Origin of the sequence: Algoriphagus winogradskyi (assembly GCF_900182815.1) — a bacterium.
GTDB classification, from domain to species: domain Bacteria; phylum Bacteroidota; class Bacteroidia; order Cytophagales; family Cyclobacteriaceae; genus Algoriphagus; species Algoriphagus winogradskyi.
Map to the genome: position 1 here is coordinate 1 of NZ_FXUA01000009.1, position 57,671 is coordinate 57,671.

The 57,671-nt window shown below is 40.5% G+C and carries 56 protein-coding genes (1 of these 56 running past the window's edge); 28 read left to right on the top strand and 28 right to left on the bottom strand.

Annotated elements, in window-relative coordinates:
* Positions 1–283: 283 nt before the first annotated feature.
* From QOL76_RS18550 to rpsT, 10 genes are all read right to left on the bottom strand, one after another.
* Positions 284–709 carry a hypothetical protein gene (locus tag QOL76_RS18550; protein ID WP_283414461.1) on the bottom strand — a complete coding sequence of 142 codons (426 nt, stop codon included), beginning with the start codon at positions 707–709 and terminating at the stop codon, positions 284–286.
* Positions 710–784: 75 nt separating this feature from the next.
* Positions 785–949, bottom strand: coding sequence for a hypothetical protein (locus tag QOL76_RS18555; RefSeq protein WP_283414462.1), 165 nt, complete (start codon positions 947–949; stop codon positions 785–787).
* A gap of 483 nt (positions 950–1,432) precedes the next feature.
* The gene (locus QOL76_RS18560; RefSeq protein ID WP_283414463.1) at positions 1,433–2,176 is read right to left on the bottom strand and encodes a zinc-dependent peptidase; all 744 of its coding nucleotides are present in this window, start codon (positions 2,174–2,176) and stop codon (positions 1,433–1,435) included.
* 419 nt (positions 2,177–2,595) lie between these two features.
* Positions 2,596–4,161 (bottom strand): ribonuclease Y, encoded by a 1,566-nt coding sequence (gene rny / locus QOL76_RS18565; RefSeq protein ID WP_283414464.1) that lies wholly within the window; start codon positions 4,159–4,161, stop codon positions 2,596–2,598.
* A gap of 67 nt (positions 4,162–4,228) precedes the next feature.
* Entirely contained in the window at positions 4,229–4,513 is a 285-nt protein-coding gene (locus QOL76_RS18570; protein ID WP_233754250.1) for a cell division protein ZapA, read from the bottom strand.
* Between the two features lies 1 nt (position 4,514).
* On the bottom strand, positions 4,515–4,799 hold the full coding sequence (locus QOL76_RS18575; protein ID WP_283414465.1) for a hypothetical protein: 285 nt from the start codon (positions 4,797–4,799) through the stop codon (positions 4,515–4,517).
* A 2-nt stretch (positions 4,800–4,801) separates the two neighbouring features.
* Positions 4,802–7,213, bottom strand: a complete 2,412-nt coding sequence (gene pheT, locus QOL76_RS18580; RefSeq protein ID WP_283414466.1) for a phenylalanine--tRNA ligase subunit beta — start codon at positions 7,211–7,213, stop codon at positions 4,802–4,804.
* 118 nt (positions 7,214–7,331) lie between these two features.
* Positions 7,332–7,949: a DUF1684 domain-containing protein gene (locus QOL76_RS18585; protein WP_283414467.1), complete on the bottom strand. Its 618-nt coding sequence runs from the start codon at positions 7,947–7,949 to the stop codon at positions 7,332–7,334.
* A 106-nt stretch (positions 7,950–8,055) separates the two neighbouring features.
* On the bottom strand, positions 8,056–8,751 hold the full coding sequence (gene radC / locus QOL76_RS18590; RefSeq protein ID WP_283414468.1) for a RadC family protein: 696 nt from the start codon (positions 8,749–8,751) through the stop codon (positions 8,056–8,058).
* A gap of 96 nt (positions 8,752–8,847) precedes the next feature.
* Positions 8,848–9,102 (bottom strand): 30S ribosomal protein S20, encoded by a 255-nt coding sequence (rpsT, locus tag QOL76_RS18595; RefSeq protein ID WP_057937416.1) that lies wholly within the window; start codon positions 9,100–9,102, stop codon positions 8,848–8,850.
* A 212-nt stretch (positions 9,103–9,314) separates the two neighbouring features.
* Here rpsT and QOL76_RS18600 point away from each other — a divergent pair, with 212 nt between their 5' ends.
* Together QOL76_RS18600 and QOL76_RS18605 are read left to right on the top strand one after the other, a co-directional pair.
* The gene (locus tag QOL76_RS18600; RefSeq protein ID WP_283414469.1) at positions 9,315–10,250 is read left to right on the top strand and encodes a zinc dependent phospholipase C family protein; all 936 of its coding nucleotides are present in this window, start codon (positions 9,315–9,317) and stop codon (positions 10,248–10,250) included.
* Positions 10,251–10,355: 105 nt separating this feature from the next.
* Entirely contained in the window at positions 10,356–10,706 is a 351-nt protein-coding gene (locus QOL76_RS18605) for a four helix bundle protein (RefSeq protein WP_283414470.1), read from the top strand.
* 69 nt (positions 10,707–10,775) lie between these two features.
* On the opposite strand, the gene QOL76_RS18610 is transcribed toward QOL76_RS18605, so the two are convergent.
* Both QOL76_RS18610 and QOL76_RS18615 read right to left on the bottom strand, forming a co-directional pair.
* Positions 10,776–12,092 (bottom strand): pyridoxal phosphate-dependent aminotransferase, encoded by a 1,317-nt coding sequence (locus tag QOL76_RS18610; protein WP_283414471.1) that lies wholly within the window; start codon positions 12,090–12,092, stop codon positions 10,776–10,778.
* A 439-nt stretch (positions 12,093–12,531) separates the two neighbouring features.
* A complete protein-coding gene (locus QOL76_RS18615) occupies positions 12,532–12,738 on the bottom strand; it encodes a hypothetical protein (protein ID WP_283414472.1) in 207 nt (68 codons plus the stop codon).
* A 361-nt stretch (positions 12,739–13,099) separates the two neighbouring features.
* Here QOL76_RS18615 and QOL76_RS18620 point away from each other — a divergent pair, with 361 nt between their 5' ends.
* Complete coding sequence (locus QOL76_RS18620; protein ID WP_283414473.1) at positions 13,100–14,521, top strand: sulfatase-like hydrolase/transferase; 1,422 nt, start codon at positions 13,100–13,102, stop codon at positions 14,519–14,521.
* A 157-nt stretch (positions 14,522–14,678) separates the two neighbouring features.
* Positions 14,679–15,893: a metallophosphoesterase gene (locus QOL76_RS18625; RefSeq protein WP_283414474.1), complete on the top strand. Its 1,215-nt coding sequence runs from the start codon at positions 14,679–14,681 to the stop codon at positions 15,891–15,893.
* Between the two features lie 226 nt (positions 15,894–16,119).
* Here the strand turns inward: QOL76_RS18625 and ettA are convergent, their stop codons facing one another.
* A complete protein-coding gene (gene ettA / locus QOL76_RS18630) occupies positions 16,120–17,799 on the bottom strand; it encodes an energy-dependent translational throttle protein EttA (protein WP_283414475.1) in 1,680 nt (559 codons plus the stop codon).
* Positions 17,800–17,931: 132 nt separating this feature from the next.
* Here ettA and QOL76_RS18635 point away from each other — a divergent pair, with 132 nt between their 5' ends.
* Together QOL76_RS18635 and QOL76_RS18640 are read left to right on the top strand one after the other, a co-directional pair.
* Entirely contained in the window at positions 17,932–19,179 is a 1,248-nt protein-coding gene (locus QOL76_RS18635) for a DUF349 domain-containing protein (RefSeq protein ID WP_283414476.1), read from the top strand.
* A 76-nt stretch (positions 19,180–19,255) separates the two neighbouring features.
* A complete protein-coding gene (locus tag QOL76_RS18640; protein WP_024284896.1) occupies positions 19,256–19,477 on the top strand; it encodes a DUF2795 domain-containing protein in 222 nt (73 codons plus the stop codon).
* Positions 19,478–19,691: 214 nt separating this feature from the next.
* Here the strand turns inward: QOL76_RS18640 and QOL76_RS18645 are convergent, their stop codons facing one another.
* The 5 genes from QOL76_RS18645 to queA all read right to left on the bottom strand — a co-directional run bounded on the left by QOL76_RS18645 (position 19,692) and on the right by queA (position 24,388).
* Complete coding sequence (locus tag QOL76_RS18645) at positions 19,692–20,417, bottom strand: LytR/AlgR family response regulator transcription factor (RefSeq protein ID WP_283414477.1); 726 nt, start codon at positions 20,415–20,417, stop codon at positions 19,692–19,694.
* Positions 20,414–21,454, bottom strand: a complete 1,041-nt coding sequence (locus QOL76_RS18650; protein WP_283414478.1) for a sensor histidine kinase — start codon at positions 21,452–21,454, stop codon at positions 20,414–20,416. Before QOL76_RS18650 ends, QOL76_RS18645 begins: the two co-directional genes overlap by 4 nt.
* Positions 21,455–21,483: 29 nt before the next feature.
* Entirely contained in the window at positions 21,484–22,329 is an 846-nt protein-coding gene (locus QOL76_RS18655; RefSeq protein WP_283414479.1) for a LiaF transmembrane domain-containing protein, read from the bottom strand.
* Positions 22,330–22,548: 219 nt separating this feature from the next.
* Positions 22,549–23,238, bottom strand: coding sequence for a 2-C-methyl-D-erythritol 4-phosphate cytidylyltransferase (locus tag QOL76_RS18660; protein WP_283414480.1), 690 nt, complete (start codon positions 23,236–23,238; stop codon positions 22,549–22,551).
* 100 nt (positions 23,239–23,338) lie between these two features.
* Positions 23,339–24,388 (bottom strand): tRNA preQ1(34) S-adenosylmethionine ribosyltransferase-isomerase QueA, encoded by a 1,050-nt coding sequence (queA, locus tag QOL76_RS18665; protein WP_283414481.1) that lies wholly within the window; start codon positions 24,386–24,388, stop codon positions 23,339–23,341.
* Between the two features lie 208 nt (positions 24,389–24,596).
* Here queA and QOL76_RS18670 point away from each other — a divergent pair, with 208 nt between their 5' ends.
* Positions 24,597–25,844: an ABC transporter permease gene (locus tag QOL76_RS18670; protein WP_283414482.1), complete on the top strand. Its 1,248-nt coding sequence runs from the start codon at positions 24,597–24,599 to the stop codon at positions 25,842–25,844.
* Positions 25,845–25,919: 75 nt separating this feature from the next.
* On the opposite strand, the gene recA is transcribed toward QOL76_RS18670, so the two are convergent.
* Entirely contained in the window at positions 25,920–26,948 is a 1,029-nt protein-coding gene (gene recA, locus QOL76_RS18675; RefSeq protein ID WP_283414483.1) for a recombinase RecA, read from the bottom strand.
* Positions 26,949–27,128: 180 nt separating this feature from the next.
* Here recA and QOL76_RS18680 point away from each other — a divergent pair, with 180 nt between their 5' ends.
* The 9 genes from QOL76_RS18680 to QOL76_RS18720 all read left to right on the top strand — a co-directional run bounded on the left by QOL76_RS18680 (position 27,129) and on the right by QOL76_RS18720 (position 35,237).
* Positions 27,129–27,920, top strand: a complete 792-nt coding sequence (locus QOL76_RS18680) for a DUF3108 domain-containing protein (protein WP_283414484.1) — start codon at positions 27,129–27,131, stop codon at positions 27,918–27,920.
* Positions 27,921–28,071: 151 nt separating this feature from the next.
* On the top strand, positions 28,072–28,764 hold the full coding sequence (locus tag QOL76_RS18685; RefSeq protein WP_283414485.1) for a response regulator transcription factor: 693 nt from the start codon (positions 28,072–28,074) through the stop codon (positions 28,762–28,764).
* Positions 28,765–29,841 carry a sensor histidine kinase gene (locus QOL76_RS18690; RefSeq protein WP_283414486.1) on the top strand — a complete coding sequence of 359 codons (1,077 nt, stop codon included), beginning with the start codon at positions 28,765–28,767 and terminating at the stop codon, positions 29,839–29,841.
* A 79-nt stretch (positions 29,842–29,920) separates the two neighbouring features.
* The gene (locus QOL76_RS18695) at positions 29,921–30,631 is read left to right on the top strand and encodes an RluA family pseudouridine synthase (RefSeq protein WP_283414487.1); all 711 of its coding nucleotides are present in this window, start codon (positions 29,921–29,923) and stop codon (positions 30,629–30,631) included.
* Positions 30,632–30,812: 181 nt separating this feature from the next.
* Positions 30,813–31,256, top strand: coding sequence for a 50S ribosomal protein L13 (gene rplM / locus QOL76_RS18700; RefSeq protein WP_091697417.1), 444 nt, complete (start codon positions 30,813–30,815; stop codon positions 31,254–31,256).
* Between the two features lie 9 nt (positions 31,257–31,265).
* A complete protein-coding gene (gene rpsI, locus QOL76_RS18705) occupies positions 31,266–31,652 on the top strand; it encodes a 30S ribosomal protein S9 (RefSeq protein ID WP_111612705.1) in 387 nt (128 codons plus the stop codon).
* A gap of 33 nt (positions 31,653–31,685) precedes the next feature.
* On the top strand, positions 31,686–32,450 hold the full coding sequence (rpsB, locus tag QOL76_RS18710) for a 30S ribosomal protein S2 (RefSeq protein ID WP_283414488.1): 765 nt from the start codon (positions 31,686–31,688) through the stop codon (positions 32,448–32,450).
* A gap of 209 nt (positions 32,451–32,659) precedes the next feature.
* Positions 32,660–33,490 (top strand): translation elongation factor Ts, encoded by an 831-nt coding sequence (gene tsf / locus QOL76_RS18715; protein WP_283414489.1) that lies wholly within the window; start codon positions 32,660–32,662, stop codon positions 33,488–33,490.
* A gap of 169 nt (positions 33,491–33,659) precedes the next feature.
* A complete protein-coding gene (locus QOL76_RS18720; RefSeq protein WP_283414490.1) occupies positions 33,660–35,237 on the top strand; it encodes a M1 family metallopeptidase in 1,578 nt (525 codons plus the stop codon).
* A 230-nt stretch (positions 35,238–35,467) separates the two neighbouring features.
* Here QOL76_RS18720 and thiL read toward each other — a convergent pair whose 3' ends face one another.
* A complete protein-coding gene (thiL, locus tag QOL76_RS18725) occupies positions 35,468–36,496 on the bottom strand; it encodes a thiamine-phosphate kinase (protein WP_283414491.1) in 1,029 nt (342 codons plus the stop codon).
* A gap of 261 nt (positions 36,497–36,757) precedes the next feature.
* Positions 36,758–37,159 (bottom strand): methylmalonyl-CoA epimerase, encoded by a 402-nt coding sequence (gene mce, locus QOL76_RS18730; protein ID WP_283414492.1) that lies wholly within the window; start codon positions 37,157–37,159, stop codon positions 36,758–36,760.
* A gap of 90 nt (positions 37,160–37,249) precedes the next feature.
* Here mce and QOL76_RS18735 point away from each other — a divergent pair, with 90 nt between their 5' ends.
* The 5 genes from QOL76_RS18735 to QOL76_RS18755 all read left to right on the top strand — a co-directional run bounded on the left by QOL76_RS18735 (position 37,250) and on the right by QOL76_RS18755 (position 42,780).
* Positions 37,250–37,576 carry a HesB/IscA family protein gene (locus QOL76_RS18735; RefSeq protein WP_192348245.1) on the top strand — a complete coding sequence of 109 codons (327 nt, stop codon included), beginning with the start codon at positions 37,250–37,252 and terminating at the stop codon, positions 37,574–37,576.
* 107 nt (positions 37,577–37,683) lie between these two features.
* Entirely contained in the window at positions 37,684–38,778 is a 1,095-nt protein-coding gene (gcvT, locus tag QOL76_RS18740; RefSeq protein WP_283414493.1) for a glycine cleavage system aminomethyltransferase GcvT, read from the top strand.
* Positions 38,779–39,492: a 2-phosphosulfolactate phosphatase gene (locus QOL76_RS18745; RefSeq protein ID WP_283414494.1), complete on the top strand. Its 714-nt coding sequence runs from the start codon at positions 38,779–38,781 to the stop codon at positions 39,490–39,492. It begins immediately after the preceding gene.
* A 184-nt stretch (positions 39,493–39,676) separates the two neighbouring features.
* Positions 39,677–41,155 (top strand): alpha-amylase, encoded by a 1,479-nt coding sequence (locus QOL76_RS18750; protein ID WP_283414495.1) that lies wholly within the window; start codon positions 39,677–39,679, stop codon positions 41,153–41,155.
* 146 nt (positions 41,156–41,301) lie between these two features.
* Positions 41,302–42,780 (top strand): sulfatase, encoded by a 1,479-nt coding sequence (locus QOL76_RS18755; RefSeq protein WP_283414496.1) that lies wholly within the window; start codon positions 41,302–41,304, stop codon positions 42,778–42,780.
* 7 nt (positions 42,781–42,787) lie between these two features.
* Here QOL76_RS18755 and QOL76_RS18760 read toward each other — a convergent pair whose 3' ends face one another.
* Positions 42,788–43,126, bottom strand: a complete 339-nt coding sequence (locus QOL76_RS18760; protein ID WP_283414497.1) for a nucleotide pyrophosphohydrolase — start codon at positions 43,124–43,126, stop codon at positions 42,788–42,790.
* Positions 43,127–43,275: 149 nt separating this feature from the next.
* Here QOL76_RS18760 and QOL76_RS18765 point away from each other — a divergent pair, with 149 nt between their 5' ends.
* The 5 genes from QOL76_RS18765 to QOL76_RS18785 all read left to right on the top strand — a co-directional run bounded on the left by QOL76_RS18765 (position 43,276) and on the right by QOL76_RS18785 (position 47,167).
* Positions 43,276–44,373: a VanZ family protein gene (locus tag QOL76_RS18765; RefSeq protein WP_283414498.1), complete on the top strand. Its 1,098-nt coding sequence runs from the start codon at positions 43,276–43,278 to the stop codon at positions 44,371–44,373.
* A gap of 126 nt (positions 44,374–44,499) precedes the next feature.
* A complete protein-coding gene (locus QOL76_RS18770) occupies positions 44,500–46,062 on the top strand; it encodes a M81 family metallopeptidase (RefSeq protein ID WP_283414499.1) in 1,563 nt (520 codons plus the stop codon).
* Positions 46,063–46,117: 55 nt separating this feature from the next.
* Positions 46,118–46,411 carry a type II toxin-antitoxin system HigB family toxin gene (locus QOL76_RS18775; protein WP_283414500.1) on the top strand — a complete coding sequence of 98 codons (294 nt, stop codon included), beginning with the start codon at positions 46,118–46,120 and terminating at the stop codon, positions 46,409–46,411.
* Between the two features lies 1 nt (position 46,412).
* Positions 46,413–46,769 (top strand): helix-turn-helix domain-containing protein, encoded by a 357-nt coding sequence (locus QOL76_RS18780; protein ID WP_283414501.1) that lies wholly within the window; start codon positions 46,413–46,415, stop codon positions 46,767–46,769.
* A gap of 11 nt (positions 46,770–46,780) precedes the next feature.
* Positions 46,781–47,167 carry an iron chaperone gene (locus QOL76_RS18785; protein ID WP_283414502.1) on the top strand — a complete coding sequence of 129 codons (387 nt, stop codon included), beginning with the start codon at positions 46,781–46,783 and terminating at the stop codon, positions 47,165–47,167.
* A gap of 174 nt (positions 47,168–47,341) precedes the next feature.
* Here the strand turns inward: QOL76_RS18785 and QOL76_RS18790 are convergent, their stop codons facing one another.
* Together QOL76_RS18790 and QOL76_RS18795 are read right to left on the bottom strand one after the other, a co-directional pair.
* On the bottom strand, positions 47,342–48,610 hold the full coding sequence (locus QOL76_RS18790) for an aminotransferase class V-fold PLP-dependent enzyme (protein ID WP_283414503.1): 1,269 nt from the start codon (positions 48,608–48,610) through the stop codon (positions 47,342–47,344).
* Positions 48,611–48,919: 309 nt separating this feature from the next.
* On the bottom strand, positions 48,920–49,309 hold the full coding sequence (locus QOL76_RS18795) for a DUF302 domain-containing protein (protein ID WP_283414504.1): 390 nt from the start codon (positions 49,307–49,309) through the stop codon (positions 48,920–48,922).
* 182 nt (positions 49,310–49,491) lie between these two features.
* Between QOL76_RS18795 and QOL76_RS21245 the strand changes: the two genes are divergently transcribed.
* Both QOL76_RS21245 and tnpA read left to right on the top strand, forming a co-directional pair.
* On the top strand, positions 49,492–52,197 hold the full coding sequence (locus QOL76_RS21245; RefSeq protein WP_346771421.1) for an alginate lyase family protein: 2,706 nt from the start codon (positions 49,492–49,494) through the stop codon (positions 52,195–52,197).
* Positions 52,198–52,382: 185 nt separating this feature from the next.
* Complete coding sequence (tnpA, locus tag QOL76_RS18810) at positions 52,383–52,835, top strand: IS200/IS605 family transposase (RefSeq protein ID WP_283414505.1); 453 nt, start codon at positions 52,383–52,385, stop codon at positions 52,833–52,835.
* A gap of 415 nt (positions 52,836–53,250) precedes the next feature.
* On the opposite strand, the gene QOL76_RS18815 is transcribed toward tnpA, so the two are convergent.
* The 4 genes from QOL76_RS18815 to QOL76_RS18830 all read right to left on the bottom strand — a co-directional run.
* On the bottom strand, positions 53,251–54,723 hold the full coding sequence (locus QOL76_RS18815) for an ATP-binding cassette domain-containing protein (RefSeq protein WP_283414506.1): 1,473 nt from the start codon (positions 54,721–54,723) through the stop codon (positions 53,251–53,253).
* 243 nt (positions 54,724–54,966) lie between these two features.
* Positions 54,967–56,445: a sulfatase family protein gene (locus QOL76_RS18820; protein ID WP_283414507.1), complete on the bottom strand. Its 1,479-nt coding sequence runs from the start codon at positions 56,443–56,445 to the stop codon at positions 54,967–54,969.
* Between the two features lie 93 nt (positions 56,446–56,538).
* Complete coding sequence (gene dtd, locus QOL76_RS18825) at positions 56,539–56,991, bottom strand: D-aminoacyl-tRNA deacylase (protein ID WP_283414508.1); 453 nt, start codon at positions 56,989–56,991, stop codon at positions 56,539–56,541.
* Positions 56,988–57,671: the 3' portion of an NAD-dependent epimerase/dehydratase family protein gene (locus QOL76_RS18830; protein WP_283414509.1), read on the bottom strand. It continues 36 nt past the right edge of the window; only the last 684 of its 720 coding nucleotides appear in the window; its start codon lies off the right edge, out of view; it ends in the stop codon at positions 56,988–56,990. Before QOL76_RS18830 ends, dtd begins: the two co-directional genes overlap by 4 nt.

Consider the following 57,671-nt stretch of genomic DNA (forward strand, 5'->3'; position numbering starts at 1 on the left):
TCCTCAGCAGAGCTTAAGTCCTCTTCAAAACGGCAAGGAATTATATGAAATATTTAAACCAAAAACACCAACTATTTTTGGCCACATTACCTTAAATAAGAAACCCAAAGCCACCATTCTCTAAAAACGAGTAACTCTTCGATTTTAGTATTTGAAAACTGACCTTGATAATAACTATAAAAATCCAATTTAGAGAGAAGAATATTATTTATAAAAAATATCAAAATATATTGAATAAAAAAAAAATTAACCCAAACAAATAAATATTCTTCATACTAAATAATTATTGTCTAATAAAATAACTCGCACTCCTTGCTATATCCCCATTGGAAAATATAATACGCATTTCCATTTCATTACTATTAATCTCTTTAAGTAGGAATTTATAAGTTTTAAATTTTTCTCCATCAAATACAAAAAGAGTATCTTTCTTCAATATATATTTACCATATTTTTCAATTACCACCTCCTTACTTGGACTAACATCAGTCCAAAATATTGAATCTTCTTTAAAAGTGTATGTCGCATTGTTAAGGTATAAGTTATTGATTTTTGATAATTTATCCTGCTGTTCTTTTGTTCCTGCTAAAAATGCCTCTGAAACAATTAAATTCAAATGCGCCTCTGATTTTGTCAATTTCCATTTACCCAGAAGATAACTCGGGTCAATTAACAGGATCGGTATTATATAAATCAATAATTTAATCATATGTTTGTTATGAAAATAGCTAATAAAGAAAAAAGAAAAAAAGTGTGTTAGCATAAACTAACACACGTCGACAAGTTAGTTTGGATCATAATCACTACAATACTGATCGAAATATCCAACTGCTTGCGCAGACAATTCATCATCTCCTTGAAATTCACCCTTAAAGATCATTGTATAGAGAACGTCGCAATAATCGCCTCCCACCAGATTTTCCATCTGGTCATTTGTTAACTTTTCCATAATTGTTATTGGTTATGTTGTGAAAAATAATTTGATAGGTCATTTTAATGAATAAAAACCACAAACACAAACAACTCTCAATCAATCACTTATATCAAACTAAATAATTGTATTATTTCAAGCACAGATAACAGAATAAGCTACTGAATTCTTCGTTATACCCCACCCCCCCATAATCATCTAATTTATTCGTTAAATCTAGAAATTCAGAATAATCAACTTATTTTTAATTAATTTCAACTTCTTTGAAAAATGCAACTGTCTATTTAGTAAAAAAGAGATAGTATGCCTGATTCCAAATTCAATCATGCGGATTTCAGCCTTCTTGAATTCCGAAAACTAGCTAACTTAACCTAACCAAATCCCGAATCATTATAATATCATAGGATCTAAATCCTGTATTTTTATGGTTTTGAGGTAATTAAGTCCAGAATTAGCAGTTAAGAGTAAATTCAAAAAGGCTCTAATAATCAAGCGACAATTCTAGTTCTTCACCCAAACCCTAGGATCCTGCCGCATCAATCTCACCAATGTCCCATAAAGCACTGGATTATATTCAAAAAACTCATGTGGCTTTTCAAAGAAGGTCTCTAATGCCACAGCAAAAAATTCATCATCGTCAATGCCGGCATTTATCCTAAAAACAGTTAGCTCTCCTGATTTAATTTTCCTTATTTCTACTGAAGCTATCTCCTGAAATGCGTCGTACACTTCAGGGTTGAAAAACTCGCATTCATCGTTATAGTATATCTGATTTTCCAGTTTGAGGGCATGTGCAACTTCATGAATACCGAGATTAACTCCATCCTTCTCGTTTTCCATTCCATTTAGAAAACAGTTCCAGGACATTGCAATTATTCCATGTCTTGGGTTTACCTCTCCACGATGATAGTTCTTGGAAATAGTGCTGTAATAGGTATCTGGATAGATCAGTATTTTATCGAAATGACGTAGACGAAGGTCATGCCAGCCAAAAGTCACCATCACAATGGTTGCTCCGATTAGGATTTTCATTTCTGGAGTAACAACCCGTATTTCTGACCTACCTATAAACGATTTGGTAGTAAGAATCACTTGAAGCTTTTCCCTGAATTCCTTTTTGTGCTTTTCTGAAAGCCTGGCGTAATATGGAAACTTTTGTTCCAGAACCTGAATTTCAAACTCTGTCAATCGAACCTTACTGAACAATATTCGAAGTTCCTCTATCAAACTTGCAAGACTGTTCATCCTATACAAAGGCATCATACGCTTAAAATAAAAATGGTAGCTACTAAATTAGTAACTAACCTCAAAATAAGGATTAAAATCTACGTTATCTAAGGTGATCTGCCACTGGTTTATACCAAATTTAAATCGGTCTGCGAGACATGCTTACTTGCAAGACAGGCATAGACCAAGGTTTTCCTTGCGCAGTGGTCTGTATCCCCCAGACCTAAACTATAATTGTTCAGTGAAGCCTTCCTATCTGCAATGCAATCACATGTCATTTAGACTGAAAAGTTTCGGCCTGTGAGACACTGGCCGAGGTGACAAAAAATGGCAGCCACTTTTCAGCAACTGCCATTTAAATTAAATATTCAAACAGAAACACAGCACCAAGCCGATGTTCGCTACTCCCGTCTTCCGTCTTCTGTCTTCCTGCTCCTTTATCTAGCGTAATTGACAGATCTCATTTCTCTGATAACAGTAATCTTGATCTGACCTGGATATTGCATTTCCTTTTCTATTTTCTGAGAAATATCAAAAGAAAGTTTGCCCGCAGTAGAATCATCTACATTATCTGCATCTACTAAAACCCGTAGTTCACGACCAGCCTGCATAGCAAAGCATTTATTCACCCCGTCAAAGCTCAAAGCAAGCTCCTCAAGGTCTTTCAGACGTTTGATGTAACTATCCATCACTTCGCGTCTTGCGCCTGGTCTCGCGCCTGATATCGCATCTGAGGCCTGTACAATCGGCGAGATCATGGATGTCATCTCGATTTCATCGTGGTGAGCTCCGATTGCATTGCAAATCTCAGGATGCTCTTTGTATCGCTTCGCAAGCTCCATACCCAATACTGCGTGTGGTAGTTCCTGCTCCTCATGCCATACTTTCCCGATATCGTGAAGTAAACCTGCACGCTTCGCCATCTTAGCATTCAAGCCCATCTCAGCAGCCATGGTAGCACAAAGCTTAGCCACTTCCCTTGAGTGCTGCAATAGGTTTTGACCGTAAGAAGATCTGTATCTCATACGTCCTACCATTCTGATCAACTCAGGATGCAAACCGTGAATGCCAAGATCTATACAAGTTCTTTCGCCAATCTCGACGATTTCCTCTTCTATATTCTTTTCAGTTTTAGCAACAACTTCTTCGATTCTCGCTGGGTGAATACGTCCATCCTGCACCAATCTATGAAGTGAAAGTCTAGCTACCTCTCTTCTTACCGGATCAAAACCGGAAATAATAATTGCTTCTGGCGTATCATCAACAACAATCTCCACACCTGTAGCTGCTTCCAGCGCACGGATGTTTCTTCCTTCTCTACCAATGATTTTACCTTTGATATCATCACTTTCGATGTTGAATACAGACACGCAGTTTTCCACAGCATGCTCAGTTGCTGTACGCTGTATGGTATCCAAAACGATTTTCTTCGCCTGCTTGGTAGCTGTAAGTTTTGCCTCGTCAAGAATGTCTTTGATCTGGGAAGAGGCTCTGGAATTAGCTTCCTCGGTAAGCATAGTCACCAATTGATCACGAGCTTCTTCACGGGTAAGATTAGCAACTTTTTCAAGGTCTGCGATACGCTGATTCGTTACTCGATCGAGTTCCTCTTTTTTGATTTTTAAAGAATGTAATTGAGCATTTAAGTTCTCAGATTTACTATCCAATTCTGCTTCTTTTCGCTTCACCTGCTCCAATTCCTTGGAAACCTGCTGCTCTCTTTGCTTAACTTTATTCTCGTTGGTGATGATAATATTCTTCTTATTATTCATCTCCTCATCAAACTCAGATTTCAGCTTGAGGTACTTTTCTTTTGCTTCTAGAATTCTGTCTTTCTTGATAGACTCAGCGTTGATCTCAGCTTCTCTGAGCATGGATTTCACGCGTTCCCGAGTCTCTTCTTCTAATTTTGCGTTTTTATTTTTTATCAATGCGCCAGCAATAGCGGCTCCTGCACCAGTCCCAACAAGGGCTGCGAGGACAATATATAGTATGTCTCCCATAGGTATTTTGGATATAATTAGACCTTGGGGAATCTGAAAAATCTCCTGATTTTTGTGTTATAAATAATTACAACGCCTTAGCTAGCAAGGCGTTAATATGAGAAATACTGGATTTAATATGCTCTGAATCTTCCGTGTTCACTTGGTTGGTTTCTAACGATTCCACCATGCAATCGAAGGCTACCATCGCCAGCAAATCCTGGTTATCGTCCAGTCCGTACTCCTCTTTATACTTTCTTAATTTTTCATTAATCAGCTTGCCAGCATGCCGGATTTTGGACTCGTCCTCGATCTTCACGCGCATAGGATATTCTCTATCCCCTATTTTTAATCTGATGGCAAGTGTCTCCATATCACTCAGATAAGTAGGTGATTAAATGATCGATTTCTTGTATATAATTATTGATTAGTTCACTCATTTCAGTTGACTGTTCCGGATTCACCGGTTGGTTGTCTACAATGTTACTAATTTTAATTTTATTTTTAAAATGTTCGATTTCCTGCTCTTTTTTATCCAAAGCCGTACTTACTTCTGATAATTTTTGTTTCAATTGCTGATTCTCCTCACTGATCTCAAGCAATTTAGTACTCGCCTGTAGCGCTAGTTTCTCTAATTTTTGCAGTTCCTCTTGAATCATTTCTATGTTCTTATCAAAGCACCAACCTCTTTTTCAAAGGCTTGAATCAATTTACTCATAGTTTTGTCAATTACCTTATCAGTTAACGTATTTTCCTGATCCTGTAAGTGAAAACTTAATGCATATGCCTTTTTGCCTGCATCAATTTTATCACCTTGGTACACATCAAAAACTCCAATTCTTTTCAATAATTTTCCACCAAACTTTGTGGCTACCGTTTTGACCTGATCATAGCTCACTGTTTTGTCTATCACCAAGGAAAGGTCTCTGCGTACTTCAGGGAATTTTGAGATCTCCTCAAACTTCTTCAAACCTGTAGCTTTTTTGCAAAGTAGATCCCAGTTCAAATCAGCAAACCACACTTCCTGTCTCACCTCTGCCTGCTTCAAAATCTTATCGTCCAGTAAGCCAATTGTCGCCAATTCCTTCTGACCAAGCATGATTTTCAAACCATAGGCATAAGGCGCAGTTTCAATCATAGAAAGATCGCCTGCCTGTACATTCAGCTTTTCCAAAATAGCTTCAACCGTGGAATAAATATCTGCGAAAGCAAATGCCTTGGTTGGCTCCAACCAGCTTTCGGCAGTCTTTTTTCCCGTTAGGAAAAGAGAAAGTCTCCTGCTTTCTGAATATCCTTCCTCAGCCTTATGATAAACGGTTCCAAACTCAAAGTATTTCAAATCGGTCTGACGACGGTTTATATTTCTGGCTAAAACCTCCAGCCCGGAGTAAAGCAAACTTTGACGCATCACATCCAGATCCTCGCTAAGCTTGTTGTAAATAACAACATTGTCTTTTGGATTAAGGAAGCCCGACTTCTCAGCATAAGTCGACTTGGTCAAGCTATTGGTAATCATCTCGTAGTAGCCCTGACCAGTTAAAATCTCGGTCAGACGATACTGTAATTTATTCAGATCCTTCACAGGATGTTCTGCGAGGTAATCCGTTCTTAGGTTTTCGGAAAGCTCCACATTGTGGAAACCGTAGATTCTTAAAATCTCTTCGATGATATCGGCTTCCCGAGTTACATCCACTCTATATGGCTTGGCAGTGGCAGTAAAGCCCTCTGCCGTTTCATTTTCTACGTTGATCTCCAGGCTTTCTAAGATCGATTTCACCTGAGCAGGTTCAATTGTCTTTCCGATAAGACGATTGATATGACCGTAATTCACGTCGATCACGAAATCCTCGATCGGCTCTGGATAGATATCAATCAGCTCAGAGCTCACTTTTCCACCAGCAATTTCCTGCAACAGTTTAACCGCCATTTTCAGTGCATAAACTGGCATATTAGGATCAGTCCCTCTTTCGAAGCGGAAAGAAGCGTCTGTCTTCAAGCCATGAAACTGGGATCCTTTTCTCACGATATCGGGAGAAAAATAAGCTGACTCCAGGAAAATGGAAGTGGTGCTATCAGAAACCCCAGAATCTTCTCCACCAAAAACTCCAGCGATGCACAGTCCACCTTTTGGATCTTTAATCATCAATTCCTCCCCGGAAAGCTTACGCTTCTTTTCGTCTAAAGTCACAAATTCTGTGTCCTTCGGAAGCTTGCCAACGATGATTTTTCCTTCGGAAATTTTCTCTACATCAAATGCGTGAAGAGGCTGACCCAAATCATGCAAAATGAAATTGGTGATATCCACCACATTATTGATTGGCTCCAAATCCAATGCCTTCAGGAAATTCTGAAGCCAAGCGGGAGAAGGCCCAACTTTCAAATCGGTAACCACCACTCCGGCGTAACGTGGACAATCAGCCGTGTTTTCAACTTCCACCTCAATCACAGGACCAGAAGCCTCTAGGTTCAATTCAGGCGCAGCATCGATCACTAAATCCTTTCCCAAGAGCGCTTTCAAATCTCTCGCAACTCCTAAATGGGAAGCTGCATCTGCACGGTTTGGCGTTAAACCGATTTCTAACACCTGATCCTGACCAATCTCAATGTATTTTGAGGCAGGAGTACCATTTGGCAAGTCGGTATCCAAAACCATAATCCCGGCATGGCTGGACCCTAGGCCTAACTCATCCTCAGCGCAGATCATCCCTTCGGAAACCGCGCCTCTGATCTTTGCTTTTTTGATCTGGAATGAATCTCCTTCCGATGGAAAAAGTGTAGCTCCAACCGTTGCAACCAATACCTTTTGGCCTTTGGCCACATTTGGTGCTCCGCAAACAATCGGTGAAATTCCAGTTCCAATGTCTACAGTGGTAATGCTTAATTTATCAGCATTGGGATGCTTTTCGCAGGTCAACACCTCTCCAATCACAATGCCTTCAAGACCTCCTTTGACTGAAACAAATTCTTCTATTCCCTCCACTTCCAAACCAGACTGCGTCAGCAAGGCGCCGATTTCCTCTGCAGATTCGGTATGAGGGATATATTTTTTTAATCGATTTATCGAGATTTTCATTCGTAGTACTAAATAAAGCAAATCAGAATTGACCTGCGTGATAAACAAAAGGGGTTCGAAAACCCCATTTTATTCAATAATGCGTACAAATTTAAGAGATTTGAGCTAGGCAAAAAGGCTATTTCTCGTAATTTTTCTCCCCAACTGGAATTGGGATGTCCAGTAAATTTTCTTTAGGTGGCAGCGGGCAAGCATAATCGGGATTATAGGCACAATATGGATTGTATGCCAGATTGAAATCTATGGTGATGCTATTCTTCCCATCCTGACGGGCGTTGATATAACGTCCCCCTCCATAGGTATCCACTGCACTGGTTTCATCTGCAAATGCCAAAAAGAAATTTCGCTTATCCGGTTCATTAATCGCTTGGAGCAGCAAGAGCTTCTCAGCCTTGCCATTGATTTCAAATTCAGCCCAAGAGTGCTCTATGTATTTCTCCTTGGTCCCATCCGTAAGCGGAACTTCTCTTACCTTCCTGTCTTCTATGGCCACCATCCGCGCCTTCACCTTGTAGTTTGGGTCGATTGGGTAAAAATTCAATTTGGTAAAAGAAGCCTTCTGCTCATCAGTAAGAGGTGATTCGAAGTTGAAGCGGATAAACTTGAATTGTCTTTCCCGCTCAGCCTCTATCTTTTCAATGTAATCTTCAGGAGATTCAGCACTCGTCAAAGTGTAAACAACTGCAGCAAAAACCACCACTGAGATAATCAGAAGTATAATTGTATTGTTTTTCATCTGTTTATAATTGACTTTTTAAAGCCATATGCAATAATAATTTCCAAATAATAGCGAGCTAAGCTTTTCAGAACAATCTGATTGAAGCAGGCTATTTCCAAAGGAATTAGAGAATGCCATCATCGGCGAAGCTAAAGTAGCCACTATCTGTAAAAATCACATGGTCAAGTACAGGCAAATCTAATTCTCTGCCTACTTTGACCAATCGTTGAGTCAGCCGTTTGTCTTGTTCAGAGGGGCTTAAATTACCACTAGGATGATTATGAACTAATATTATTGACTGAGCCAAGTGCTCCAAAGCTATTTTAAAAACGATTTTAGGATCTACAACTGTTCCTGCAGTACCACCTTGGGACACTAGGTACTTTTTCATCACCTGATTACCTCTATTCAATAGAATCAAATAAAAATACTCAACCTGCTCATCGAGTAACTCTGGGCGCATCAGATCATAAATATCCTGCGAGCAGGTAATCTTAGGCTTTACCACAGGTTCTGAATCCTTCCTCCTACGAGCCAATTCCATAGCAGCAATGATTGAGATGGCTTTTGCCTCCCCTATTCCCTTGAATTTCTTCAAATCCTGGATTGAGAGTTTTGCCAAAGCACGTAGATCATAATTGACATTGCCAAGAATGTGCTTAGAAAGATCCACTGCACTCACAGAAGGAGTACCTGATCCAATCAAGATTGCAATAAGTTCGGCGTCGGTAAGCGCAGACCTACCCTTGAGAAGCAGCTTCTCTCTTGGACGATCTTCTTCTGCAAGCTGGGAAATTTTGATAGAGGAGTAAGAATCCATAGCAATCCATTAAAAAGTGAGCTATGAATTTAATTACTTCAGGGCACAAAAAAAACCCTGACAAGCAGGGTTTTAGAGAAATAAAATCTTGTAGAATTAACCTAGAGCAGAAACGAACTTGGCCAATCTTGATTTTTTGTTACTTGCGTTGTTCTTGTGAATCACATTCTTCTTAGCCAACTTGTCCAACATAGAAGATACTTTCTTGTAAAGTTCAGAAGCTTCTACTTTATCGGTAGTTGCTTTCAATCTTTTGATGAAAGTTCTAGTTGTTTTAGCCTGATATCTGTTTCTCAAACGCTTAGCTTCGTTAGCACGAATTCTCTTCAGAGCTGATTTGTGATTTGCCATATCTTAATTATAATTGAATTTCTTTACGTGTCCCTATTCCGAATCGGAGTGCAAAGTTATTGTAATTTATTAAATCTGCCAAAGGAATTTTAAACATTCCCTATCAAAGCAGTCCTTTTCAAATCCAATAATTTGGCAAAACCATCGTTTACGGGGCAAATATACCGATTATACATTCATTTATCTGCCAAAGATTTTGATTATTTTTAGGTATGAAATTTTTTCAAGCTCTCATTTTTTCTGTGACTTTGATCTCAGCTACCTTCGCCACTTGGGGATTTTATGCGCATTCTTTAATAAATAGACTTGCTGTTTTTTCTCTTCCTGAGGAAATGATCGGCTTCTACAAACCTCATATACAATACATTACCGAGAACGCCGTGAACCCAGACCGCAGACGATATGCAGTGGAAGGAGAAGCGGAAAAACACTACATAGATTTGGATTATTATGGAGATTCTGCTTTGCAAATTCTACCAAAATACTGGAACGAAGCGGTAGAAAAATTCACCGAAGACAGCTTGAGAATGAATGGAATCGGTCCTTGGTCTGCCTATTTCACTTTTCTAAACCTTACCAAAGCTTTCGAAACCAAGAACTCGGCTGCTATTCTTCGTCTTTCTGCTGACTTGGGGCATTACATAGGCGATCTGAATGTGCCGCTTCACACCACAGTGAATTACAATGGACAGCTTACGGATCAAGTAGGAATCCATGGGTTCTGGGAAAGTCGCATTCCTGAGCTTCAGGCAAAAGACTATCCGCTTTGGGTTGGGCAGGCGGAGTATGTTGACAAACCGCAATTGGCACTGTGGGATGCTGTAGCAGCTGCACATGCACAAGTTGACAGCGTATTGGCAATAGAAAAAGAATTGACAAAAAGCTTTTCACCTGATCAAAAATACAGCTACGAAGAACGGAACAACTTAACCGTTCGTGTTTACTCCAGAGAGTTCACCGAAGCCTACGCACTTGCATTGGACAGCCAGATCGAGCGACAAATGAAAAAATCCATCAAGATGATAGCTGATTTTTGGTTTACTGCCTGGGTCAATGCCGGGCAACCTGATTTATCGACTTTTTCGAAGGAATCGGGGGAGGAAGAAGTTATTTTTCCAGATTCAAAGATTAAAGTGAGAGATCATTGAAAGTCAGAAGGATGAAATTAAAAAGCTTAAAGTTTTCGCTAATTAGTATTTGAAGACTATGAAAATCAGAAAGATGAATTTTGAAATCTAAAAATGTAAACCATCATGGATAAAGACTTGAAGCAAAGAACAAAAGCATTTGCTTTGGAAATCATAAAACTTGTTTCAGAACTCCCCAAAAACACAGTTGGGTTTGAACTTGGAAAACAAATTGTCAGATCTGGCACCTCGATAGGAGCAAATTATAGATCCTCACAGCGAGGTCGCTCCAGAGCTGAATTCATTTCCAAGTTATCAGTAGTTCAAGAGGAAGCTGATGAAACAATCTTTTGGCTTGAACTGATTTCTGAATCAGGAATTTCTCCAGAAGAAAGGATAAAACCACTCTATAAAGAAGCCTGCGAGTTAACAGCGATTTTCACTACAATGGTCATCAATGCCAAGAGAAACTCTTAGCGCTGAATAGCCCAGGTTTTTAGATTTTTCACTTTAGACTTCTGACTTTTATAATTCTGACTTTTAAATCTAAACTTCCACTTCCGACTTCAAATACCTCCTAATCGCATTCCCAAGTCTCCTAAACGTATTCTTAAACACTTCCTCATTCTCCTCCAAAAGCGTCACTCGGAAACCTCTCAAATCTGAGCAAAAAGAGGAAATAGGAACCACGCAAATCTGCTCGGCAGCCAATAAATTATAAACAAAGCGCTTATCCAAAGGCATGTTTTTCTCTTCCAGCCATGAATCCAGCAAACTTTTTAATTTCTTATCTTCAATCGGTAGAAACTGATCTTCTTTCAATACTCCCTCCTCAAATACGATGGTGTTATAAAACGCTCCTTGAGTAGGATTAAATTTGATTCCAGGAATATCCCCCAAGATTTCACTCATCCACTCGCTTCGCTTGCCAATTTGGGCATTTGCTTCTTCCCTGTACTTAAAGTAAGCTGGATGCTTCATGATTTTTGGGATAGCTAGCTGAGGCAAGATAGTAGAGCAAACCTCTATCATTTTGGCATTTTCCAGCGTCTGGCAAAGCTTGGAGAATTCCTTAGAAGATTCCCGGTTATAAAATTCCATCCAACCACAGCGTGAACCCGGCCAAGGAAATTCTTTGGAAATCCCTTTCAGTGAAATTGCAGGTCTGTCACCGATTACTTCGGCAAGTGGAACAGCTGTAATTCCGTTGTAGGTAATATTCTGATAAATCTCATCGGTGATGAGCAGGAGATTAAACTCCTCAGCTATTTTCACAAAAGCCTCCAAAACCTCCCTTGGATACACCATCCCTGTTGGATTATCAGGATTGATTATCAAGATTCCAACGATTGATGGATTATAACGGACCTTTAGATACAGGTCTTCCATATCTGGAAGCCATTGATTATCAGGGTCAAGTTTATAGGTAATTGGTGCAGCATTGGCATGAGCAGCTTCAGCAGAACTATGGGTACTGTATGCTGGAGATGGACCGATAATTCTTGCCGTAGGGATCAAAAACTGATACAGTTTTGCGATAGCATCACCCAAGCCGTTGAAGAATAAAATATCCTCTGCTGTGATTTGGGTGCCCCCTCTTTCATTATTTAGAGTAGCAAGAAATCTCCGGGTTTCCAGCACTCCTTTGGAGTCCGCGTAGCCGTAAGTTTTATCCTCTTTCAATAAATCAGCGATAATCTCTTTCATCCAATCAGGCACATGATTGCTCTTTTGAATAGGATCGCCGATGTTTTCCCATGTCATAGAATAGCCCAAGGCCTCGACCTGACGCGCTTTCTTCACTATACCACGAATCTCATAGGTCAATTCTTCCGCTCCGGATCTTAGGAGTTGCTGTCTCATAGGTCTATTAGGCTGAATGCAAAATAATTCGGGTGTAAAGAAACAAAAAAGAGGAATGAAAGTATCGCAAAGTGTAGAAATACTTAAATATATGGTCGACCATAAAAATCAAAATCAGCATAATTCATTCGCTAACTCTGCAGGAAGACCGCGGAAGGGAGACCGAAGCAGCTTGAATGTATTTTTTTACCGATAACACATTAATTTACCCTTTTGATGGGATAAACTATCTATCAAAAATCAAGATCGATTCCTCTCCCTTTGCAAATAAGCATTCAAACAAAAGGTCACAGCTCCTTTTACAAGGACCATGGCCATAAGCCAATTTGGAACGGGAAAAAGCACCACAAGCTTCACCAAGGTCAAGAGTATAATTAATACAAAAGGCAAGCCATATAGGCGCTCTATAGGCTTTTACTCATCGCTTTAGGTGCATTTTTTATAAGACAGGTGGTTTTCCTTTCCTATCCCTATACAATCCACTTACTATTAAAATTCCTTGAGAAAGGACTATACAGCCCATGGCGATAGCAGAAAAATTGGGATCATCGTCGGGCATAAATCCCTTTCGATAAATTGAAAATCCTCCTAGTCCAAGAGCCATGGCAATCAAACCCAGATGTACGAACATAATTCCTCTACTCATTTTTTTGATTTTTTTTGATCTCCCAGTAAAATATCAACTGGCCGAAAATCAAGCCTAATCCAGTGACAAGCAGTAGGGCAAACGCTGTCCATTCTGATTTTTGAAAAGAGCTTATCAGCCCAATCGAAACCAGCACCAAAAAGAAACTTATAAAGACCAAAGGAATTTTTGCCATAACTTTAAATTATAAATTTTTCTTCAAAAACTTAGTTTTAGCGACACATATACTGTTACTAATTTACTTTTAGAAATTACACTCTAGGGCAAAAAACCTAAATTAACCCATCGATATAAAATCGAAGTTCATAACTTCAATTTTGTATTATCATTGCCACTTTCAGTATAAGAAGAAATCCTTGAAATGAAAAATATTTTCACATCCATTTTCCTTTTAGTACTTGTACTTAGGCCAATAATTTGCCAAGCCACAATTGACTCACTTTCTAACCCTGCCAAGGCAACACATTACAATTTGGTTTTGATTGTAGCTGATGATTTAGGCTATGGAGATTTAGGTTTCACAGGTAGCACTCAGATCAAAACACCTCATATCGATCAACTTGCAGCCGATGGAGTCACCTTTACTCAAGGCTACGTTTCTTCGGCAGTTTGCAGCCCTTCCAGAGCAGGATTTATCACTGGAATCAATCAAGTTGAGTTTGGGCACGACAATAATCTAGGGGGAGTTGAACCTGGATTTGACCCTGAATACAACGGGCTTCCGCTCACCCAACAAACCTTAGCCGATCACCTGAACAAACTTGGCTATGTGAATGGCTTAATTGGAAAATGGCACTTGGGAAAAGAGGCGAAGTTCCATCCTTTGAAGAGAGGTTTCGATGAATTCTGGGGATATACTGGCGGTGGACACGATTATTTTGAATCCCTGCCTGATGGAAAGGGATACAAAGAACCTTTGGAAAGCAATTTCAAAACTCCAGACCCAATCACCTATATAACAGATGATGTGGGCAACGAGAGTGTGGATTTTATCACTCGACATAAGGACAAACCGTTTTTTCTCTTTGCCGCATTCAATGCTCCACATACACCCATGCAGGCATTGGAAGAAGACTTGGCATTGTATCAACACATTGAAGATAAAAAGCGCCGCACTTATGCTGCAATGGTGCATAGATTGGATTTGAATGTAGGGAAAATCATGAAATCACTCAAAGATCAAGGCCTGAAGGAAAACACCTTGGTGGTATTCTTCAGCGATAATGGCGGACCAACGGATAGCAATGCTTCGATCAATGCGCCTTATAGAGGACAAAAAGGAATTTTATTGGAAGGCGGAATCCACGTTCCTTTTGTCATGAATTTACCTGGCTTGCTGCCAAAAAACATGGTTTACCAAGAGCAAGTGACTTCTCTTGATATTGTCCCTACATTTCTTGCTTTAGCTGGAGACAAAGATACCGATAGGAATATGTTTTCCGGAGTTGATTTAATTCCTCACCTAACAGGAAAAACTGCTCCACTTGCCAATCGGGAGATGACTTGGAAATTCACAATCAGCCGAGCTATTCGGGAAGGCGACTGGAAACTGGTAAGTATTCCAGACAGGATGCCGATGCTTTACAATCTGTCTGATGACCCATCCGAACAAAACGATTTGGCATTGAAGAACCTCGACAAGACTGCTTACTTATTAAAAAAACTTGGGGTGTGGGATGTAAATCTACCTCATCCTGTATTCTTGGAAGGAGCCGTTTGGAAAAAGCGACAGTTGGGATTGTATGATCATAACTACCAGGTGACTCAGCCGAAAACAAAATAGACCCAGAATCAAAAATGGAGACTGGGCCTTTCATCTTTGAAGTATAAATAATTGCATCTAAGTCAACCAATAACCTTTTCTTTTGCGTAAAGGGGTTATCCTAGTTTCCCTTAGGTTTTAAATTCTCTGGCAAATCATCTTATAATTCCTCTTTCTATTGCTTCGTATTATAATCCTCCTAGTCTTTGTTTTCCTCATCGACTGGTATTCCTATCAAGCATTCTCGACAATATTCCCTGAGCAAAACTGGATTAAGATCGGCTTTTGGATCTTCTCTATTTCAGTTTACGTTTTTGTCGCTTACGGTTTTCTGACCTTCAGCCGTAGTAGCCCCACTCCCAACTTTGGTAGAGTAATTTCCTTGCTTGTGCTGTCGCTGATTCCAAAGTTGATCATTCTGGCATTTCTATTTGGAGAAGATCTCGTCCGCTTTTTAAGCGGAACCTATCAATCCCTTACCGGCAACCGTGAAGGTGATTTTCTAGCTGATCGCAGAAAATTCATCAGTCAAACTGCATTGGTTCTTTCTGCAATTCCTTTTTTAGGAATATTGCATGGCGTATTAATAGGCAAATACAGATACCGTGTAGTAAACCATACCCTGGAATTTGACGACCTACCTGAGGAGTTTGATGGCTTTACGATTACTCAGATTTCAGATATACACTCTGGAAGTTTTGACAATAAAAAGAAGCTGGAATATGGAGTTGAGCTAATAAATGAGCAAGGGTCAGATGTCATCCTATTTACTGGAGATCTGGTGAACAACCAAGCAACAGAAATGGAACCTTGGATTGATACTTTCAAAAAGCTGAGGGCACCTATGGGTATTTACTCCATCTTGGGAAATCATGACTATGGAGATTACGTTTCCTGGCCAAGCAAGGAGGCCAAAGCGGCAAATATGCTGCGTCTGTATGAAATCCAAAAAGAATTGGGTTTTACCCTCTTGAGAAATGAAAATATCAAGCTTGAACGAGGAAGCGCAAGCATAGACCTGATTGGCATAGAGAATTGGGGAAAGGGATTTGGGCAATATGGAGACCTGAAGAAAGCTACAGCAAACCTCAGCGACCAAAGCTTTAAAATTCTGATGAGCCACGACCCCTCCCATTTTGATGAGCAGGTGAAAAATTTCTCCCAATTTATCCACCTCACCTTGAGTGGACATACCCACGGAATGCAGTTTGGAATCGAGATCCCCGGTTTTATCAAATGGAGTCCAGCTTCTCTTCGCTACCCGAAATGGGCTGGACTGTACGAGGAACTGGGCCGACAATTACATGTCAACCGTGGATTTGGATTTTTAGCCTTTCCGGGGAGGGTCGGGATATGGCCAGAGATTACAGTTTTGGAGTTGAAGAGGAAATAAAAGAGCTAAAAGGATAGATAAAAACCAGCTCATTCAACTAAACCTATAAAAATAAAAACCTCCTCCAAGCCTGATTATCAAGATTGAAAGAGGTTCTAAGATTTAATAGAAAAACTTCCAGAATATAACCCATCGAAGAGACCCTTCGACTTCGCTCAGGGTGACACCCCAAAGGTTATTAACCTAGGAAATAGCTTTTCAGCTTTTTAACTTTAGCTTTCAGACTTTACTTCAAATTCTTATATCGAATCCTCTTAGGCTCTACATCACCCAATCTTTTCTTCTTATTCTCTTCATAGTCGGAGAAGTTTCCTTCAAACCACACCACCTGAGAATCTCCTTCGAAAGCCAAAATATGCGTACAGATTCTATCCAAGAACCATCTATCGTGGGAAATGACTACTGCACATCCGCCGAAGTTTTCCAAAGCTTCTTCCAGCGCTCGAAGTGTATTCACATCCAAGTCATTGGTAGGCTCATCGAGAAGCAATAGGTTTCCACCTTCTTTCAGCGTCAACGCCAAGTGAACCCGGTTTCGCTCACCTCCGGAAAGCACACCGACTTTTTTCTCCTGATCTCCTCCACCGAAGTTAAACTTAGAGACATAAGCTCTAGCATTCACTTCTTTATTGCCCAGCATCATCAGCTCATTTCCCTCGGAAATTGTCTGGTACACTGTCTTGTTTGGGTCCAAGGAATCATGTCCCTGATCCACATACGCCAACTGCACAGTCTCTCCTACTTCGAAATTTCCTGCATCCGGTTTTTCCTGACCAGTAATCAATTTGAAAAGTGTGGATTTACCCGCACCATTTGGCCCGATCACGCCGACTATACCACCCTGTGGCAAGGCAAAAGTCAGGTTTTCGAAAAGCAACTTGTCTCCAAAAGCTTTAGAAACCCCATTCACTTCGATCACTTTCGCTCCCAGACGAGGTCCTGGAGGAATAAACAATTCCAACTTCGCTTCTCTTTCTTTGGACTCCTCTCCCACCAATCTATCATACGCACTCAAACGAGCCTTACCTTTCGCCTGACGGGCTTTCGGGGTCATTCTGATCCACTCCAACTCTCTTTCCAATGTTTTCTGACGCTTGGATTCAGTCTTTTCCTCTTGCTTCAATCGGTTTTGCTTTTGATCAAGCCAAGAAGAATAATTTCCTTTCCATGGAATACCCTCGCCACGATCCAGCTCAAGAATCCAACCGGCAACGTTATCCAAGAAGTATCTATCGTGGGTTACTGCGATGACCGTTCCCTTATAATTCTGGAGATGTTGCTCCAGCCAATGTACTGACTCAGCGTCCAGGTGGTTGGTAGGTTCATCGAGCAACAATACATCCGGCTCCTGTAATAAAAGTCGGCAAAGTGCCACGCGTCTCTTTTCACCACCTGAAAGATTAGCGACGTTAGCATCACTAGGAGGAAGTCTAAGCGCATCCATAGCTTTATCCAGCATCACGTCAAGTTCCCACGCGTTAGCTGCGTCAAGCTTCTCCTGCACCTCGCCTTGCTTCTCAATTAGCTTATCCATGGCGTCAGGATCTTCCATCAATGCTGGATCCATGAATTTCTCATTGATAGCTTCAAATTCTTTTAACAAAGCGACCGTCTCAGAAACCGCTTCTTCTACGACTTCTTTTACTGTTTTGGTAGGATCAAGCTTTGGTTCCTGCTCCAGCATCCCCACGGTGTATCCAGGAGACCAAACAACCTCACCTTGGAATTCCTTGTCCATTCCAGCGATGATTTTAAGAAGAGAAGATTTACCCGAACCGTTCAAACCGAGAACACCGATTTTGGCTCCATAAAAAAATGAGAGGTAGATATCTTTAAGGACTTTTTTCTGTGGCGGATAAATTTTTGAAACTCCTGCCATGGAAAAGATGATTTTTTCTGAACTCATGCGTTATATTTTTACTTAGAAATTGCGCTTAAGAATCAAAGATGGCAAAAAAACCGCTTTCTTAGGATAAGTGCTTTTGAATTAATTAATTTGCGGAAATTCGAAAACCGCCACCTAACCTACTGTAGAGCAATGGAGCATCCGTATGGATATATCAAAAACGACAAAGTTTATTTGAGGGGATTTTTGGGGCAGGACGATAGGGTAATCGGAGAAGTAAAAGAAGATGAGGCCTCTACACTAAAATATTTTGAGGATAGATTTGAACAACTCAAACAAAAAGTAGAGAAACTCAAGAATGATATTCAGGAAAACCAGAACAAGGGGTCTTTCCTGATGAAACTTATTCACCTCAGAGAATCTCTTATGCAGTCTGATGCATTGGGAGATTTCGAACCCCTAATTAAAGATCTTAGCGAACAAGAAGAATTCCTAAACGAAATAATTCAGGTAAATCGCACCAAAAATCTTGAGGTCAAAAAAGCATTGATTCAAGAAGCCGAAGAGAAAAAAGACGATACGGACTGGAAAGAAACTACCGAGTTTTACAAGGAATTAAAACTCCGCTGGATCAAAACCGGCCCTGTTGACAAGGAACATCAGGAAGAAATAGAAGGCACTTTCAACGACATCGTGCAGCATTTCTTCGAAAACAGAAGACATTTCTTCGAAGGACTCGCACTTCAGGCCGAAGAAAATATCAAAGTATATGAAGCGTTAGTTGTTCAGGCTAGGGAAGCACATGATTTTCCTGATGCTAAGACTGCTTTTGATATTTCAAAGAAAATCCAACGTCAATGGAAAGAAGCCGGTAAAGTACCCGCTGAGAAGAGACAACCGCTATGGGATGAGTTTTCCAGGTTGAACAACCGAATTTTCTCCAGATACAAAAGGACCCTTCAAACTGGACCGCAAATGAACCCAAGGGAACTAATGCGGAAGGTGGAGACTTTAACGGAAGAAATCAAAACATTAGCAGGTAAACCAACGTCATACGAACTCATTGGGAGAGCCAAAGCGATTCAGGAAGAATGGAGAAAATTACCCCCACGCAAACCAAGAGAGGCTAATTTGATCGTAAGATCATTCCAATTCTTCTCCGACATCGTATTTGAGAAAGCCTTCTTAGAGAAACTTGTACATGGTAAGTACCCTGACTTTGACGAAAAACCAGAAGCGGAACAAATTCAGATAAAAACTGCTTTACTAAAAGATTTATTGAAAAGAGATCAAACTGAGCTGGAAGCGGCACAAAACAATACGGAGAATTTCCGCGTTCAGTCAGCTGATTTTGATATAATGATGAAGAAAAAACTATTTGCCGTGAAGAGAAAGGTTGATGTAAAAAATTATATTTTGAAGCAACTTTCTTTTAAATAATAAAACAACGCTGAATATTTCAAAAAAAGAATAATTTTGCACCCTTTAACTCCGGAACTCCTTTAAAACAAACACTATGTACTGGACACTCGAATTAGCATCCTATTTAGAGGACGCACCCTGGCCAGCCACCAAGGATGAATTAATTGATTATGCCATCCGATCCGGCGCACCAATGGAAGTAGTAGAAAACCTTCAAGAATTAGAAGATGATGGAGAACCTTATGAGACCATCGAAGAAATTTGGCCAGATTATCCGACCAAAGACGATTTCTTCTTCAACGAAGACGAATATTAAATGAAAAAAGCCCTGAGTGATCGGGGCTTTTTCTTTTTTGTAACCTGGACTATTTTAACCACAGAGGACGCAGAGATTTCGCAGAGTCACTAAGTAGTTCGCATGACCTTGCAGTCTGAAGACTCAATTAGTAAAAGTATTCAGGCTTGAACACTCGCAACTGAAAACTGCGACTGATCCCTGACAACTAAAAACCGCAACTGTTCACTGAAAACTATAAGCCCAAAACCTGTCTCAGCCTAGAATACCCTGTCTTACTCACTGGCACCTTCTCACCTCCTCGTAATAACACCAGGTAATTATCACGCTCATAGGGCTCTATTTTGGTGATCTCATTCAAGTTGATCAGGTATGACCTATGCACACGCACAAACTTACTGGGATCCAAAGCTTCCTCGAGAGATTTCATGGTCATCTTCTTTAGGTATTTACCCGAAGCTGTATGAATAGCGATGTAATCGTCCTCGGCCTCAAAAAAAATCGCTTCGTGTGTAGGAATAATTTTGATCTCATTCTTAACTCTGACCACCAGCCGATTTCTTTTTTCAGCCAACTCATTCAGTTTTTGAGTGCTTTCGTCTGCCCCCGCTTGCTGGGCAAGAAACTTATCTATAGCCTGATTAAATCGCTCCTGAGAAAAAGGTTTCAGCAAGTAATCAATCGCCATCGCATCAAAGGCTTTCAGAGCATACTGATCGAAAGCCGTAGTGAAAATAACCGCCGGAGGCTCATCTAGGAGTTCGAGCATTTCAAAACCGGTAATTTTAGGCATCTGTACGTCCAAAAAAATCAAATCGGGGTTATGTTCTTGAATAGCTTTAAGTCCCTGAAATCCATTTTGGTAAACTCCTACGAGTTCAAACTGAGGGAAATTTGCTAAAAACTCCTGCACAATACTAGCAGCCAAAGGCTCATCATCTATGATTAAAGTTTTGATCATTTCTGTTGGGGTATTTTTAAAATAACAGTAAAAAGCGAGTCCTCAGCTTTAGACTCCAAGAGATCTTTCCTGCCAAAAAGCAAAAATAGTCGTCGATCTACTGAACTTAATCCAAAGCCAGTTCCTTTGGGAGCAGCCACCTCAGGATCAAAAGGATTTTCGATTTTCAGCATCAAATAATTTTGCTCCTTATATGCTTGAACAAGTATTTTCACGTCCTCCGTGATCCCATAAAGCCCATGTTTTATGGCATTCTCCAATAGCGGCTGAATCAATAACTGGGGCACTCGCATTTGCTTTACTTCATCAGCCAAATCAAAAACCACCTCTAACCTATGCCCAAATCGCACCCGCTCTATATCCAAATACATCTTTAGATAAGTCAATTCCTCGTCTAAGCTCACCCACTGCTGATGGTCTTTTCTGATTGTTCCGCGAAGAAAATCTGAAAGCTGAAGCACCATTTCTCTGGCTTTTTGGGGTTGAGAGACAGTGAGTGCACTTATAGAATTCAGACTGTTAAATAGAAAATGTGGCTGTAGCTGCTGTCTCAACTGGGTCAACTCTGCTTCCCGCGAAAGTTCATTCATCATTACCTCTCTTTTCTGGGCTTCATTTTGCTGTTCTAATTTCGAAACTACAATTGCAATGAGCCCCACAAGTGTCTCCGCCAATCCCAAAATTGCCCATCTGAGGTAAAAGTGCGACTTGAGAAAATCCCGGTAAGTCTCCTGATCAGAATAAATCCACCTGAGTAAATATTGGTGGGAAAGAACAGCCAAGAAACTGAATATCAAAGGCACTCCCAGAAGCAACCAGTTATTGCTTCCTTTGGGAATATAAAAGCCGAAAACCCGATCCAGCATATTTACTCCCAGAGAGAAAAGCAAGGCAAAAACTAAGGAATCGACTATAGCTGTAGACTGATCAATTCCATAAAAAACTAGCAACCCAAATGTAACAAGGAACCAGATTACTCCGGCTCCTTGTACGATCCAAATACTTTTAGAAGGGTTTGAAAATGCTTTAGAAAACAAAATTTGGTGGTTTTAAGAAAGGAATTTCGTTAATAAGATTTGATTTCCAAGCCACCAAAGAAGACTGTTCCCCTGATCACCATAACTTTATCTGAATCCACTTCCGACTGACGGTACACCCGCTTATCTTCCACTCCTGCAGCGATGTTGGTTACTTCTACCCGTACATCCCAGTGCGGAGGAACTACTAATTTCACACCGCCGAAAATCACATCTACCTGAAGGGTCACCATGCCAGAAAAGTCTGATTGAGTCAGGTCTAGGTCAATCCCCCCAAAGGCAGCAGTCAGTTTACCTCCTTGGAAATTCTTGGTAAGCATTCTTTTATTTATTCCGCTGAAGATAGAATCTATAGAAACACTATCTGAGTAGCTGGTACCAGAAACACCAGACATTCCTGAGTAAGATTTAGCTCCGGAAGCTTGGCTTGAAAAAGAAGATTTTTCTCCTTTATTATACTCCTCGCCTATTTTATATTCCTCACCAGAAGCTGGGGAAGCGGTAGATTTAGCCCTGATTTTTTCCTGAATATCATTTAAAACCTGCTGCTCTTGCCGCTTTTTTGTAATCAGATAAATACCGACCAGGATAAGAGCTATTGGGAAAATAAATCGCTGCAATCCGAAATGAAAATCAAATTCCTGCTCAAGTAAAAAGAATAAACCTACACCTAGCATCAATACTCCAAAGAAACTTTTGAACTCATGCTTAACCAAAGTAATCACCCCTATTGCGATTAAAATCATCGGCCAGGATAATAACCAATCAGGATAGAAAATATCTAGCTTTCTAAGTAAAATCAGGACACCTACTGCGAGGATTATAAATCCGAAGACCATCCCTCCATCATTGTTGTTTATGCGATTTCGTTTCATCTGTTTTGTAATTAGTTTTGTAAAGCCAAATGGAATCTCGCCTGATTAATCATCATTCCTGCATAGGGCTTCTGATTCCTGCTCGATTTCACCTCATTCATTTTTTAATGATGATCGAAAGTACTGGACGGGACATTCTTAAGAAATGAACAAAAGGCCAACTCAACCTAAAAGTCGGTGAAACACATAAAAAAGTCGGTGAAATTTCACCCGCAATTTTTACCGATCTGACGATTGCTTCGCTGCGATAAACTCCGCGTAATCCATATCTTCAGGAGTAGTAATCTTGATGTTTTCAGGATTTCCTGAAATCAACGTCACTTGCCAACCTTGATTTTCATACACAGTAGCATCATCGGTAAACTGTTGGAGTTCGGTTACTGCAAAAGCTTTTTTGATTTTCTTTACTTGGAAAGTCTGAGGGGTTTGCACCATGCGAAAATTTTGCCTCTCCTGATAAAATGACTTTCCATCATCTGTCAGCTTCCTGATTGAATCTTTCAATGCAATGACAGCAATGGCACTACCCTGTTGCTGGGCAGTTTCAAAACTTTCTGAGATTACTTTTTTGTCTACAAAGGGACGAACTCCATCGTGGATAGCGACCAGTTCGGTCTCAGGGTTCAGAGAATTCAAGCCGTTTCTCACAGATTGAAACCTGGAATTGCCACCTGCTACCAATCGATGAGAGATAGTGAATTGATAATGCTGACACAGCTCTTCCCAATATGAAAAATCATTCTCGGGCAAAACTAGAATTAATTCAATAGATGGATCGACGCTATAAAACACAGAAAGTGTGCGCATCAATACCGGCTGCCCAGCAATGGGTAAATATTGCTTGGAAATAGGACTGCCCATTCTGGTGCCTCTTCCGCCTGCGACTAGGATTGCAGCTTTGTTTGTCATACTAGATTTGCCCAAATGTAAAGAATCAAACTTGCTCAGATTTTACTTCAAAGTTATATCTGTGTGAACATAAAAAAAGCTCCTTTCGGAGCTTTCAGTATTAAAGGATCAACATCGCGTCTCCGTAAGAGAAGAATCGATATTTTTCTTTGATGGCTTCTTTATATGCTTTCATCACCAAATCGTAACCTCCGAATGCCGCTGCTGTCATTAGCAAGGTAGATTCTGGAAGGTGGAAATTAGTAATTAACGAATTAGCGATTTTAAACTCGTAAGGAGGAATGATAAACTTATCCGTCCAGCCAGCACTAGCCTTCAAACGACCGTTTGCAGTCACCGAGGACTCAATCGTTTTCAATGAAGTTGTACCCACAGCTACCACTCGCTTTTTAGCATCCAATGATCTATTCACCAATTCTACAGTTCTATCAGGAATCTCATAGTTTTCGGAATCCATCTTATGCTTAGTCAGATCTTCTACGTCTACCTGACGGAAAGTCCCCAAACCAACATGAAGAGTAATAGGAGTCACATCAACACCCTGAAGCTCTAGCCTTTTTAGCAAATGAGGAGTAAAGTGCAAGCCAGCTGTAGGTGCTGCAACAGCGCCCACATTCTTAGCGAATACAGTTTGATATCTTTCTTTATCTTCTGCTTCTACTTTTCTTTCAATAAATTCCTTCAAAAGAGGGGTTTCACCAAGCGTATCTATAGTCTTATGGAATTCTTCTTCAGTCCCATCAAACAAGAAGCGAATTGTACGACCTCTAGAAGTAGTGTTGTCAATTACTTCCGCAACAAGATCAGAATCTCCGAAATACAGCTTGTTTCCTACTCTGATTTTACGAGCTGGATCTACCAACACATCCCAAAGTTTCAATTCCGCATTTAATTCCCTTAAAAGAAACACCTCGATTTCTGCACCGGTTTTCTCTTTGTTGCCATAAAGCCTTGCAGGAAATACTTTGGTATCATTAGTAACAAAGACATCACCTTCACCAAAGTATTCGATAATATCTTTAAAAACTCTGTGTTCAATTTCACCAGTATCACGATGAACAACCATTAGCCTGGATTCATCCCTGTTGGCTGCTGGATAATGAGCTACTAGTTTCTTTGGAACGTCAAATTTGAAATCCGATAATTTCATATGTTTATTATTTGTCTTTTAAAGGCCATATGGAATCTCGCAGGGCTGATAAACATGCCAATATGTGTCGTTTCCGACATGCTCGATTTCATAGTTAAGTTTTAGATGTCTTGAGTGATTTAGAATATCTCTAAAAAATGCAAAGATACTAACAAAATCAGGCAATTTCAGCTAACTTGACAAATTGTTTTAAACCAACTATTAACGCATGCTCTTTTTCAAACTCTCATGGGAAAGTTTTCGCTTCGCGATCGCAGCATTAAAGACTAGTCTCACGCGTACCATATTATCCCTATTAGGGGTGACAATTGGTATTTTCGCCATTATAGCTGTATTCACCTTAGTCGACTCTTTAGAAAATAACATCAAATCATCCTTTTCATTTCTAGGCACTAATGTAATGAGAGTGGATAGATTCCCTTATGCAAACGGGCCGCAGGATTACCCTTGGTGGAAATATTTCCGAAGACCCCCCGGTACTGTAGCTGAATATGAATTTCTGCAGCAAAGGTTGACATCTGCGGAAGCGGTCACAATTGCAGCATCTGCTAATACAACTGTAAAAGCCGGAAGCAATGCCTATCAAGGTATGGCTCTTACCGGTGCTGTCTACTCCTATCAAGATGTCTATGAGCTATCCATTGAGGAAGGTAGATATTTTACACCCTCAGAAATAAATGCCTCACGGAATTTAGCAATTATAGGAAGGGAAATTGCAAACACGCTTTACCCACAGCAAGAAGCACTTGGCAAACCCATTAAAATCAGAGGAATGAAGTTCACCGTGATCGGTATCTTTGAGGAAGAAGGAGAAGGCTTATTTGGCGGTGGGTCCAAAGACGAAGCCTGTCTAATCCCTTATGGTGCTTTTACCAAAATGTACTATACGGGAAGAAACGGTCTGGAGCCAGTGATCGCAGTGAAGGGCATGGAAGAGGACATCGGGCTAGTTGCTTTAGAAAATGAAATGACAGGATTACTTCGTGCCAAAAGAGGACTAAAACCAAGAGACGAAAATAATTTTGCGTTAAACAAAACTGAGTTTATCCAAAATGCCATAGGATCCGTATTTGACGTCATTTCTATCGCAGGATGGGTAATTGGTGGATTTTCAATACTTGTAGGCGGGTTTGGTATCGCTAATATCATGTTCGTGTCTGTTCGAGAACGAACAAACATCATAGGTATCCAAAAATCGTTGGGCGCAAAAAATTATTTTATCCTTTTTCAATTTCTATTTGAATCTATTTGCCTTAGTCTAATCGGAGGAATTACAGGAATAATTATCGTCTATTTCCTAACCTTTATTCAATTGGGAACTTTGGAGATCGTACTATCGATCAGCAACATTGTATTAGGCTTGGGAGTTTCCACTATTATTGGAGTAGTTTCAGGAATTGTCCCTGCTACTTTAGCTGCAAGAATGGATCCTGTAGAGGCGATCCGGACAACCTAAATGGCACAGAGCATATAAAGCAAAAAGCGGTTGTCAAATTATTGACAACCGCTTTTTGCTTACTGTAGAAAAGGTTTACTCCTCCTCGACTACTGCGCTAGCTCCTTTCGATAATCCAGAGGCAGCTTTGATCTTTATTTCAAGATCTTCCATCAATTCAGGGTTATCCAAAAGTAGGGTCTTCACAGCTTCACGGCCTTGCCCAAGTTTTTCTCCATTATAGGAGAACCATGAACCTGCCTTTTTGATAATATCCAGTTCCACACCAAGGTCAATGATTTCCCCCACTTTGGAAATACCTTGCCCGTACATGATGTCAAACTCCACTACTTTGAAAGGAGGCGCCACTTTATTTTTCACCACCTTCACCTTAGTTCTATTACCAAGGATGTTGTCTGCACTTTCTTTAATCTGACCTATTCTTCTGATATCTAGCCTAACAGACGCATAAAATTTCAATGCATTACCACCAGTCGTAGTTTCAGGATTACCAAACATAACCCCGATCTTCTCACGAAGCTGGTTAATGAAAATACAAGAGCATCCAGTTTTATTAATAGCTCCAGTGAGCTTTCGCAAAGCCTGAGACATCAATCGAGCTTGCAAGCCCATTTTGCTGTCTCCCATATCGCCTTCCAGCTCACCTTTTGGCACCAAAGCAGCCACCGAGTCAATCACAATAATGTCAATAGCTCCTGATCGAATTAAATGCTCGGCTATCTCCAATGCTTGCTCACCATTGTCTGGCTGAGAGATCAATAAATTTTCAGTGTCTATACCAAGTTTTTCTGCGTAGCTCTTATCAAATGCATGCTCCGCATCGATGAAAGCCGCCAACCCACCTGCCTTTTGAGCCTCAGCGATACAGTGCAGCGTCAGGGTAGTTTTTCCAGAAGATTCTGGGCCATATATTTCAATCACTCTGCCTCGGGGAATTCCTCCGACGCCTAATGCTATATCCAACCCTAGTGAGCCAGTAGATATCGCAGGTACATCCACCACTTTATTATCACTAAGCTTCATTACGGTGCCCTTACCGTACGTTTTATCCAGCTTATCGATAGTCAGCTGTAAGGCTTTTAGTTTTTCGGCGTTATTACTCATGCGTTTTGAATTTGTCTTATCAATTATTTAGTGAAAGTAAATAAACAGCAGTCCATTACCAAGGTGTGCTATCCTATTGTTTCGGGATACTAAATTCGTAATTTTAATCGCCTTTCGGCACGTTTTTTCGTAATACCTATAGATTACCCCTCTTTTCGTCAGGTATTGTCATTAAAATTTATGAAAAGAATCCTAGGATCAGTATCAGTACTTCTTTTTTTCACCCTATTCGATCTCTCCGCCCAAGGGTCGGAAGGCACAACGCCATTTACTTTTGGTGAAGAGCTTTCATTTGAAGTATCCTACGGATGGCTGAATCTAGCTGACGCAAAAATGCAGATTGCCAAAAGACCTCAAGAGCAGAACGAAAAACCACATTATAAAATTGATGTGTATGGCAAAACAAAAGGTGCTGCCACCATATTCGGGAAGGTAAACGATAACTGGGGAACTTACTTAGATGTAGCCACCAATTTACCCTCCGTGTCCTACAGACATATTGAAGAAGGGAAATACCGAAAACATGAGTTCGTTCACTTTGACCAAAAGAACAAGAAAGCTACCATGAAGCTTTTTGACAAAGAGAATAGACACTTGAAGGAAACGAAGGATTTTGATTTACCCGGGCAAGTTCAGGATTTAGTGAGCGGTTTTTACTATTTGAGAACTCAAGATTTGAAAGATTTGAAGGAGGGAGAGTCAATCTTAATCCGCGGATTCTTTGATAAGGAAATATATAACATAAAGTTAATCTACGAGGGGACTGAAACATTAGACACCAACCTTGGCAAGAAAGAAACTTATATTTTCTCCCCTCAACTCCCGAAGAACAAACTTTTCAGAGGCGATTATCCAGTGAAGGTCTGGGTCACAAAGGATCAGAACAAAATCCCTGTAAAAATCAAAGCAAATCTTTTTATCGGATCATTGAATTTAGACATCATATCTGCGAAGGGACTGAAAAACAACTAATTCAAAAGATCATAACATTAGGATAACATTGTACTGCTATTACCAAATTTTCTTGTCATTTTCATAGTGTGGCTCGTACATAGACAATCTATTGTTTGGCTTCAATCCTTAAATATTCCTTAATTTTAACCCAAACATTAAGAAATCACTGATGAGCGATAAGCAAAAAATCAAAGTTCTGGTAGTTGACGACGAACCTGATATTGTTGAAATCCTGAAATACAATCTCCAAAAAGAAGGCTATGAAGTAGCAACCGCCGAAGATGGAATCAAAGCAGTAAAAGTTGCTGCGAAATTTTTGCCGGATGTGATTCTTCTAGACATCATGATGCCAAATCAGGACGGTGTCGAAACCTGCCTACAAGTAAGACAGATTCCGGAGCTCAAAAACACCTTTATTATTTTCCTTACAGCGCGTATGGAAGAATATTCTGAAGTTGCCGCATTTGACGTCGGAGCGGATGATTACATCACCAAGCCCATCAAGCCTAGAGCGTTGATGAGCAGAATTTCAGCTTTGTTCAGACGTGAATCCAAAAAAGAGCAGGAGCAGATTCAAATCAAAATCCGTGACTTAATCATTGACAGAGGAAGTTATACGATTGACAAGTCTGGAAAGACGATTACCCTGCCCAAGAAAGAATTTGAGCTTTTGTATTTCCTAGCCAAAAACCCTAATATCGTTTTCAGTAGAGACGAACTTCTCCAAAATATCTGGGGTGCCGATGTCTTTGTATTGGCGAGAACTGTAGATGTGCATATTAGAAAAGTGCGTGAAAAGATTGGAGAAGATTACATCACTACTGTGAAAGGTGTAGGCTATAAATTCGAATTAGGGCAATAAATGTTTACCACTTCCAGAGGAATTTCTTTGATCCTGGCTTTAGCCATCTCGGCTCTGGTTGCGGCTTTTTTGTCTTTAATGGATGGCGCAGACCTTCTTTTGCTCCTAGTTGCTTGGGGAGTATCTTTTTCGTCATCCTATTTGCTGATTTCCTTTATGCTGGAGTATTTAATCTTCAAGGAGATTGGGGATATTTATTCTCTTTTAGAAAAAATCCAACGCAAGGATCTTTCTGAAATCAGCGAAAAAGGCCGTAAGGGCTCTATTTCACCACTTAGAAAAATAAATAAAGTCATCAATTCCTATGCGATTGCCCGCCAAAAGGAGATAGACACACTACAGAAAAATGCAGTTTTCCGTCGGGAATTTATTGCTGATATTTCTCATGAATTGAAAACTCCAATTTTTGCCACTCAGGGCTACATCCACACACTGCTTGACGGCGCTATAGATGACAAGCAAGTTCGTATGCGCTTTCTGAAGCGAGCAGCTAAAAGCCTCGACTCTCTAGATATCTTAGTTCAAGATCTTCTGACACTTAACCAAATGGAAAGTGGTGTAATCAAATTTAACTTTACAGAATTTGATTTAAAGGAACTCTTGGAAGAAGTAATGGAAGAGCTGGAGCACAAAGCTTCTAAGCGTGACATGCACATAAAGTTTGAGGTGCAGCCTGACAAGCATTACCTTACGAATGGAGACAGGCAGAAGATCTATCGGGTTTGTCAAAACCTAATCTTCAATGCCATGAAATACAATCAAAATGGCGGTGAGGTACAGGTAGTATTAAAAACCCATAAAAACACTATCCAAGTAGATGTGACCGATGACGGCCCGGGTATCCCGCCGGAAGATCTGAAAAGAATTTTTGAACGATTCTATCGTGTGGAGAAAAGTAGAAATAAAAAAGAAGGAGGCACAGGCCTCGGTCTGGCCATTGTTAAACATATTCTGGAGGGTCACAAAAGCAAGATTTCGGTGAGTTCAACAGTTGGAAAAGGTTCTATTTTCAGCTTTTCTCTTCCATTGGTGAAAAGCGACTCTATGGAGGACAAACATAAAGCGGCAACTCTCTAAGAATAAAACCTAGAGAAGTTTTTTAACCATCCTTTTTTTCCTACTTTTGCAGCCTCAATTGAAAGAGGCAGGAGAATCCATGAAGAAAGTAGATTTTGACAATCTTATTCTGTTTGAAAACGAGGATTACCTGGTAATCAATAAACCGCCGTACCTATCAAGCTTAGACGATAGACACGAAGCGCAGAACATCCTAGACCTTGCCAAGGCACACACCCCCGATGCCCAGCTGTGCCATAGATTGGATAAGGAAACTTCAGGATGTCTAGTGATTGCCAAGAATCCAGCGGCCTACAGGCATTTGGCTATGCAGTTTGAAAGCAGAAAAGTAAACAAAGTCTATCATGCAGTGGTGGAAGGGATCAAGGAATTCAGCGATGAGCTGGTAGACCGAAATCTCTTGGCCAACAACAAAGGAATCGCCAAAGTAAGTAAGGATGGCAAGCCAGCACAGACAGTTTTCAATACCTTGAAGACGTACTATGCGCACACCCTAGTCGAGTGCAAGCCCATCACTGGGAGACTGCATCAGATCAGGGTTCATTTGGCTTATTTGAAGTCACCCATTTGTGGTGACACCTTATATGGAGGCAACCCTTTATACCTTTCTTCTATCAAGCGTCGCTTCAATTTAAAAAAAGAGACAGAAGAATTACCAATTATGCAGCGGGTTTCGCTTCATGCTTATTCGATTGGATTTAAGGGTCTGGATGACAAGGAAATATTCGTAAATGCGCCCTATCCTAAGGATTTCAAGGTTTTGGTCAATCAACTAGAGAAAACCAGCTAAGAGATTTAGATCGAAAAAGAGCAAGAAAAACCCGGTTTTAAGAGGTAGTAAAACGCTAAGCCTGTGAAAATTAGGACTTAGTATTGGAAATATTTTGCATCGAAAATAAAATACTCCTATCTTTGTGTCCCTTTTTGAGGGTGAAATAAATTTAACAAGCTAAATATTAAACAGTTACACAGTGGATACTTTGAGCTATAAGACCGTATCAGCCAATGCCGCGACTGCAGATAAGCAATGGGTGGTAGTGGATGCCCAAGCAGCAGTTTTGGGTAGATTGGCTAGTGAGGTAGCAAAAATCTTAAGAGGTAAGACGAAGCCAAGCTTCACCCCTCACGCTGATTGTGGTGACAACGTCATCGTAATCAACTCTGACAAAATCAGATTAACTGGTGACAAGTGGGACTCAAAAGTTTATGTGAGACACACAGGTTACCCAGGTGGACAGCGTATTTCTACGCCAAGATTATTGAAAGACAAGTCTTCAACTATCTTGATCGAGAAAGCTGTAAGAGGCATGTTGCCTAAAAACAGATTGGGAAGAAAATTATACGGCAACTTGTACGTGTATGAAGGATCTGAGCATCCACATACTGCACAGCAGCCTAAAGCCATCACTCTTTAATCGACTATAATGGATATTATCAACAAAATCGGTAGAAGAAAAACCTCTGTAGCCAGAATTTACATGGCGCCAGGAAAAGGTGAAATCACCGTGAACAACAGAGCACTTGACGTTCACTTCCCTTTTGAACTTCACCAGATCGTAGTAAAGCAGCCTCTTACTCTAGTAGGTGTCGAAGGTAACTACGACATCAAAATCAATGTAGATGGTGGCGGAAGTACAGGTCAGGCAGAGGCAGCTCGTATGGCTATCTCTCGTGCTTTGTGCGAATTCGACGCAGAACACAGACCTGCATTGAAAAAAGAAGGTTTCCTTACTCGTGACCCTAGAATGGTGGAACGTAAGAAGCCAGGACGTAGAAAAGCAAGAAGAAAATTCCAGTTCTCAAAACGTTAATCTGGATTTACTTCAGAATATACAAATTATATTATGGCCAAATTAGAATATAAAGACTTACTAGATGCTGGTGTTCATTTCGGACACTTGACGAGAAAGTGGGATCCAAGAATGTCTCCATACATTTTCATGGAGAAAAATGGTATCCACATTATCGATCTTAATAAAACGCTTGTATGCCTCGACGAAGCATCTAACGCAATCAAGCAAATCGTACGTTCAGGCAAAAAAGTGATGTTCGTTGCTACTAAGAAGCAAGCGAAAGATCTTGTAGCTACTGAAGCGAAGAGACTTAACATGCCTTTCGTAACTGAAAGATGGTTAGGTGGTATGTTGACCAACTTCGCTACAATCCGTAAATCATTGAAGAAAATGTCCGGTTTGGACAAATTGATGAAGGAGGAAGCTTATAAGAACCTTGCGAAAAAAGAGCGTTTGATGGTTTCCCGTCAGAAAGACAAAATGGAAGATGTTCTTGGCGGTATCGCTGACTTGAGCAGACTACCTGCAGCTCTTTTCATCGTAGACATCAAAAGAGAACACATTGCAATTGCTGAAGCGAAAAAGCTTGGTATCCCTGTTTTCGCATTAGTAGATACGAACTCTAACCCAAATGAGGTTGACTTCCCTATCCCTGCTAATGACGATGCTTTCAAGTCCGTATCTTTACTAGTTAAAGCGTTCGGCGCAGCAATCGAAGAAGGTCTTTCAGAACGCAAGAGAGACAAAGAAGACGCTAAACTTACTGAAGAGGAAGAAGCGAAGAAAGCTGTGGACGCTGCTGAAACAAAAGATTAATCCACTACTTGATTGAAATATATTAAAAATTGAACATCAGGTTTCGGCCTATGTTCAATTTTTTTGTTTTACCTGCATTTGTCCTGTGAGGCTTTTCCTAGTGACCAAATGCTCCCTAGTACCGAATTAAAACCCTCCTAGTTCTTCCCAAAGACTACAAGGTTTTCGAAATAGAATTATATCGTTTAATCATACAAACTGATAATACCATGGCAATTACTGCACAAGAAGTAAACAAATTGAGACAAATGACCGGCGCCGGTATGATGGATTGCAAAAAAGCTCTTACGGAATCTGAAGGCGATTTCGAAAAAGCTGTTGATATCCTCAGAAAGAAAGGTCAAAAAGTATCTGCTTCCAGAGCTGATCGTGAAACTAAAGAAGGTGTAGCTGTAACTAAAGTAACTGAAAACGGTGCTAAAGGAACATTGCTTACACTTACTTGCGAAACCGACTTTGTTGCTAAGAATGAAGAATTCGGTGCATTTGCAAACACACTACTTGATCTTGCAGTAGAAAAAGGAGCATCTTCTGTAGAAGAAATCCTTGCACTACCTTACGAAAACATCACCGTTGCTGAGAAAATCACTGAGATGACTGGTAAAATCGGTGAAAAACTTGAGATCTCTCATTACGAAGTGATCACTGCAGAAACTGTAGTTCCTTACATCCACTCAAATGGTAAATTAGGTGTATTGGTAGGATTGACTAACACTAGCGGAACTGACGTAGAAGAAGCTGGAAAAGACGTGGCAATGCAAATTGCAGCGATGAACCCAGTAGCTCTTGATAAAGACGGCGTTGATTCTTCTGTAGTAGAAAGAGAAATCGAAGTTGGTAAAGAGCAAGCAAGAGCTGAAGGTAAGCCTGAAGAAATGCTTGAGAAAATTGCTCTAGGCAAACTGAACAAGTTCTACAAAGAGAATACACTTCTAAGCCAGTCTTTCGTAAAAGACAACAACAAGACTATCGCTCAGTATCTTGATAGCGTAAGCAAAGGAATGACTGTATCTGCATTCAAAAGAGTATCAATCGGTTAATCCGAAGGATTCCTAATCTCAAAAAACCTCTTCAATTAAGTTTGAAGAGGTTTTTTTTTATTTTAGTTACAAAGGCCAGATGAAAAATTTAAATTCAAAGCCCTTAATCGCAAAAGCAAGTCAGCAAATTATATTAGCTTTTGCTTTTGAAAGTCATACCCCACATCAGATGAAAAATATTCTTACTACTGCACTTTTACTAGTTGCTTTGGTTTCTTCTAGCCTCGGTCAAAATTGGGATTGGGGAGGACCGATTGATCCGCTGCAAGCAAGATTTGAGGTGAAGCATTACCGGCTGGAATTAGAACTTTTCCCGGAGAGTAAATCAATCAAAGGTAAAAGCACCGTCACATTTTCTACCAGCACTCAATTAGACACACTTCGTCTAGACCTTATCGATGAGTATAAAGTGACAAGCGTCCAGGCCAAAGGAGGTGAACTGGAGTTTTCACATAACAATGATCTCATAGATATTCTCATCACTGCTTGTTCCTGCGATGCGGTGGATATTTTCTATGAGGGAATAACCCCAATTGCGATAAATCCACCATGGGAAGGCGGCTTTACTTGGAAAAAAGATCAATTAGGAAATGATTGGATGGGGCTTTCATCTCAAGGTGAAGGGGCAAAGATATTCATGCCTGCCCTGGATCATCCATCTTCAGAAGCCGCAGAGGGCGTTGATCTTTTGATCACTGTTCCAAAACCTTATTTCATAGCAGCTAATGGGCGTCTAGCCCAAGTAACACAGAAAGAGGACATGCAGACTTATCATTGGTCAACAACTTATCCTATAAATAATTATGGGATCAACTTTACGATGGGCGTTTTTCATGAAGAAGAGATAAGTTTCACCTCAGTTTCTGGTGATCAAATCCCCATGCATGCCTGGGTTTTACAGGAAAACAAAGCCAAAGCAAAAGACATTTTGGAAGTACTAAAGGTATCTACAGAAACTCATGAGAAATATTTTGGAGCATACCCGTGGCCAAAAGATAAGGTAGCAATAGTGGAAACGCCCTATCTCGGAATGGAGCATCAGACCATCAATGCATATGGAAACTTCTATCGTTTCGTGAAAATGGGCGCGGTCAATTATGATAATTTATTGCACCATGAACTAGGCCATGAATGGTTTGGAAATAAGGTTTCTGTCGGTGATTGGGCGGACTTCTGGATTCATGAGGGAATTACTGCCTACGGAGACTGGCTTTACTACTTAGAGCATGGCGGTGAAGAGGCTTACTTCGAAAAAGTAGGTGGAACTTTAAAATCTATCAGTCATTCCAAGCCAGTGGCCAGCCCTGTAAATAGTACCGAAGAGGAGGCTTATCATTCAGAGATTTATACAAAGGGAGCGTACATCATGCATTCCCTACGCGGAATTTTAGGTGACGAAGTTTTCTTCCCGATGTTGAAAGCATTCGCAAATGATCCTCGATTCACCTATAAAAACCAAGTCAATACGCGTGATTTTATTGATTTTGTAACTTCATTTACAGGAGAAAATTTGGAAGGTTTTTTTCAGTTATATCTCTACACAACTGATATTCCAGAAGTAAAAATCTCTAAAAAGGGAAACAATGGTTTTGAAGTTTCACTGCAAGGAATTGACTTCGAACTGCCTGTGGAACTGAAAACAGATAAGGGAATCGAGACAGTTAAGCTAGGTAAGAAACCTCTTTTGATTAATAGCAAGACTCCACCAATCGTCGATCCAAGAGGTTGGCTAATGCTTAAAAAATAATCCCTAAGCATGGAAGCTTAAAAGACTCTTGATCATAAAAAAGCCTCTTCAAGTAAGTTTGAAGAGGCTTTTTTTTAAAATATCTATTGCATTTGAACCAGTAATAAGCTTAAGCGACTTAATAGATGGAACATTCGCATTTCCGGTACTTCGGTCACCCGTCATCGGTCTTCTGACCGGATGAGCAATGAATTTTAGACTAATGGTATTATTGCGGATATTTATTTCAATCAAAAATGCTTCCAGCCCTGTGCTTTGATTTGCACGGCAGTTCCACTTTTTGTAACCAAGAACTTACCTTCCTCAGCCTTGCTGATATGTCCGATAAAGTGGATATCCGGATGCTTTTCAAGTTTCGCAAAATCCTTTTGATCAATCGTGAATAGCAACTCATAGTCTTCGCCCCCATTCATCACGCAAGTGATAGGATCTAGATTCAGTTCCACAGCCGTATCAAAAGTCTGCTTATCAATCGGAAGTTTATCTTCATAGATCGTAGCTCCTACTCCTGATGCTTTGCAGATATGAAAAATCTCTGAAGCCAATCCATCAGAAATATCCATCATACTTGTTGGCACTACTTCCATTTCTCGAAGTTCATGGATGATATCAACCCGTGCATCTGGCTTCAGCTGGCGGGCAGTGACTAAAGTATATTTCCCTAAATCAGGCTTCATTTCTGGATTAGCTAGAAAAACTTCCTTTTCACGCTCCAGGATTTGCAATCCAACCAAAGCGGCTCCCAAGTCACCAGTCACACAAAGAATATCATTTTCTTTGGCACCGGATCTATAAGAGATTTGCTCAGGCTTTGCTTGGCCAATTGCCGTAACAGAGATCACCAAACCACTTCTGGAAGCCGTAGTATCACCGCCAATCAAATCCACACCATAATGCTCACATGCTGCATGAATTCCTTCATAGAGCGCATCAATAGCTTCTACTGAGAACCTATTGGATAGTGCGATGCTTACGGTGATCTGCTTAGGCACAGCATTCATAGCCGCCACGTCAGACACATTCACTGCCACTGCTTTGAACCCCAAGTGAGGTAATGGCGCATAGGAAAGGTCAAAATGAACTCCTTCAATCAATAGATCAGTAGTCACAACTTTAACCATGTCTCCAGCTTCAATCACTGCAGCATCGTCACCAATACCTTTCAAAGTGCTGGAGTTTTTAATTATCACTTTTTCATTGAGATGATCGATCAAACCGAATTCACCCAAATCGCTTATTTCTGTTCTCTTTTCTGACATATTTTTATAACCTCCCGCGAAGGCGCAAAGGCGCTATTTTTAATTTTTATACTAAATGATACTCGTGAGTATTTCTGATTTACGAAGTACGATTTACGAGATGCACAGTAGATTTGATGTCATTTACAAACTTTACCACTTTTCAACCTTGCCACACTTAATCAGCTTATGGAGGGAATTTTCCAATCTTCCAATCTTCCAATGTTTCAATTATGAATAATGAAGTACACCAAACTTTACAACCTTACCACCTACAACTTCTCAACTCACATCCTGACACAATTCAATCAAAACACCATTCGTGCTCCGAGGATGCAAAAATACCACTAATTTATTGTCTGCCCCAAGTTTGGGTGTTTCATTCAGGATTTCGAAACCTTCCGCTTTCAATCGTTCTACTTCAACATTGATATCTTCTACATCAAATGCGATATGATGTACACCTTCCGATTTTCGCTCTAGGAATTTAGCAATCGGGCTACTTTCATCCGTAGCCTGAAGCAGTTCCACTTTCGTTTCTCCGACCTGAAAGAATGATGTAGCTACTTTTTCTCCCTCCACTTCCTCAGTTTTAAAGTGCCTTTTACCCAGTAACTTCTCAAAGAGCTCATTGGATTTCTCCAGATCCTGAACGGCTATGCCTATATGCTCGATTTTCCTCATGCTTAAAATTGCTATATTTGCATTGAATCATTTTGGGAGTGATACTGTTTTCCCATTACTTCAACTTAAGACAAAGTAATAAATAAAGATATGATAATCGTTTCTGACAAAGCCAAAGAGCGTATCCTACAGCTCAAAAAAGAGGAAGGACGCGCAGAAAATGAGAATATACGTGTTTCGGTGAAAGGTGGCGGCTGTTCAGGTCTAATGTACGATTTAGGCTTTGATGGCGCTCAAGTGGAAACTGACCACGTATTTGAGGACAAAGGAGTGAAAATCCTGGTGGATAGAAAAAGCTTATTATACCTAGCTGGAACTACGCTGGAATTCACAGATGGACTGAACGGAAAAGGCTTCCAATTTGTGAACCCTAATGCAAGCAGAACCTGTGGATGCGGAGAAAGCTTCTCTGTATAAGCGTTAAATCTTGATAATCATTAGAAGGCAACCTGATCAGGTTGCCTTTTTTAGTGCATTTTTCGCCTCAATCCTTACCTTTGCCCACTAGAAAATTAACCCAGATTATGGAAGAGCAAATCAAAAAAATCCAACTCAATGACTTGCACGTTGCCCTTGGTGGTAAAATGGTGCCTTTCGCAGGATATAACATGCCTGTACGTTACAGTTCTGATAATGAAGAGCACCTTTGCGTGAGAAATGGCGTTGGCGTTTTTGATGTCTCCCACATGGGCGAATTTATGGTAGAAGGCCCAGAGGCACTCAACCTAATCCAAAAAGTAACTTCCAACGATGCCTCCAAAATCGTGGATGGACAAGCACAGTATTCTTGCTTTCCTAATGCTACAGGAGGTATTGTTGATGACCTGATCGTTTACAAATTTGAAGACGAGAAGTACATGCTGGTGGTAAACGCTTCCAATATCGATAAAGATTGGGCTTGGGTAAACCAGCACAATACCATGGGCGCGAAGCTGAGAAACATCTCTGATGAGATTTCGCTTTTTGCTATCCAAGGACCAAAGGCAATCGAAGCTGTTCAAGCATTAACTCCAGTTAATCTTGCTGACATTAAATTCTATCATTTTACTGTAGGTGAATTTGCCGGAGTTCAGGATGTGATCATCTCAGGAACTGGTTATACAGGTGCTGGAGGGTTTGAGATCTACGTGAAAAACGAAGATGCTGAGAAGGTTTGGAACGCTGTGTTCGAAGCGGGAAAAGACTTCGACATCAAGCCAATCGGTCTTGGTGCTAGAGATACACTCCGTATGGAAATGGGCTATTGTCTCTATGGAAATGACATCACAGATACCACTTCTCCTTTGGAAGCTGGACTGGGTTGGATCACAAAATTCACCAAGGACTTCACCAATTCTGAGGCACTGAAAGCTCAGAAAGAAGCTGGCGTTAGCAAGAAATTGGTTGGCTTCATCATGCAAGAAAGAGGAATTCCGAGAGGTCATTATCCAATTGTGGATGCAGCTGGAGAAGTGATAGGAGAAGTAACTTCTGGAACTCAGTCTCCAAGCATGGGAGTGGGTATAGGACTGGGATATGTGAAAACTGAGTTTAGCAAACCTGGAACTGAGATTTTCATCCAAGTAAGAAACAAGAACCTTAAAGCTCAAGTGGAGAAACTTCCACTTTTGAAAAAATAAATGCAACAAGTAGAAATCTGTTTCAGTCCAGAATTAATTCATCTGCATGAACTGCAAGGCAAGATTGTGGTAGTGGTCGATATATTTCGCGCCACTTCCACCATGGTTGCTGCGCTGGCAAATGGAATTACAGAAATTAAAACCTGTGCTGATCTCGAAGAATGCAGAGCAATGGCATCCGCTGATTATTTGATCGCTGGCGAAAGAAATGGAATAATGGCCGAGGGCTTCCAACTCGGAAACTCTCCCCTAGCCTACCTGTCCAGAGATTATCAAAGCCAAAAGCTAGCCATGACCACGACCAATGGCACCTTGGCAATTTCTAAATCTACGGGTGCTGATGAAATTCTGATTGGCGCTTTCCCAAATCTTCAAGCTACAGTAAGCTATATACAGTCTCGCAATAAGGATGTGTTGATTCACTGTGCAGGCTGGAAAGGCAAATTCAATCTGGAAGATTCTTTGTACGCTGGTGCTCTCGTAAAAGCCTTAGAAGCTAGCCATGATGCAGAAGATGATGCTGCAATAGCCATGAAATCTCTCTACGAGAAGGAAGGACATAATTTGAAAGGCTTTCTATCTCAGGCTTCCCATGCTAAGCGCCTTCAAAATCATAACATAGATTCTGATATAGATTTTTGTCTAACGCTAGACCTTTATTCTTTAGTTGGTAAAGTAGAAAATGAAACATTAGTAGCTGTGGAAAATTGGTAGAAACTCACATTTTCAAAAGTGGATGCTTTCAAAGCTCGGTAGAATTCTATCGAGCTTTGGTGTTTTTTAGGGTTAATAGTTCCCCATTTTGAAGCATAAAATCCCGCTTAAAAATTGTTTAAACCATCTTTAAAATTTGGCGTTTACCGATTAATCTTAACCACTAACTAACCAACTTTTAAGTATGAAAAACGGGACAATGATCCAATATTTCCATTGGTATTCTCCAGAGGATACCATTTGGAAAGAAGTAAAAGAAAAAGCCGAATACCTAGGCTACCTCGGCATCACCAGCGTCTGGCTGCCACCTGCAGGCAAAGGAGAAAATGGCGGAAGAAGCAGCGGATATGATACGTACGATTTATTTGACTTGGGGGAGTTTGATCAAAAAGGATCAGTAAGAACAAAGTACGGAACCAAGGATGAATTCATCGAAGCCACTCAAGCACTTCATGACCGAGGCATTCAGGTAATTGTCGACTTTGTACTGAACCATAAAGCCGGAGGAGATGAATCCGAAATTCTGAAGGCTGTGAAAGTGAATGAGGAAAACCGGCTGGAAACCATCTCTGAACCCTATGATATCGAGGCGTTTACACGATTTACTTTTCCGGGTAGAAATGGGAAATATTCGGATTTTATCTGGGATCACAATTGCTTCAGCGGAGTAGATTTCGACCACAGAAATCAGGAACATGGTATTTTCAATCTCATGAGCGAATATGGAAACGATTGGGAGGAAATGATTGACGACGAAAAAGGGAACTATGACTTCCTGATGTTCTGCGACATTGAATTCAGAAATCCCGCGGTACGACAGGAAATTCTACACTATGCCTTATGGCTTCATGAGCTCACTTACTACGATGGGGTTAGACTGGACGCCGTCAAGCATATTGCACCAGAGTACTTTCAGGAACTGATGTATTTTCTCCGTGAGAAAACCGGAAAAGACATTTTCGCTGTAGGTGAATATTGGGCGCCTGGCCATCTGGAATTGCTGCTAAAATATATTGAAGCTACTGACGGCACGATGAGCTTGTTTGACTCAGCGCTACAACATAATTTTCACATTGCTTCCAATTCTGGAAGTGACTATGATCTAAGGAAGATATTTGACAAAACATTGGTTGCTCATAGCCCAGACCTTGCTGTCACACTGGTCGATAATCATGACACACAGCCATTGCAGTCTTTGGAGGCTCCAGTCGAATATTGGTTCAAACCCTTGGCTTATGCTTTGATTCTGCTTCGCAAGGATGGATATCCTTGCGTCTTTCATCCAGATCTTTATGGCGCGAGCTATTGGGACAAGGGCCAAGATGGTGAGGATCATGAGATTTTCATCAATCGGGTAGATGAGTTGGAAAATTTGCTTTATGCGCGAAAAGATTTTGCTTTTGGCATGCAGCGAGACTACTTCGAAAGTCCAAATGTGCTTGGTTGGACCAGAGAAGGAAACGAGGAACACGGAGGTTGTGCTGTAGTACTATCTAATGCAGATGGGGCAACTGTCTCCATGGAAATCGGTTCTCGCTATGCCGGGAAGAAGTTCAAAGACATGCTGGGTAAAATCCAGGACGAGGTTTGGGTAAATGAATCAGGCTGGGGAGATTTTCATTGCGCTCCTGGATCAGTCTCGGTTTGGACAGAAGCGGATTAAACTATTGCTAAGAGCTGGAATATTAATCTCCAGCTCTTATTCTTTTCCCTCTTTTCTTCCTAGCTCCATAAAACCCAATCAATCAAATTCTACTTTTATCTTGACAGCAAATGCCCTAGATTGACTGGTTGAAAACATAGCAGTAAATGGCATACAGATTTTTAAAACATACATTTCTTATTGCTTCACTAGGATTAATTATTATTCCTAGTTTTGCACAAGTAAATAGACCAAATGTACTTTTCATCGCTGTAGACGATCTTCGATCAGAATTAGGGCATTTTGAAAATAGCAGCATCATCACTCCCAACCTTGACAAGCTCGCTGCTGAAGGTGTAAGTTTTACCAAGCATTTTGTCCAAGTCCCAACTTGTGGAGCTTCCCGTGCTGCTTTTCTGACAGGAAAAAGACCAAGCCGAACCGCAGAACTAGGTAACAACATCATGCAGGATGAATTTTCCAAAAAACCAGAAGGAGAAATACCTGAAACTTTTGTTCATCACTTGAGAAGAAATGGATATTACACCATAGGATTGGGCAAAATTTCCCACTCTGCTGATGGCTTTGTTTATGGGTACGAAGAGGAAGTTTCTGATAAAAAAGAACTGCCTTATAGTTGGGATGAATTCCTTTTTGACGCAGGGAAATGGGGAACTGGTTGGAATGCATTCTTTGGATATGCAGATGGAGAAAATCGCCAAAGCATGAAAAAACAAGTCAAACCATATGAAGCTGGGGATGTGGATGACTTGGGTTATCCAGATGGACTGACAGCTCAATTAGCGATCAAAAAACTCAGAGAACTAAAAGACAGCTCCCAACCTTTTTTCTTGGGAGTAGGTTTCTTCAAACCACATTTGCCTTTTACCGCTCCAAAAAAATATTGGGATCTTTATGATGAGGAAAGGTTACCATTGGCCAAGAACCCAACAATCCCTAAAAATGTACCTCGTCAAAGCTTACTCGAAAGTGGTGAATTCAACGGCTATCAACTGGGAGAAGAAAAAGCCGGGCTTGACAGAAAACTCTCTGATGAATATGCACACAAAATCAAACATGCGTATTATGCGGCTGCTAGCTATTCAGACGCTCAAATCGGTTTGATCCTAGACGAGCTAAAAGCGCTGGAACTGGATCAAAATACAATTGTGATCGTATGGGGAGATCATGGCTGGCACCTTGGCGAGCAGCAAATCTGGGGAAAGCATACACTTTTCGAAAATGCTTTAAATTCAGCGCTGATCTTCAAAATCCCGGGTTCTAAGGTTAGTAAAATTGATAATTCTATAGTCGAGTCTGTTGATATTTACCCAACTTTGATGGAATTAGTAGGCGTGGAAAAGCCGAATAATCTGGATGGAGAAAGTTTTGCCTCTCTATTAAATTCCAAAAATTCTCAAAAAGGAAATGTAGCTTATTCCTATTATCATAATGGAATATCGATGCGGACAGACCGCTATAGACTGACTAAATATTTTAGAGAAGCTGAGCCGACAATTGAGCTTTATGATCATCAAACAGACCCATTAGAATCTATCAATATAGCAGCGGAAAACCCCGAACTCGTGGCGAATTTGATGCCTATATTGGAAGAAGGAAATACTGGACTTTACGATAAAAAGTAAGGTTTCCTTACTTCAACTTCTCGTTATTCTTATGTCGATCAATATCACGAATATTCTTCTTTTCGAAGTTCTTCTTCATTGCCTCAGTAAGGTCAACCCCCGTTTGATTGGCGAGACAGATCAACACCCAAAGCACATCTGCCATTTCATCGCCTAGATCTTTTCCTTTGTCAGATTCCTTGAAAGATTGCTCACCGTAAGTCCGTGACATGATTCTAGCCAACTCCCCCACTTCTTCCATTAAAATAGTCATGTTGGTAAGCTCATTGAAATAGCGAACGCCAACTGTCTTGATCCATTGATCCACTTGCTCTTGCGCCTCTTTTATAGTGATTTCCTCTTTCATAAATGATTTAGGTTTAGCCAAAATTAACAATCTATTGATGCACTGGCAGGTCATTTTTCAGAGAAAAGGATCAGTTATTGATAATTAATATATTTTTCAGAATAGTACTGAAAAGCTATAATACCTCCAGTGAAGCTAAAACCGATTGCATGAATCAATATTTTGAGGCTATTCGAACATCTATCCTTTATTTCCCACTAGCAGCAGTTTTGAGTTTTGTGCCATATGCTTATTTTCAATACAAGAAAATAGGCTATGTCCAATTCAACAGAAGCCTGGTGTTTTATGTGTTCGCATTTTACTCCATGACAGCATTTTTTTTGACTTTGCTGCCCTTACCGGAAATAACCCCTGATTTCTGTGAAGTAAGATCTGGGAGATTTATCCCAAGCTATTTCCCATTTCGCTTTGTTAAGGATACATATAGAGAAGTTCAGGGAAATATCTCTCTTTTCAGTATTGTGAAAAGCACCACTTTCAAAGTAACCGCATTCAATGTGATGCTCCTGATGCCGCTTGGGTTCTTTCTCAGGTATTTATACCAATTCAAAAATGCCGGAATTGTAGCTTTGATAGGGTTTCTGACATCCCTATTTTTTGAAGTCACCCAGCTAACTGCCATTTACGGATTATATCCGTGCAGATTCCGCCATTTTGAGGTGGATGATCTGATCACCAATACCTTTGGCTGCTTCATTGGATTTGTGATCGCTCGGTATTCAAACGTACTACCTAATGTTTCCAGCAAACCCCTGGTAAATCATTCAGATGTCACCTTGACCCAGCGTTTTTTGGCGATTTTTGTTGACTCTTTATTGGTGATTTTATTTACTGCATATGTCATTGAAGGGCTCACTGATAATGTTTGGCTGCTATCCATCTTAAAAGTTGGATTGATTTTTATTTACTTTATACTCATTAGTAAAATCACAAATGGGCAAACTTTAGGAAAAAGACTACTAGGAATTCGAATCGTCAGAATGGATGGTCTTCCGTTGACTTACAAGGACCTAATAGCTCGTTATGGAATCTTTTTGATACTTCCATTTCTAGTCGGGGAAGTATCCAAATTCCTTATCGACACCCGATTTGATGATAGGCTATATCTTTTCCTTTACCTACTTTTCTTAGCAATCTGGTTTGTAGGTACGGTCATGGTCACTTTTATTAGAAAAGATCACCGAGGCTGGCTAGATCGATTTGCTCATACTACGCAGGTTCTAGCAAACCGAAACCCTGGTACTTAAAGCCTATTTTTAAATTTCTTTACTTATATATGTCCCGTTCCTAAAAAAAATCATAAATGTTTTCAGGGGTTAGTTTAAATTGACCTTCGAGAAATTATAATTTTCATCCGAAATCATAAACCACCTATGAGAAATTTCCTCTCCTTCCTATTTATACTCCTGATCAGTTTATCCTGCGCTACCAAGGAGGAATCAAAACCACTTCCTCGAATTGCCATTGCTGGTTTGGCGATAGAATCCAGTACTTTTTCTCCTGCAACGAGTGATGTGGCAGCTTTTCGAACTAGAGAAGGTGCGGATATCTTCTCCTATTACCCTTTTCTAGATTCAGCTTCAGAGGACAGAGGAAGAGCTGAATGGTTTCCTACCTTACGCGGCCATGCCATTCCAGGAGGAATTGTAACTAGAGAAGCTTACGAGGAGCTCGTGGGTAAAACCCTGGAAATGCTTAAAGAAAATCTCCCCTACGATGGGCTTTTCTTCGATATTCACGGAGCGATGAGCGTGGTTGGTTTGGATGATCCGGAAGGTGATTTCATCATTCGAGTACGTGATGTGGTTGGACCAGAAACCTTGATATCCACCTCTATGGATTTACATGGAAATGTTTCTTGGAGATTGGCGGAAAACACAGATTTGATTACTTGCTACAGAATGGCTCCACATGAGGATGCGTTAGAATCAAAGCAAAGAGCAGTTGAGAACATGCTTGATCGTTTGGAAAGTGGCAAAGGAAAGCCAGGCTTCAAAGCTTGGATTCCTGTCCCAATTTTGCTTCCTGGCGAAAAAACAAGCACCAGAATTGATCCAGGGAAAAGTCTTTATGCAAAAGTAGATCCTATGACAAAAAAAGATGGCGTGATCGATGCGGCAATTTGGATAGGTTATGCTTGGGCAGATGAGCCTAGAAATCATGCGGTGGTAATGGTGACAGGTGATGATGAAAATGCAGTGACAGAGTCAGCAGAAGAATTGGCACAAAGCTTTTGGGATGTACGAAATGAATTTGAATTTGTAGCACCAGTTGCACCATTGAAGGAAAGCTTGGATATGGCGATCGCCTCTGACAAAAAGCCTTTCATGATTTCTGACATGGGCGACAACCCAACTGCAGGTGGTGCGGGGGATGTAACTTGGACTTTAACAGAAATCCTAAAGCGCCCAGAGTTCAAATCTGAAAATGGCCCTACATTGATTTATGCTTCTATCCCAGGCCCTGAGTTGGTGGAGAAAGCCATTGCTGCTGGCGTGGGAGGAAAAGTAGAAGGGACAGCTGGTGCCGCAATCGATGATCGATTTGCACCACCAGTTATGCTCAAAGGTACTGTGGAAGCAATCAAAGAAGGAGACGGAGCTGCAGAAGTAGAAGTAGTGGTTAAAGTTGGTTCCGTTCATGTGATCGTCACTAAAAAGCGCAAGCCCTATCATAATGAAAGGGATTTCACAGATCTTGGTTTAAAGCCAAGGGAAGCAGATATAGTAGTAGTAAAGATCGGATATCTGGTACCTGAGCTCTACGATATGAGAGCAGACTGGATTATGGCCTTGACACCGGGCGGAGTTGATCAGGATTTGGAGCGACTTGGCTATAAGCGAATCAATCGTCCGATGTTCCCTCTTGATAGGGATATGGCAGACCCGGATTTGAAAGCTAAATTAGTACCTGCAGCGGATGAGCTAAAAAAATAAATTCCCGTATTGGGAACTTTTCCTTTATTTCTTTACTTTTGCAAGAGGACTGATAATGAGAATAATCGCCAGAAAAACGCTTAGAGAATACTGGGAAATTCACAATGATTGTGAACAGCAACTAAATGCTTGGTATTATGAAATTGCTAAATCTTCTTATTCCTCTATTAATGATTTAAAGGCAGATTATCCTAGTGCTAGCATTTTAAAAGAAGGTAGAATTGTTTTTAATATCAAAGGAAACAAATACCGTTTAATTGTGAAATTCAGTTTTGAACATCAACGTTGCTGGATTCGATTTATAGGGACTCATGCAGAATACGATAAAATAAACGCAAACGAAATTTAAAATGGATATCTCACCTATCAGAAATGAAGAAGATTATCAAAATGCTTTGGATAGACTTGAGCTAATTTTTGATTCTAAAAAAGGAACTCCTGAAGGGGATGAATCAGAAATTCTGACTATTCTAATAGAAAATTATGAAGAAACTCATTACCCCATAGATTTACCAGACCCCATTGAAGCAATCAAATTCAGAATGGAGCAAATGGGTTTGAAACAAAAAGATTTAGCGGAGGTAGTTGGACTCAAAAGCCGCGTAAGTGAAATTCTTAATAAGAAAAGAAAATTGACTTTAGAAATGATTAGAAATTTAAGTTCTAAACTAAATATCCCTACTGAAATTCTAGTTAAAGAATACTGATTTGAATTCTCATGATGAACGCAAAGCCATCCTCCGTAGAAGAATATCTTAGCTGGTGCTCTCCTGAAGTGAGAGAAAAGTTGGAGCAAATGCGCACGACAATTCTGAAGGCTCTGCCAAAAGCTAAAGAAGTGATCAGTTACAATATGCCAGCCTTCAAAACCACAGAAGTGCTGGTGTATTTCGCAGCAGCGAAAAAACACATTGGGTTTTACCCTACAAATAGCGGTGTGGCTGAATTCAAAAAAGAACTTAAAAATTACGTGACGTCCAAGGGAGCTATCCAATTCCCTCTAGACAAACCTTTGCCTCTAAAGTTGATTGCCGACATCTCACAATTCCGAGCAGCCGAAGCTGAAAAGAGAGCTGAATTGAAGAAGAAAAAATCTTTGATTTAGAACCAGGAAACGTTGGTAAAATGTATTTCGGTCTTTCAGACCTTACATATTTAGATGAACATCTTTTACCCAGCCCTATAGATCTGGGCTATGGTATTTAGGCTTTTAGCTCTATTATCTCAGGAGATGCTCTTTGTGAAACCTTTGCGGACTTTGTGGTTAATACCTGAATACTTAACTCAATACTTTCTTAGAAGCTTCAAGAAAACTATCTATTTCAGCCTTACTATTATAAATATGAGCTGAAATCCGAATTGCATCCAGCTTACTTTCTGGAACTTGGCGAATTCTAAAACCTTCTTTACTTATTAAACCAGCAGCCTCTTGGTAGTTCATTTTCTTAGGTTTGAAAGTAACCATACTGATTCGGGATTCGGGTTCTACAGGACTTAAAATTTCAAGCATCGAACTCATTTCGGATAGCCCATCAAACAAGTATTGATTTAGCTCTCGTATCCGGCTTTCTATTTTCTCTTTCCCTATTTCTTCCTGAAATTCAGCAGCCGCCACAGCTCCTCTCATCATCGGCAAACTCTGACTTCCATAGTCAAAACGATGGGCTGTTGGCACATACCCCTTGAACTCCGGTGGATTCTGGTACAAATCCCAACCTAAATCAGAATATGCACCTACTTGATAGGCCTGCACTTGGTCCAAAACACCTTCTCTAACATATAGAAATCCAGTTCCATTTGGACCCAAAACCCACTTATGGTAACTGCTTGCATACATATCACAGCCCAAATCATGAAGATCAAGATCGAAAGTACCTGCTCCATGTGCACCATCAATAGCTGTAAATATTCCTTTGCTTCTAGCAAAAGCTGAAATTTCTTTGATGGGAAAAACTAATCCCGTTGTGCAGGTGATGTGAGGAATTGCAATCACTTTGGTTTTAGAAGTCACCAAGCTTTTAATCAATTCCAAATTCTCAGCTTGAGTAGCTTTGGGTTCAAAAGGTTTTAACACTATCCCATGCAATTTTGCGCGGTTCAACCATGGCAACGCATTTCCCACATGCTCATGCAACGTGATGATCACTTCATCTCCAGCCTTCAGTGGCAGACCCCAACACATAATATTAATCCCCTCAGTTGTATTATGAGTAAGAGAAATCTCAGAGGTTTTGATTCCCACAAAAGCCGCCAATTTCTCACGTTCTGGCTCAATATGACCATATTCACCAGATGTATTAGTATCAACAAAGGAATTTTGCAAAGCATCCAAAACCACTTGGGGTGAAGGCCCAAAAGTTCCATTGTTCATGTAAACTCTACTGTCCTTCAGAGGAAATTTCTTTCTGAGCTCAGCCCAGAATTCTTCTCCCACCAGAGAAGGGTTAATAGATTTCGGAGAGGTTTCCTCTGGAGAATTGAATAAAACCAAGCCTGGAATCGCTATACCTGCACTAAGTTTCTGGATAAATGATCTTCTACTGTTCATAAGGTTAATGGCTATCTTTATGAGTTAGGAAATGATCTCCAATAATTCAAAGAAAATGGTATTAGCATGCCAATAATTAGGTTGATCGGGTGCTTTACTCAACCTACGCTTCGAGATTTGTAACCTAGAAGCTGTGTCGTAAGATTTGCAATCTTTAATTAAAAATACCAGCAATTATCGATTGCTTTTTTCGGCTTGAAAAACCAATGATAAAGGATGAGGATTGCAAATTCTGAACAGAAGAGAATTCAAAAACCTTGGCATGTGAGACACAGGCCAAGGCGGCAAAACACAATTATAACTACGACTTTACGCTAACGCTTCGATCACTTTTTTCAACTTATCGCGCACCTCTACGGCGACTGGCTCAAGTCCCTCATTCTTAACTCCCATCATAGAGACTACTGGATCCACTGCCGAAACATCGATTTGACCTTCCTCTTTCTCTTGGACAATAACATTACATGGAAGCATCAAACCGATCTTATCTTCAGCTTGTAAGGCTTTATAGGCATTCGGTGGATTGCAGGCTCCTAAAATTTGATAATTATAAAAATCCACATCCAACTTTTTCTTGAGTGTAGCCTTCATGTCTATGGTTGTCAACACTCCAAAACCTTGGTTTTTCAACTCTTCTGTAACTCTTTCAATCACCTGATTGAAGTCTCCTTTTATTCTTGTTGTTATATAATAGCTCATAACACTAATAACGCAAACTCTTCCGAGAAGGATAGTGACTTGAGTCACTTAACCACATTGTCGCTCATAAGCTTAACAATCAGCAATACCCTTTCAGGAACCTGTGCTACCACTTCGGTGAAATCCCTTTCAAAACATCTCAATAAATTGCATCTTAGGTATCCTTTATCTATTTACCCAAAATGATCCGATCCCTTCTTATTCTTCTTTTTGTATTCACCTCCTTTTTCACAAACCTGCAAAAGAACGAGCCTTCCGAAACTGACTATCTCGCAAAAGAACGAGCAAGGGTTATTCAGCTAGCAGACAAATATGCTAGCGAAAAACCAATTACAGTCACGGCAGAAAGTAGCCCAAGATCTGCAGGCGGGATACATGATTTCTATTCAGAAGGAGATTATTGGTGGCCAGACCCAGACAATCCAGATGGACCGTATATTCAGTGTGATGGCCTGACCAATCCTGACAATTTCACAGCACATCGTGAAGCGATGATTCGCTTCAGCCAGATTTCTGGAGCACTGGCTTCAGCCTATTTGGTAACTAAAGATGAAAAGTATGTCATAGCTTTGGCTCCGCATCTGAGAGCTTGGTTTATAGATGAAGCCACCAAGATGAACCCAAACTTGCTCTATGCTCAAGCGATAAAGGGAAAAGTAACAGGGCGAGGAATTGGAATCATCGACACCATCCAACTCATGGAAGTGGCCAAAGCAATCGAATCAGTGGAAGATTCAGAAGTGATTTCTGATTCAGAAATAAAGCAGATGAAAGACTGGTTTTCGGAGTATTTGAATTGGATAACTACTCATCCATATGGGATAGATGAGCGTGATCATGGAAATAATCACAGTGTATGTTGGGCAATGCAGGCTGCTGTTTTTGCAAAACTGGTAGGCAATCAAGAAGTCCTCGATTACTGTAAGGAAATGTATAAAACGGTGCTGCTTCCTGATCAAATGGCCGACGATGGGAGTTTTCCACTGGAACTCAAACGTACAAAACCTTATGGTTATTCTCTTTTCACTTTAGATGCCATGGCAACGCTTTGCCAAGTGTATGCGGACGATTCCGAAAACCTATTTAGCTACCAAACAGCAGACGGGAAATCTTTGGAAAAAGGGATTTCATTCCTTTACCCTTTTGTAGAAAACAAGGATTCCTGGCCCTACCAAAAGGATGTGATGTACTGGGACAAATGGCCGGTTCGACATTCTTTTCTGCTTTTCGGAGGACTTGCTTATGATCAGGAACAATACCTTGAGCTATGGAATTCACTTGATGCTGACTTTGACACGCCGGAAGTCATTCGAAATATGCCGGTTCGATTCCCAATGCTTTGGCTTTCTGATCAAGAAAAAGAAACCATTGGGGAGTTAGACGCAAAATTAACCTCAGATGCAGCCGTAAAAATAATAGCTTCTGGGGTAGTGAATTACAGTGACTTTGGGGCCAAAGGAGATGGAAAAACCGATGCCATGCAGGCAATCTTTTCTGCGCATGAATTCGCCAATGAACATGATTTAAAGGTAATAGCGGATGATGGAGCAAGTTATTACATTGGAGGAAAGGCCCTTACGGCAATCATCCAAACTGACACAAACTTTGGTGATGCTACCTTCCTCATTGACGATAGAAATGTGGAAAATAGAACTTCACCCGTTTTCTTGGTCAGCTCAAGCCTAGAATCTTATAAACTTGATGGCATCACTTCACTGAAGAGAAATCAGGAGAAAATTGACATCACTTTGCCAGGTTCTGCGTTGATCACTGTCACCAATTCCAACAAGATGCGGTATATCCGATATGGGCTAAATCAAAACAATGGCGCTCCTCAAACTGATATTTTTCTGATAGACAAAAATGGAAATGTGGATCAGGATGCTCCTATTATTTGGGATTTTGAGCAAATCACTGAGATCACAGCTCTTCCCATAGATGAGAAAACCCTGACTATTTCCGGAGGATTTTTTACTACCATTGCCAATCAGGAGGAATCAAAATACAACTACTACAGCCGAAATATATCCATACAGCGCTCCAATGTTATTGTGGATTCATTGGAGCATCGCGTCATTGAAGAAGGAGATCAAGGAGCTCCATACAGTGGATTTCTAAATATATCCAACTGTACAAACGTAACCGTTAAAAACACCACCTTGACAGGTCATAAAACCTACTCGACCATAGGAAATGCGGGGAAACCTGTAACTATGGGAACCTATGACATCATTGTGAACCGAGCTCTGAATGTATCCTTTGTCAACTGTACTCAGACAAATGACATAGATGACAATGTTTATTGGGGAATAATGGGCTCAAATTACTCTAAGAATCTACTTTTCGATAAATGCGTCTTTTCCCGTTTCGATGCTCACATGGGCGTTGCCAATGCCACAATCCGCAACTCTACGCTAGGGCACATGGGTATCAATGCGATCGGAACTGGGACATTCACTGTAGAAAACTCCACTATTAGAGGAAGAAGTCTAATCAATCTCCGGTCCGACTATGGTAGCACTTGGGAAGGAAAATTAACTATCCGTAACAGTACTTTTGTACCCATGGGAGGCAAACCCAGCAGTCCAGTCTTAATTAGCGGATATAACTCTGGCCAACATGATTTCGGCTACACCTGTTATATGCCGGAGCAAATCATTATCGAAAACCTAAAAATCGACGACTCCAATCATCCTGATGATTACCAAGGCCCAGCGATTTTCGGGAATTTCAATTCCGAAAGAATAGATGAAAATTACGAGGAGAAATCTCCTTATATCCTAACCAAAGAAGTGAGGCTTAAGAATGTCACTACATCGAGTGGAAAGGAAATAAGAGTGAGTGAGAATGAGGTGATGTTTAAGGGAGTGAGGGTGGAAAAGAACTAGGATTCCAAAATCACACAAACATCATAACAAAAACTAAAACTAAATCAATTGAAAATCAGCATTTAAGGCCGAGAATATTATATTCATTAGCCCTGAAAGGGCATAATATCATAGCAGCGGTCGCCAGGCCGTTGTTAGGAATCAGTTGATTTCATTTTTAAAGCCCTGAAGGGGCGCAATATTCTATGGGACAATCACTCGTGAAAAATTATGTACACATCATTTTTAGCACCAAAAACAGACAGCCATTTATCAAACAAGTGTATGAAGAAGAGTTATTCAAATACCTCGGGGGAGTGTGCAAAGCCTTAGACTGTGCTCCGATTCAAGTAGGAGGATATTTAGACCATGTGCATATTCTGTGCCTCTTGAATAAAAATTTAACCATTGTGAAATTGCTAGAGGAATTAAAAACAGATTCTTCCAAATGGATGAAAAAGCGAGCAGTTGAATTGAGTGATTTTTATTGGCAGGATGGGTACGGGGCATTTTCGGTTAATCCTAGTGAGATTGGTATTGTGACTGACTATATCCAAAATCAGCGTAAACATCATGAACGTAAATCATTCCAAGATGAGTACAGAGCTTTTTTGAAAAAATATAATGTGGATTATGACGAGAGGTATGTTTGGGGATGACACTGTACTTTTGATAGCGCCCTTTCAGGGCTTGGAACTAAATGACAATAAATATCAATTTCGATGGGCTACACCCATCGCTGAGGTATTGAGCCCTTTCAGGGCTAAAACATCAGAAGCTATTTTCAACTACAGTACAAGTCAAATAGTTCTTCCCCCCACAAATAGCTACTTTGTCAGAACTGCATTTTTTAAAACGAAGTATGAATAAAATATATCCCGCCTAATAAGGCAGATATTCCAGCATAAAATAATTTAACATCACCACTAGTCCACCCTTTCTTGTTAAAAGCATTATCTCTATACTGAATAATAAAAACAATAATTGATATAAGAATAAAACATAAGCCAATAAAAAATCTAAATGAATCCATTTCCTATAAATTTTTCTTCTAAAATTATCTCTTTATAGAACCTATCCCAACTCCATCACCTTCCCCACCGCCTCTGGCACATCCTCTGCATAGTGGCTCACATACACCAAGGTCATCTCAGATCGCTCACAAATTTGCTGCACAGTATCCTTAAATAGCCTACGCTGAAACTCATCCATTCCTTGCGACGCCTCATCGAGGATTAGCAATTGGGGTTGCTTGATCAACGCTCTAGCAAGTAATGTCCAACGTTGGTTTTCCAGAGAAAGTCGGTTGATAGGAATATTTGCAAAGCTTGCTAGCTGGAAAAGCTTTATCCAAGATTCAGCCAATGCTTCCTGCTCGGCGGAAACTTTTTTGAATAAACCCATTGTATCAAAAAGCCCCGAAAGGATAACTTTTCGGCAGGTTTGGTTGGCAGGAAAGAATCGGCTAAGCTCAGGGGCTACAAAACCAGTAGGCCGCTTCACATCCCATATACTCTCTCCAGTTCCTCGTTTCCGCCCAAAGAGCCATAGATTTTGAGAATAGGCTTGAGGGTTCTCTCCAACCAACAAACTGATCAAGGTAGATTTCCCAGAACCATTGGAGCCTTTCAATAACCAACGCTCTCCTGACCTCACCTCCCAGTTGAGGTTTGTCAAAATCTGCTTTTCTCCGTATTTGATATGGAGGTTTTCCAGACGAATTACTTCTGTATTTTCCTTAGGTCTTTTTGGTAGCAAGGAATCTAATAATCCCCAATCGTAAGAGAAATCTTGCTCGTGTTTGGCGGTCAAATGAAAGTCAGCTACTTCCCACACATTCTCTATCCCTTTTCCACTTAACTTGGCTACATGAGTAATGCCTTCAGGGATTTCATTTGCTGAAGTGGTCAACAAGACTTGAACTCCTTTGGAAATTATAACTTTCAAAATCTCCCCAAACTCCGCTCTGCTTTTGACATCCAAACCAGTCATGGGCTGATCCATCAGGTAGATTTTTGGCTGACGCATAAGCCCCAGGCCTAGCGCCAATCGTCGGGTTTCCCCATTGGAAAGCAAGAGCAAAGACTTATCCTGCAACTTCTCCAAATGCAATAATTCAGATACATTTTCCAAGGTCCATGGCCCTTCAACTTTTGCTTTCACTTCCAATAAATATTCCCGAACAGTGGCCGTTTCTTCAGCTTCTGAGGAATTGAATCGCTGTTGAAAATAGAAGTTTTGCTGATTGGATTTATTGCGAATTTCGTAGCGCTGAGAGACATACGCTATCAAGTCTCGGAAAGAATTGATCTCGCCAGAAATGGTTTTCTTCTCGGTATATTCCTGTGCAAAAGGTCGATTGACCTGACCTTTTGGAATCACAGCATTCCCACGGATAGTCTCTATAAAGGCTGTAAGTTCAGCGCCAGAGCTACCTATTACCGCCCATTGCTGTCCAACTTCCCAATTAAAATCCAGTGATTCAAAAACTTGTTTTCCCTTGGTGAGAACTTGGGCGGAATGGATACTAAGTAATGAGGTAGACAAAATAAAATGATTTGAAAATTGAAGATTGGCATTTTCTCCGAAACAGTCAAAATCCGACATCAATAAAAATAGGTATCGGTACTATTATAAATGCTCAACTTAAAAGTAAGGCTTCCCGCAGATTCACGCTGAAAAGGAACGCTGATTTACGCTGAACTCCAAGAATTAGCTTACCTTCGAAAGCTCAAAAATCTCCGTATATCTGCGAGATTTATCTGCGTATATCTGCGGGAAGCATCATTCTTATCGATTAAGCTCCAAATAATTGGGCTTGCGAACGCTATCCTTCGCATCGTAGAGATAATTATACTGCATCATATACTCATCCGCTGGAAGAAAAGAATCATTTGTAGCTTTCAATTTTTCCATCAAAACACCTTCCAACTGATGTTGAAGTTCTGATAATGCGGGATCATTAACTAAGTTGCTTTGTTGATAAGGGTCTTTTTGATTGTCATAAAGCAACCAAGGACCCTTTAAATCTTTGACGTAAGTATATCTTTTGGTCCGGATTCCACGAAACTCTCTACCACCATTTAGAAATTTCCACTCGTGAAAAGGAACAGGTAGCATTATCAAGGCAGCTTCATTTCCCAAATCTTCCCCAGCAAGCAATTCACTGGAAAAATCACTTCCCTCTATACTCTTTGGGGGAGTAATATCACTCAATCCGAGTAGTGTCGGCAATAAGTCTGGTGTTCCTATTGGGTCATTTACTTTCCTGCTCTTCTCTCCAAATTTTGCTGGGTAACGAATCAACATAGGGACTTTGATTGCCTCGTCATACGGTCGCTGCTTTTTCAGCACTCCTTTAGACATCAACATATCACCATGCTCCGAAGTGAAAACAAGGATGGTATTGTCTGCAATACCCGCTTTATCCAACTCTTCAAGCAAATTCCCGATCGCAAAATCTATTGCAGAAGCATGTGCGTAATAACCTGCCATCACCCTTCTTGCCGAATCTTGTAAAGCGAGAGGAACATTTGGACGAACCTCCAAGGTGCTCGCATCATACAAATCCTGGAATTCTTTGGGAGCAGAAAAATAAGGGTCATGCGGCGGTCCATAGGACAACATTAACACAAAAGGATTTTCTTTATTCCTATGTATATAGCTAATCGCACTATCCGTCTGTGGGAAAACATCGTAACCTTCCCAAGTATGCTTCACATCATTTTCATCGAAATAGAAGCTATTGTTATAGTTGTGAGTCACCTCTCTGACTTTCCAATAATCAAAACCTTGTCGCCTATCTTTCGGCACCGGTAAATCCCTTGAGCTAAAATGTTGCTCTCCTCTCGCATGGCCATTTAAATGCCATTTGCCAATGTACCCTGTAGCATATCCCTGTTCTTTATAGATTTCAGCCATAGTCAGGGCTTCATTTGGTAATGGTTTGTCATTGTAAAACACACCATGAGTGAGTGGATATTGTCCGGTTAAAAAGCTCGCTCTCCACGGAGCACAGACTGCCATGGTAGTTACTGCATTTTCAAAAATCAAACTCTCAGTAGCAAGCTTGTCTAAATTGGGAGTTTTGATTTGGGTATTTCCCATATAACCAACTTCCTGAGCTCTCCACTGATCGGCAAGAATGATGATTACGTTTGGCTTTGCTTGGATTTCGCTGGATTCCTGATTTGGCTTGCTACAGCCGTAAAGCAAATGAGTAATTAGTAGAGAAAAAGCAAAAAATCTAATGAGAGATTGGGTTTTCATGCGACAGGATTAGAAAAGATAAAACCTAAATTAATCTTCACTAAAATAGGTAAACCAGTCCTCATCCTATCCTGTCCTAACCTGTCTTTACATTTAGACTTTGTTTTTACTATCCATTATAATGGTAACAGGACCATCATTGACCAAGGAAACTTTCATATCTGCCCCGAATTCACCGGTACCGATTGATTTCCCAAGTTCCGATTCCAACGAGACAATCATTTTCTCATACATAGGAATCGCAATATCAGGTTTGGCCGCTTTGATATAGGAAGGTCGATTTCCCTTTTTCGTACTTGCATGAAGTGTAAACTGCGAAATCAGTAAAATCTCTCCGTTGATATCAAATAGGCTCTTATTCATCACTTCATTTTCATCTGGGAAAATCCTGAGATTTGTGATTTTCTTCGTTAGCCAAGTAATATCCTCTTCCGAATCAGCCTCTTCTATTCCCAGTAAAATCATCAATCCTGTTCCTATTTCGGCTTTTACTCTCCCATCAATTTTAACGGAAGCCTCAGATACTCTTTGAATAACTACTATCATTTGCTTAGGTCTTGCATTTCTCCGGAGGAGATCACTTCTATAGAATTTGATTTTTGCGTCAGCGCAGTTTTCACTAAAGCCTTGGCCACTTGAAAATCATAGATCGGACGAATATTCTTAAATAGCTTTAACCAAATCAAAGGCTTCATCACTACCTGAGCGACTTGCTCTCCCAGTCGAAATTCATTTCTATTCCCCATTAATAAGGAGGGTCTGAATAAACCTGTATAGCTAAATCCGATTGACTTAAGATCTTCTTCGGTTTTACCTTTTGTTTGACTATAAAAAATCGAGGATTTCGCATCGGCACCGGAGGAGGAAACATATAGAAACTTTGATGTACCCAAGGTCTTTGCCCACTTGGCAAATTCAATTACCAAATCATGATCAATAGCAAAAAACTTTTCCTTTGATCCTGCTTGCTTTATGGTAGTGCCTAATGCGGAAAATGCGTGTATTTCTGCCGATTTCTTATTCAGCGCATCGATCAGAGCAAAATATTCTCCGCTTAGACTCTGTTCGGCAATTTTAGCTTCCCAGTCCCAGCTCTCAATTTTCGCCATATCACCTTCAATCTGTACAAGCTTCTGTTGCTTAATAGCGAGTTTCCTTCGGCCAACGCTTAATACATAATTATATTCTTCATTTTTGAAAAGTTGGTGAAGAATAGCCTTGCCCAC

Excerpts from the sequence above, each read along its gene's own strand:
- QOL76_RS18550 (WP_283414461.1), bottom strand. The coding sequence starts at position 709 with ATGATTAAATTATTGATTTATATAATACCGATCCTGTTAATTGACCCG.
- QOL76_RS18555 (WP_283414462.1), bottom strand. The coding sequence starts at position 949 with ATGGAAAAGTTAACAAATGACCAGATGGAAAATCTGGTGGGAGGCGAT.
- QOL76_RS18560 (WP_283414463.1), bottom strand. The coding sequence starts at position 2,176 with ATGAACAGTCTTGCAAGTTTGATAGAGGAACTTCGAATATTGTTCAGT.
- rny (WP_283414464.1), bottom strand. The coding sequence starts at position 4,161 with ATGGGAGACATACTATATATTGTCCTCGCAGCCCTTGTTGGGACTGGT.
- QOL76_RS18570 (WP_233754250.1), bottom strand. The coding sequence starts at position 4,513 with ATGGAGACACTTGCCATCAGATTAAAAATAGGGGATAGAGAATATCCT.
- QOL76_RS18575 (WP_283414465.1), bottom strand. The coding sequence starts at position 4,799 with ATGATTCAAGAGGAACTGCAAAAATTAGAGAAACTAGCGCTACAGGCG.
- pheT (WP_283414466.1), bottom strand. The coding sequence starts at position 7,213 with ATGAAAATCTCGATAAATCGATTAAAAAAATATATCCCTCATACCGAA.
- QOL76_RS18585 (WP_283414467.1), bottom strand. The coding sequence starts at position 7,949 with ATGAAAAACAATACAATTATACTTCTGATTATCTCAGTGGTGGTTTTT.
- radC (WP_283414468.1), bottom strand. The coding sequence starts at position 8,751 with ATGGATTCTTACTCCTCTATCAAAATTTCCCAGCTTGCAGAAGAAGAT.
- rpsT (WP_057937416.1), bottom strand. The coding sequence starts at position 9,102 with ATGGCAAATCACAAATCAGCTCTGAAGAGAATTCGTGCTAACGAAGCT.
- QOL76_RS18600 (WP_283414469.1), top strand. The coding sequence starts at position 9,315 with ATGAAATTTTTTCAAGCTCTCATTTTTTCTGTGACTTTGATCTCAGCT.
- QOL76_RS18605 (WP_283414470.1), top strand. The coding sequence starts at position 10,356 with ATGGATAAAGACTTGAAGCAAAGAACAAAAGCATTTGCTTTGGAAATC.
- QOL76_RS18610 (WP_283414471.1), bottom strand. The coding sequence starts at position 12,092 with ATGAGACAGCAACTCCTAAGATCCGGAGCGGAAGAATTGACCTATGAG.
- QOL76_RS18615 (WP_283414472.1), bottom strand. The coding sequence starts at position 12,738 with ATGAGTAGAGGAATTATGTTCGTACATCTGGGTTTGATTGCCATGGCT.
- QOL76_RS18620 (WP_283414473.1), top strand. The coding sequence starts at position 13,100 with ATGAAAAATATTTTCACATCCATTTTCCTTTTAGTACTTGTACTTAGG.
- ettA (WP_283414475.1), bottom strand. The coding sequence starts at position 17,799 with ATGAGTTCAGAAAAAATCATCTTTTCCATGGCAGGAGTTTCAAAAATT.
- QOL76_RS18635 (WP_283414476.1), top strand. The coding sequence starts at position 17,932 with ATGGAGCATCCGTATGGATATATCAAAAACGACAAAGTTTATTTGAGG.
- QOL76_RS18640 (WP_024284896.1), top strand. The coding sequence starts at position 19,256 with ATGTACTGGACACTCGAATTAGCATCCTATTTAGAGGACGCACCCTGG.
- QOL76_RS18645 (WP_283414477.1), bottom strand. The coding sequence starts at position 20,417 with ATGATCAAAACTTTAATCATAGATGATGAGCCTTTGGCTGCTAGTATT.
- QOL76_RS18655 (WP_283414479.1), bottom strand. The coding sequence starts at position 22,329 with ATGAAACGAAATCGCATAAACAACAATGATGGAGGGATGGTCTTCGGA.
- QOL76_RS18660 (WP_283414480.1), bottom strand. The coding sequence starts at position 23,238 with ATGACAAACAAAGCTGCAATCCTAGTCGCAGGCGGAAGAGGCACCAGA.
- queA (WP_283414481.1), bottom strand. The coding sequence starts at position 24,388 with ATGAAATTATCGGATTTCAAATTTGACGTTCCAAAGAAACTAGTAGCT.
- QOL76_RS18670 (WP_283414482.1), top strand. The coding sequence starts at position 24,597 with ATGCTCTTTTTCAAACTCTCATGGGAAAGTTTTCGCTTCGCGATCGCA.
- recA (WP_283414483.1), bottom strand. The coding sequence starts at position 26,948 with ATGAGTAATAACGCCGAAAAACTAAAAGCCTTACAGCTGACTATCGAT.
- QOL76_RS18680 (WP_283414484.1), top strand. The coding sequence starts at position 27,129 with ATGAAAAGAATCCTAGGATCAGTATCAGTACTTCTTTTTTTCACCCTA.
- QOL76_RS18685 (WP_283414485.1), top strand. The coding sequence starts at position 28,072 with ATGAGCGATAAGCAAAAAATCAAAGTTCTGGTAGTTGACGACGAACCT.
- QOL76_RS18690 (WP_283414486.1), top strand. The coding sequence starts at position 28,765 with ATGTTTACCACTTCCAGAGGAATTTCTTTGATCCTGGCTTTAGCCATC.
- QOL76_RS18695 (WP_283414487.1), top strand. The coding sequence starts at position 29,921 with ATGAAGAAAGTAGATTTTGACAATCTTATTCTGTTTGAAAACGAGGAT.
- rpsI (WP_111612705.1), top strand. The coding sequence starts at position 31,266 with ATGGATATTATCAACAAAATCGGTAGAAGAAAAACCTCTGTAGCCAGA.
- rpsB (WP_283414488.1), top strand. The coding sequence starts at position 31,686 with ATGGCCAAATTAGAATATAAAGACTTACTAGATGCTGGTGTTCATTTC.
- tsf (WP_283414489.1), top strand. The coding sequence starts at position 32,660 with ATGGCAATTACTGCACAAGAAGTAAACAAATTGAGACAAATGACCGGC.
- QOL76_RS18720 (WP_283414490.1), top strand. The coding sequence starts at position 33,660 with ATGAAAAATATTCTTACTACTGCACTTTTACTAGTTGCTTTGGTTTCT.
- thiL (WP_283414491.1), bottom strand. The coding sequence starts at position 36,496 with ATGTCAGAAAAGAGAACAGAAATAAGCGATTTGGGTGAATTCGGTTTG.
- mce (WP_283414492.1), bottom strand. The coding sequence starts at position 37,159 with ATGAGGAAAATCGAGCATATAGGCATAGCCGTTCAGGATCTGGAGAAA.
- QOL76_RS18735 (WP_192348245.1), top strand. The coding sequence starts at position 37,250 with ATGATAATCGTTTCTGACAAAGCCAAAGAGCGTATCCTACAGCTCAAA.
- gcvT (WP_283414493.1), top strand. The coding sequence starts at position 37,684 with ATGGAAGAGCAAATCAAAAAAATCCAACTCAATGACTTGCACGTTGCC.
- QOL76_RS18745 (WP_283414494.1), top strand. The coding sequence starts at position 38,779 with ATGCAACAAGTAGAAATCTGTTTCAGTCCAGAATTAATTCATCTGCAT.
- QOL76_RS18750 (WP_283414495.1), top strand. The coding sequence starts at position 39,677 with ATGAAAAACGGGACAATGATCCAATATTTCCATTGGTATTCTCCAGAG.
- QOL76_RS18755 (WP_283414496.1), top strand. The coding sequence starts at position 41,302 with ATGGCATACAGATTTTTAAAACATACATTTCTTATTGCTTCACTAGGA.
- QOL76_RS18760 (WP_283414497.1), bottom strand. The coding sequence starts at position 43,126 with ATGAAAGAGGAAATCACTATAAAAGAGGCGCAAGAGCAAGTGGATCAA.
- QOL76_RS18765 (WP_283414498.1), top strand. The coding sequence starts at position 43,276 with ATGAATCAATATTTTGAGGCTATTCGAACATCTATCCTTTATTTCCCA.
- QOL76_RS18770 (WP_283414499.1), top strand. The coding sequence starts at position 44,500 with ATGAGAAATTTCCTCTCCTTCCTATTTATACTCCTGATCAGTTTATCC.
- QOL76_RS18775 (WP_283414500.1), top strand. The coding sequence starts at position 46,118 with ATGAGAATAATCGCCAGAAAAACGCTTAGAGAATACTGGGAAATTCAC.
- QOL76_RS18780 (WP_283414501.1), top strand. The coding sequence starts at position 46,413 with ATGGATATCTCACCTATCAGAAATGAAGAAGATTATCAAAATGCTTTG.
- QOL76_RS18785 (WP_283414502.1), top strand. The coding sequence starts at position 46,781 with ATGATGAACGCAAAGCCATCCTCCGTAGAAGAATATCTTAGCTGGTGC.
- QOL76_RS18790 (WP_283414503.1), bottom strand. The coding sequence starts at position 48,610 with ATGAACAGTAGAAGATCATTTATCCAGAAACTTAGTGCAGGTATAGCG.
- QOL76_RS18795 (WP_283414504.1), bottom strand. The coding sequence starts at position 49,309 with ATGAGCTATTATATAACAACAAGAATAAAAGGAGACTTCAATCAGGTG.
- QOL76_RS21245 (WP_346771421.1), top strand. The coding sequence starts at position 49,492 with ATGATCCGATCCCTTCTTATTCTTCTTTTTGTATTCACCTCCTTTTTC.
- tnpA (WP_283414505.1), top strand. The coding sequence starts at position 52,383 with ATGGGACAATCACTCGTGAAAAATTATGTACACATCATTTTTAGCACC.
- QOL76_RS18820 (WP_283414507.1), bottom strand. The coding sequence starts at position 56,445 with ATGAAAACCCAATCTCTCATTAGATTTTTTGCTTTTTCTCTACTAATT.
- dtd (WP_283414508.1), bottom strand. The coding sequence starts at position 56,991 with ATGATAGTAGTTATTCAAAGAGTATCTGAGGCTTCCGTTAAAATTGAT.